Origin of the sequence: Streptomyces sp. NPDC127129, from assembly GCF_042671585.1 — a bacterium.
Taxonomy (GTDB): domain Bacteria; phylum Actinomycetota; class Actinomycetes; order Streptomycetales; family Streptomycetaceae; genus Streptomyces.
Window position 1 is genome coordinate 168,721 of record NZ_JBHXTV010000007.1, and the last position, 56,951, is coordinate 225,671.

Below are 56,951 nucleotides of genomic sequence, written 5' to 3' on the forward strand. Positions count from 1 at the left end.
CGAGGGCCGTCACCTGGATGTCGAACCGGCCGTGCGGCAGGTTCAGGAGCAGGGCGAGCCCGGCGGTCCACAGCCAGGCGCCGGCGAGCCGGCGGCCGGGGCGGGCCAGCGCCAGCGTGACCACGGCGTCGGCGGCGAGCGTGAGGACGAGGAACGCCGCGAAGTAGTCGAGGAAGGGCAGCAGCGACGGGAAGAGGAACAGCAGCCCGGCACCCGGCGGGTACTGCCAGGTGACGTCACCGACCGGGTAGGAGCCGTCGGTCAGCCGCTCCGACCACAGCGGGTAGAGGTACTCCACCTCGGCCGAGACGTTGCTGACGCCGATGTCGTCCTGGACCAGCAGGTACACCATGCCGATCCGGGTCAGGACCCAGACCGTCCAGATCGCCGCGAGCGACTTCCGGGTGGACCAGGAGGCGGCCCACGCCTCCCTGAGCCCGGCCGCCCGGGCAGGGCGGGGGACGGCCGGGCCGGAGGCGGCGGGATCCGCGGTGGCGGGATCGGCGGTGGCGGGATCGGCGGTGGCAGGACCGGCGGTGGCAGGACCGGCGGTGGCGGCGTCAGAGACGGCCCGGTCGGCGGTGGCCCCGTGCGGGTGCTCCTCGGGAGAGGCGCCGCCCAGCAGGCCGGCCTTCTGCTGCGTCATGGCTCGGGAATGTAGGCCGGTGGGCCCCCGCTCCGCGTGAACGCACCGCCCGCGTCCGCCCAGGTCCCCCCGTCGGGCGGGCGCCCACAGGGCCAGTCAGTCGAACCACCTGTCGCGGGCCAGTTCCGCGGTACGCGACGGGTCCTCCAGGAGCGCCGCGACCTCGAAGCGGCGCGGCCACTGGCCCGCCGCCCAGGCGAGTCCGGCCGCGACGCCCTCCAGGGTCGCGGCGTGGATCGTGCCGTCCGGGGTCCGGCGCCAGTCCAGCTCGACGCCCGCGGCGCGGAGCTCCTCGTGCTCGACGTACGACTCCGGAGTCGCCGGCCCGAGGAGCGCGTGGACCGAGGGCGGGACGTCGTGCTCCTCGCCCACCGTGCTCACCTCGGCCTCGACGGTCTCGCTCAGCCGCCGGACCTGGAACAGCTCCGCCAGGTCCGCCGCCCGCGCCGGGGCCACCGGCAGCAGCGGAAGCCCGCCCGCGAGCGGGAGGAGGTCGGGGGCGTCCGCGACCAGGGCCTCGGAGGCGTCGACGACCACGAGTTCGCCGTCCACGACCGCGCGCAGATCGTCCGGGAGGGTGACCTGCTCGGGGTCGAGGTCGGCCAGTGCCGTGTACAGGGCGTGGAGTTGGGCGCCGGAGACCGCACGGTCCGGGTCGGCGAGCCGGCCGAGCAGTTCGGCCGCGCCGCCCGGCTCGTCGAGGAGCGCGGAGACGGAGGTCCGCACGCCCAGCGCCCGGAGGACCTGCTCGTCCTCGAAGCCGGTCGCGTCGGCGGAGTCGTACAGGCCGATGAGGAGGGGGTCCGTGCCCGCGGCCCGCAGGCCCGCCGGGCGGCGGCCGTCGAGGACGGGGTGGTCGCGCAGCCACCAGGCCGTGTACGACCGTACGGTCTCGGTCGTGCCGTCCGGCATCAGGACCCGTACGGGCTGGGTGAGCGCGTCCCGCAGCGGCGGCTGCGCGAGCAGGGCGAGCGCCTGCGGCCAGGCGTCGTCGTCGACCAGGTCCAGGTCCCGTACGGCGACGATCTCGGTCGCGACCGGCGGCACCGGGGCCTCCGGCAGCCGGTCGAGGACGTCCTCGCACCAGACGTCGACCGCGTCGAGCAGTCCGGCGTCGTCGGTCTCGGCGAAGTCCCCCTCGCGGGGTTCCAGTTCGTCGGGGTCGAGGACGAGGTCGGTGGCCCGGACGAGGGCGAAGCCGGCGAGCACCCCGCAGGCGGCGAGCGGCTGTTCGCCCCAGCGGTCGGCCAGTTCGGCGTCGCAGAGGGCGAGTTCGTCCTCGCGCATCACGGCGGCGAAGGCGCTGCCGGGCAGGACCAGTTCACCTGCGGGGGCGAGCTCCCCGTCCTCGTCCGGGAGGGCGAGGGCGCCGAGCCACGGCTCCTCGCCCGGCTCCAGCTCCGCGTCCCGGACCAGCGAGAGGACCGTCTCGGCCAGCTCGTCGGCGTCCAGGGTGTCCGCGTCCTCGTCCCAGATCTCGCCCGCGTCGAGCGAGGCGGCGACCGCCGCCCTGACCTGGGGTGTCGTCAGGACCGCGCGGGGCGTGGCCGGGAGGGCTCCCAGCTTCTCCAGGATCGGGTGGGCGGCGTCCGGATGGGCGACCTTCAGGCCGAGGCGGGTCAGGTCGGCGGGGGTGCCGTCCTGGGGAAGAAGCACGTGCCGGGGGCCGATGGTGGTACGGATCCTGGCGTCCTCGGGCGCGTCGGCCGGGACGGCCAGCGGCACCGGGAGGCCGGTCAGCCGGTCCGGGTCCACACCCGCGAGGGAGTCGTACAGCCGCCACCACCACGACGGCGGGCGGTCCACGCCGGCGAGCCGGTCGATCGCCTCGGTCAGCGGGACGCGCCCGACGCCGAGCGTGCGCAGCTCCGCCCGTCGTTCGAGCCCGGCGGGCAGCAGCGTCGGGAAGACCTCCGCCAGGACGGCGACGGTGTCGCGGCCCGCGCCCTCCACGACCTCGGCCTCCACCGGGCGGAGCGCGGGCACCTCCTCCGACGGCGCCTCGGGCGCCAGGAACGCGACGCGCGGCAGCCGCTGGAGGATCGCCGCGCGGACCGCCCCGTCCAGGGCGCCCTTTCCCAGCGGTCCGGGCACCAGGTCGATCGTCGCGGACGTCACCGGCTCCCAGTCGGCGAGGAGTTCGGCGTACGCGTCGGCCGCGCGCTCGACCAGGAAGTCGGTGAGCGGCCCGGGGGCCGGGTGGCGCCGGGCGGTGTCCAGCGGGAGGGAGGCGATCAGCAGGGCGGGCAGGCCGAGCGGTTCGTCGGTGGGGGTGGGGGCGTGGACGACGGAGGCCGTACGGGGGTGCAGCGGGGCGCCCTGGGCGTCCACGGGTACGGCCCAGGTCACCGACCAGAACGGGCGCAGCCGCTCCTCGACCGGCCGGTCCTTGAGGAGGGCGGTGTCGAGGGGGCCGCCGTGGCTGACGGTCCGCCAGCGGTGGGTCTCGCGGGTGGCGGAGTCCTCGATGTGGACGTACGACTCGTGCTCGGCGCGGGTGAGGACCCGTACGCCCTCCGCGGTCTCGACGACGACCTCGGCGAGGCCGGGGAGCGTGAGCAGCAGGGCGTCGTCGACGGAGGCGAGGAGCCGCTCGGCGAGGTCGACGGCGGCGGAGTCCCGCAGCGGGAGGACGACGACGGTGTCGTAGCCGTCGGGGGCCGTTCCCTCGGCGGGCAGCGGAAGGCGCAGGAGCGGTACGTGGCCGTCGCGGCGGCGCAGCTCGTCCCCGAGGCCGGGGCTGTGCCGGGCGGCCTCGGCGGCCAGCTCGCGGGCCTCGGCGAGCGACCAGCGGACACCGCCGTGGCGGCCGAGGACGGCGGGCTCGTCGGAGACGGCGAGAACGGCGGCGAAGCCGACGCCGAAGCGGCCGACGGCTCCGCGGTCGTGCTCCCGCTTGGCGGAGGCGCGGAGGGTGGAGAGCGACTCGACGCCGGTCGCGTCGAGCGGGGCGCCGGTGTTGGCCGCGGCGAGGAGGGCGGGGGCGTCGGGCCCGGCGGGGTGCAGGGTGAGCCGGAGCCGTCCGGTGACGCCGGCACGGTGGGCGGCGTCGGCGGCGTTCTGGGCGAGTTCGACGACGAGGCGGTCGCGGTAGCCGCCGAGGGCGAGGTCCTCCTCGGCGTTGGCGTCCTCCCGGAACCGGGCGGGCCCGGCGCCCCAGGCATCGAGCACGCCTCTCCGCAGCCGGGCGGTGCCGAAGGGGTCGGCTCCGTCGGTCGACGTCCTGACGCTGACGCTCACGTCTGACTCCACTCTGCGGGGCGGGATGATGCCGGGGCCCGAAGGTACCGCGCCGTGGGGTCCACCCGGGTTGTGGGCAGGCGTTCCACGGGGGCGTGGGGGTCCCCCGGACGGAGTCCGGGGGAGGGTGGGCACAGCCCACGACGGCGCCGCACCCGCCGGGCACCGCAAGCCATCGGGAGCCCGGGCCCGGCAAGGACGCCGCCCCCGAGGGGCTACGAGTGGCCCAGGTCTTCCGAGGTGCCGTCCGGCTCCGTCGTCGAGCCCGAGTCCTTCGCCGGACGGAGCGGGAACGCGTCCGCGCCCATCGAGTCGAGTACCGGCGGCGCCGGACGCGGCGGCTTCGGCATGACCGCCGCCTCCGAGTGCCCACCGCAGCCGTACGCCAGCGAGACGACCCGCCCGTCGGCCGGCGAGAACTCGTTCGCGCAGACGCCGAAGGCCTGCTTCAGCGAGCCCGCCAGCGGCACCAGGAACGCGCAGGACTCGCACGACGCCGGCGCCGCCTGCGCCATCGGGGTCTTCGCCCCGAACGACTCGTCCCAGCGGTCCGCCGCCACGTGCAGCCCGTACCGCGACAGCACCCGTGCCCGGCGCATGCCGAGTTCCTCCGCCACGGAGGCGATCGCGCCCCGGGACGGCGTACGGGAGACGATCTCGGCGTCCTCCGCGTCGAGGTGGTCCGCCATCTCCTCCGAGACCGCGGAGTTCGGCGGCGGCGTGTCCTCGCCCGTGTACCCCGGCTCCAGCCTGAGGTCGTCCTGCTCCGTCGGCAGCAGGTCCCCCGGGCCCATGTCGCCCGGCCGCAGCCGCTCGCTCCACGGCACCCACTCGGGGGCGAGCAGGGCGTCCGAGCCGGGCAGCAGGACGGTCTCGTCCAGGGTGACGTTCTTCGCCCGGGAGGCGCGGGTGACCGTCACGGCCCAGCGCCAGCCGCGGTAGCCCGGCTCCTTGCACTCGAAGAAGTGCGTGACGATCCGGTCACCCTCGGCGACGGCCTCCACGTGGGCTCCGACGATGCCGGGTGCGGCAGCCTCTTCGGCGGCCGTCCGGGCCAGGTCTACCGCCTCGGCGCACAGACGGTCGGGGGTACGCGGGGTACGGCTTCGCGTCGTCGCAGCACTCACAGGTCTCGCTTCTCTCCTACGCCGTCTCACGGGTGCGCCGGCCGAGGAGCGGGAGCGAAAAGCCCCGGGCGGCGGGCGGAGCGGACCAGAGGGCCGCATCGACGTCCGCGCCCGACATGTCTCGCGTCTCTCGGGCACACCTATCGTCATCCATTCTGCGGGATGCCGAAGAGGCGCGCGGCCGAGATCTTCCGCCGGTGGCGCGCTACGCACGCTACCCCCTCCGCCGCCCGCCGCCCACCTGCCCGCCCCAAGTGGCCCGGATCGTGGACCGCCTCCCGCCGTGGCACGGTTCACAAGTCGAAGCCGTGGGGCACTATGACGGAGTGGCAGCCGCACGGTCGTCCGCACGATCCGACGATCATGCCGGGCCGCTCAGCCGAGCGGGCCGGAAGGTCGGGCGCGCCCTGCACTGGCCGGTCACGGGCACGGCCAAGGGCATCCGCAGGGCGACGCACGCCCATGGCGCGGGCGAGTCGGGCCTCGGCAAGCTGATCGAGCTCCACGCCGTGAACGGCGCCGGAGACGTCATGATCACGGTCGCGCTCGCGTCCACGGTCTTCTTCTCCGTGCCCACGGACGAGGCGCGCGGCCGGGTCGCGCTCTACCTGGCGATCACCATGCTCCCGTTCACCCTGCTGGCCCCCGTGATCGGCCCGCTCCTCGACCGCCTCCCGCACGGGCGGCGCGCGGCGATGGCCGGGGCGATGCTGACCCGCGCGGTCCTCGCGATCACCATGTCGGGCGCGGTGGCGACCGGAGGCATCCAGCTCTACCCGGCGGCGCTCGGCGTGCTCGTGGCGTCGAAGGCGTACGGCGTGGTGCGCAGCGCCGTCGTGCCACGGCTGCTCCCGCACGGCTTCTCGCTGGTCAAGGCGAACTCCCGGGTCACCCTCGCGGGTCTCCTGGCGACCGGGATCGCGGCGCCGATCGGTGCCGGGCTCCAGCAGATCGGACCGCAGTACCCGCTGTACGGGGCGTGCGCGCTGTTCCTGCTGGGCGCGTACTGGGCGTTCCGGATGCCGCACAAGGTCGACTCGGCGAAGGGCGAACGGCGGGCGCACCTGCTCACGCACGGCGAGAAGAAACCGAGCCTGCGGACGGTGGGTCCCTCGGTGCTGCACGGGCTGCAGGCGAACGCGGCACAGCGGATGCTGTCCGGGTTCCTGATCTTCTTCCTGGCCTTCCTGCTGCGCGAGCATCCGCTGTCGGGGCAGAGCGCGGCGGTCTCGCTCGCGATGGTGGCGGTGGCGGCGGGCGTGGGGAACGCGTGCGGGACGGGCGTCGGCTCGCTCCTGAAGGATCGGGGCCACGCACCGGAGGTGATCATCGCCACGATGATCACGACGGTGTGCGGGGTGGCGATCCTCGCTGCGGCCTTCTTCGGCGGGGCGATGGTGGCCGTGCTGGGCGCGGTGGCGGGCCTGACGCAGGCGCTGTCGAAGCTGTCGCTCGACGCCCTGATCCAGCGGGACGTGCCGGAGGTGGTGCGCACGTCCGCGTTCGCCCGTTCGGAGACGCTGCTCCAGATGGCGTGGGTGGTGGGCGGCGCAATCGGCATCTCGCTGCCGCTGAGCGGCCCGGTCGGCATGTCGGTGGCGGCCGGCTTCCTGGGCCTGGGCGCTCTGCTCTCGGTCCGCGGCCTCCTCACGGCCGCCCGCAAACCCCTGCCCTCCCAGCACCCGGAGTGACGGACCCGGCCGCCGGCGCCGCCACACCGGGGGGAAAACGCGGCGCGCCGCACCCCCGCGTGGCGGAGTTCGACACGCCCGATAGCCTTCGGGCCATGACCGTTGCGTTCTTCACCGGCTCGCGCCGCCGGGCCGCCGTCGCCCTCGGGGCCGTCTCCGCCGGCCTCCTCGTACTCTCCGCCTGCGACAAGCCGACTCCGCTCGCGACCCTGACGGTCGGGACCGACTCGGTGCACTCCGAGGCCGCCTGCTACAACGACGGCGACGCCATCAAGGAGTCGCAGATCCAGCAGTGCCTCAACAAGAAGGCCGAGAAGACCATCACGGTCGCCGCGGACGACAAGATCCGCTTCGGCGTCGACCCGTCGATCGCCGAGAACGGCTGGACCATCTTCCTCGGCGGCCAGAACGCCGAGCCTGAGCCGTACCACAAGACGTACCGGACCATCCCGGCCAGCGCCTTCTTCTCCTCCCAGACCGGCGAGGCGACCAACGAGACCCAGGTCACCATCGTCGAGAACGACGGCAAGAAGCTGACCGGCGTCTGGCACTTCCTGCTGAAGAAGGAATCCTGATCCTCCGGTGACGGTCCGGATCCTGATCGTGACGGCCGTGGCGGCGGAGGCGGACTCCGTCGCGCGCGGCCTTCGCCACGACGGACCGCACCCCACCGCCGACGTGCTCGTCGGCGGTGTCGGGCCCGCGGCCGTCGCCGCGGCCACCGCCACCGCGCTCGCGCGGGCCGCCACCCCCTACGACCTCGTCGTCTCCGCCGGGATCGCCGGCGGGTTCCAGCCCCTCGCGCCCCTCGGCTCCGTCGTCGTGTCCGACACGATCGTCTCCGCCGACCTCGGCGCGCAGACGCCCGACGGCTACCTCACCGTCGAGGAGCTCGGGTTCGGGCGGTCCACGCACCCCGTGGCTCCCGAGCTGACCCGGCGGATCTCCGACGCCCTCGCCCGCGGCGAGCGGCGCCACACCGTCGCCCCCGTGCTCACCGTCTCCACCGTCACCGGCACCGCCGAGCGCGCGGCCGAGCTGGCTGCCCGTCACCCCGGCGCCGCCGCCGAGGCGATGGAGGGGTTCGGCGTCGCCGAGGCCGCCGCCGCCCACGGCGTGCCCGTGGTGGAGATCCGCGCCGTCTCCAACGCCGTCGGCCCGCGCGACCGCGCCGCCTGGCGCATCGGCGAGGCCCTGGAATCGCTGCGGCACACGTTCCAGCTGCTCAAGCCCACCGTCTTCGTGGAGCCCGCCTCATGACGCCCAAGCTCAAGATCGCGTACTCGCCGTGCCCGAACGACACCTTCGTCTTCGACGCCTGGGCCCACGGCCGCGTCCCCGGCGCCCCGCGCCTGGACGTGACGTTCGCGGACATCGACCTCACCAACGGCTGGGCCGAGGCCGGTGACCCCGCGTACGACGTCCTGAAGGTCTCGTACGCCGTGCTGCCCTGGATCCTCGACGAGTACGCCCTGCTGCCCTGTGGCGGCGCGCTGGGGCGCGGCTGCGGCCCCCTGGTGCTGACACGGGAGCCGGGGGCTCGTGGGGGTACCTCCCAGGCCGAAGGCTCTGGGGGACTCACGGGGAAGACGGTCGCGGTGCCGAGCGAGCGTTCGACGGCGTACCTGCTCTTCCGGCTTTGGGCGGCGGACGTCGTCCCGGGAGGGGTGGGGAACGTCGTCGTGATGCCGTTCCACGAGATCATGCCCGCCGTGCGCGACGGGAAGGTCGACGCGGGGCTCGTCATCCACGAGGCCCGGTTCACCTACCAGAACTACGGTCTGCACGCGCTGGCCGACATGGGCGCCCACTGGGAGGACACCACGGGCCTGCCGATCCCGCTCGGCGCGATCGTCGCCCGCCGCTCGCTCGGCCAGGACGTGCTGCGGAGCCTCGCGGAGGCGGCCCGTGCGTCGGTACGGATGGCCTGGGACGACCCGGCGGTCTCGCGCCCGTACGTACTCGAGCACGCGCAGGAGATGGACCCCAAGGTGGCCGATCAGCACATCGGTCTCTACGTCAACGAGTTCACGGCCGACCTCGGGGAGGCCGGCTACGCGGCCGTGCGCGGGCTGCTCACCCGCGCCGCGGCCGAGGGGCTGGTACCGCCCCTCGGCCCGGACGCGCTGTCGTTCCCCTAGGCGCGACGCCCGGGGGCGGTCACACGTCGAGCTGGTCCGCGACCGCCCGCAGCAGGCCCGCGATCTTGCCGCCCTGCGCCTTGTCGGGGTAACGGCCGCGCTCCAGCATCGGCGTGATGTTCTCCAGGAGCGTCGTCAGGTCCTGCACGATGGACGCCAGTTCGTCGGGCTTACGGCGCTGCGCCGCGGCGACGGACGGGGTCGGGTCGAGGACCGTCACGGAGAGCGCCTGGTCACCGCGCTGTCCCGCGACCACCCCGAACTCCACACGCTGCCCCGGCTTGAGGGCGTCGACTCCGGCAGGGAGCACCGACGAGTGGACGAAGACGTCGCCGCCGTCGTCGCGGGAGAGAAAGCCGAAGCCCTTCTCGCTGTTGAACCACTTGACCTTGCCGGTAGGCACGTCTGTCCTCGTCCTCGTACTCGATGGGAATGCGCCGGGAATCCGGCTCTGGAGACCAATACAGCGGGTCGCCGAGGCACCAAGGCTAATGGGCTTCGGGCCGGTGACAAGACGTCGCCGGTCTGTTCCTTCGGCCTGGGAACTACCCTGGCCGAATGCGTAGTGAAACCCCTTCGGCCCCGTCGGACGAGAGCGCTCCGGGTGACGGTCTCGTCCGTGCCGGTGCGATTGTCTTCATCATCGGCGCGGTGGCGACGCTGGTCACGGTCGCGCCGCTGTTCCTGGGCACCGAGCCGTTCCCGCCGATCGCGTACGCCGTGTGCATGCTGATGGGCGTCGGATTCCTCGTCGCGGGCGCCGGTGTGCTGCGCTCGATCGGGGCGCAGCGACGCCAGGCGAGGGCGACGGCGGTTCAGGGCCGGTAGGCCTGGTACCCCTCCAACCAGCCCCGGAACGCGGTCAGGTCGGGCAGGACGACATCGGCGCCGGCCGCGCGCAGCTCGGCCTCGTCGCACGGGCCGGTCGCCACGGCCACCGACAGGGAACCCGCGGCCGCGGCGCCGCGCACATCGCCAGTGTGGTCGCCGACGTACACCCCGGCGCCGTACTCGCGCAGCGCCTCCGCCTTGCCCTCGGCCCAGAGTCCGCCGATGACGGCGTCGGGGTCGATGCCGAGGTGGGAGAGGTGCAGCTTGGCGTGCGGCTCGTTCTTCGCGGTGACGACAATGGCCCGGCCGCCCGCCTCGCGAACGGCTTGAATCGCATCCCCGGCGCCGGGCAGCGCGAGCGACGGCTCGATCGCGTACGCCGGGTAGAGCGCGCGGTACTGGGCGACCCGCTCCACGATCTCCGCCTCCGGGAACCAGTGGGCCAGCTCGTGCTCCAGCGGCGGCCCGAGCCGCGAGACCGCCAGGTCGGCGTCGATCGGGACGCCGACCTGGGCGGAGAAGGCCTCGTAGGTGGCCTTGATGCCCGGGCGGGAGTCGATCAGCGTCATGTCCAGGTCGAAGCCGACGGTCAGCGGGAGTCGCGGGAGAGTCATGGGTGACATTGTGCCCGGGTGTTCGATCAAGGCCGCTGCTTAGACTGACCCCCGCCGACCCGGTGAGCCAAGGCTTACCGAAGTCGACGTACCACCCGCACCTCCCGATGGGCCCCGATACCGCCGCTCTCCGCTCCAGACGCGTTCTGGCCACCGCCGTCGCCGTCGTCGCCCTCCTCCTCGCGATCCTGCTCAGCCTCGCCGTGGGCGCCCGGGCCGTCGCCCCGTCGACGGTCCTCGACGCGCTGCTGCACGGCGGCACGAGCGACGACGCCGAGGTCGTACGGCAGATGCGCGTCCCCAGGACCCTGGTGGGGCTGATGGTCGGCGCCGCCCTCGCGCTCGCCGGCACGGCCCTGCAGGGCATCACCCGGAACCCGATCGCCGACCCCGGCATCCTCGGCGTCAGCCAGGGCGCCTCGGTCGGCGTGGTCCTCGCGATCGCCTTCGCCGGGGTGCACACGCTGACGGGGTACGTGTGGTTCGCCTTCGCGGGCGCCGCCCTGGCCTCGGTCGCGGTGTACGCGATCGCCTCCAGCGGGCGTGGCGGGGCGACGCCGGTGAAGCTGGCGCTCGGCGGCGCCGCGATCAACGCGCTGCTGCTCTCCGTGACGACCGGGGTGCTGACCACCAGGGCCTCGGCGCTCGACGAGTTCCGGTTCTGGCAGATCGGCTCGCTGGACGGGCGGGACGCCGAGGTCGTCGGGCAGATCTGGCCCTTCCTGCTGCTCGGCGCGGTGCTCGTGCTCTCCGTCGCCCGGGGCCTCGACGCGCTCGCGCTCGGTGAGGACGTGGCGAAGGGGCTCGGCCAGAAGGTCGCGACGGTGCGGATCGTCGGCGGTGTCGGGGCGACCGTGCTGACCGGCGCGGGCGTCGCGGCGGCCGGACCGATCGCGTTCGTCGGCCTCGCGGTCCCGCACATCGCCCGCGCGATCGTCGGCGGCGACCACCGCTGGGTGCTGCCGATGGCGGCGCTCGTGGGGCCCGTGATGCTGCTGGTGTCCGATGTGATCGGACGGGTGCTCTTCCCGCCGGGCGAGGTGCCCGCGGGTGTGATGACGGCGCTCATCGGGGTGCCGTTCCTGGTGACGCTGGTGCGCCGGAAGGCGGTGCCGGCATGACGACGACGTCCGTACGTCCGGCCGCGCGCGTACGTCCTGCCGGGTACGGGGTCGTGCGCGCGGGCGGCGGATCGTTCCTGCTGCACCGGCGCTCGGCGCTGGTGGCCACGGGGCTCCTGCTGCTGCTCGCCGCGGTCTGCGTCGCGTACCTCTGTGTCGGCGAGAGGTTCGTCGCACCGGGCGAGGTCCTGAAGGTCCTCTTCGGGCAGGAGTCCCGGTCCGCGTTCGTGGTCGAGGAGCTGCGGATGCCGCGGCTCGCGGTCGGGCTGATGGTCGGAGCCGCGTTCGGGATCGCCGGCGCGCTCATCCAGACCGTCGCCCGCAACCCGCTCGCCAGCCCCGACATCATCGGCATCAGCCAGGGCGCTGGCGCGCTGACGGTCGGCGCGATGACCTTCGGCCTCACCTCGTACACCGTCCTGCCGTACCTCTCGATCGTGGGCGGCATCGGGGCCGCCGCGCTCGTGTACGTCTTCGCCTGGCGCGGCGGGCTGCACGCGACGCGGTTCGTGCTCATCGGGATCGGCTTCGCGATCGCGCTGCGCTCGCTGATCACCCTGTTCATGACCAAGGGCGACTACCTGGTCGCCCAGCAGGCCCAGATCTGGATGACCGGCTCCCTCAACGGGCGGGGCTGGGACGAGGCGGCGCCGATCCGCTGGACGCTGATCGTGCTGCTCCCGGCGATCCTGTGGGCCGCCCGCGCCCAGCGAACGGTCTCCCTGGACGACGACACGGCGACGGCGCTCGGGGTCCCGCTCGGGCGGGTACGGCTGGGGCTCGTGTGCGTCGGCGTCGTGCTCGCCTCGGTGGCCACGGGGGTCGCCGGTCCGGTCGACTTCGTGGCGCTGCTCGCGCCGCAGATCGCCCGGCGGATGACGCGTACCGCGCAGATCCCGCTGCTGTCCTCGGCGCTGACGGGCGCGTCCGTCGTGGTGCTCGCGGATCTGCTGGGCAGGCGGCTGTTCTCGCCGACCGAACTGCCGGTGGGTGTCCTGACGGCGGCGGTCGGCGCCCCGTATCTGATCTGGCTCATCGTCCGGAGCCGAAGCGTGGGAGGAAAGTCGTGAGCCGGCTGACCGCGCGCGAGCTGACGCTCGCGTACGAGGACCGTACGGTCGTGGAGGAGCTGGACCTCGCCGTCCCGGACGGCAGGGTGACGGTGATCGTCGGCCCGAACGCGTGCGGGAAGTCGACGACGCTGCGGGCGCTCGGGCGGCTGCTCAAGCCGGCGGGCGGGGCGGTGCTCCTCGACGGGGAGTCGCTGGCGAAGCTGCCGACGAAGCGGATCGCGCAGTCGATCGGGCTGCTGCCCCAGACCCCCGTCGCCCCGGAGGCGATCACGGTCGCCGACCTGGTGTCCCGGGGGCGGCAGCCGCACCAGGCGTGGTGGAGGCAGTGGTCGGAGGCGGACGAGCGGGCGGTCGTGGAGGCCATGGCCTCCACGGACGTCGCCGCTCTGGCCGACCGGTCGGTGGACGAGCTGTCCGGGGGTCAGCGCCAGCGGGTCTGGATCGCGATGGCCCTCGCGCAGGAGACGGACCTGCTGCTGCTCGACGAGCCGACGACCTATCTGGACATCGCCCACCAGGTGGAGGTCCTGGACCTGGTGCGCCGCCTGAACGTGGCACGGGGACGGACGGTCGTCCTGGTGCTCCACGACCTGAACCAGGCGGCGCGGTACGCGGACCACCTGGTGGCGATGAAGGCGGGGCGCGTGGTGGCGGAGGGCGCGCCGGCGGACGTGGTGACGGCGGACCTGGTCCGCGACGTCTTCGGCCTGGACTCGGTCGTGGTCCCGGACCCGGTGACGGGCTCCCCACTGGTGGTACCGGGTGCACCGTGGGCGGCGGCCCACGAGATCGCGACACCGCACGGCCCGTGAACACGGGCATCTCGGGGCATGCCGGGGGGCCTCGCGCCGACGGGCGCGGCGGGCTCGCCCCGGACACCCCAGGAAACGCTCGCGCTAGCGGGCTCGGCGGGCTCGCCAGAGGAGGAAGGAGGCGGAGGCCAGCGCCGCCGCCTTCAGGGTCCAGGGCCAGGTCTCCGAGAGCGCCGCGCCCATCGCCTCTCCGCCCTTCGCGACCGGCTCCCCCCAGCGGCCCTCCACGCGGCCCCACAGCCAGACCACGCCCGCCGTGGCCGCCAGGGCCGGGAGGACGACGACCGCCCACCGGGCCTCCGTACGGGACAGGCGGCGCGAGGCGTACGCCAGGAGCCAGCCCAGGGCCAGCGCCAGGAGGTTGCCGAAGACCGCGCCTCCGAGCAGCAGGAGCGCGGCCAGCACGAGGACCGGGGCGCCGAGGCGGAAGCGGCCGCCCTCACCGTCCTCCGCCACGGGCCGGCGTCCGCGCAGGACGCGGCGCCAGAGCGGCGCCCGCGCCGCGGCCCCCTCCTCGGACCCGGCGCGCTCCTCCTCGTCGTCCGTCTCGTCCCGCGGGGGCTTCAGGATCTCCGGGATCTCCACCCCGCCCCTGAACCCCGGCACCAGGTCGTCCCCGGGCAGCGACTCCTCGGGCTCGCCGTCCAGCCGCCACCAGTCCGGCTCCGTGTCCGGCTCCGTGTCCGCCGCGCCGACCTCGTCCGTCCCCGCCAGGTGGGGAGGCGTCGGCCAGGTCCCGGTCCCGCTCCGCGGCTCCGGCACGGTCCCCGCCTGCGGGTCCTCCGGCCCGCCACCCGCCGCGCGGTCCACCACCTCGTCCGGTGAGCCCAGCTCGTCGAGGAGGGTGCGGACGGCCGCCGGACTCTCCCGGCCGTACGTGGCGCGCCGACGGTCGATCTCGCCCCGGAGCGACGACACGAGCCTCATCCGCTCCCCCGACGGCAGCTGCCGCCGCTGCGCCAGATCGCCCACCCGGCTCAGATAGTCGAAGACCAACTGGTCGCTCTCGATGCCCACAGTCCCCTCCACGGCCGGTACGCCCCGACGTTAGCGCCCGCGCAGGGGCTAACGTGGGGCGGATGGGGATCGGTGAGCTCGATCGGGAGGCGCACGTGCCCGCAGGAACCGGCGGCGCCGCCGCGCCGCGCACGCTCGCGGAGGCGCTGCGCGCGCGGGGCGACGAAGGGCTCGCCGCGCTGCTGCGCGCGCGCCCCGATCTGCTCTCTCCCGTACCGAACGACCTGACCCAGCTCGCCACCCGGGCCGGCACCCGCGGTTCCGTGGTCCGCGCGCTCGAACGGCTCGACCGGTTCACGCTCCAGACCGCCGAGGCGCTGGCCGTGGCCCCGGATCCGGCCCCGTACCCCGTCCTCCTCGCCCTCCTCACCGGGGACGACGGTGACCCGGACATCGAGGCGGCACTGCCCCGCGCCGTGGAGGTGCTGCGCGATCAGGCGCTGGTCTGGGGCGAGGACGAGCGGCTGCGGCTCGTACGGACCGCGCGCGAGCTGCTCGCGCCGTCCCCGCAGCACCCGTCCCCGACCGGTCTCGGGCCGACCGTCTCCGAGGCGACGGCGGGGATGTCGCCCGGCCGGATCCAGGAGATCCTCACGGCCGCCGGGCTGCCCGCGACGCACGACCCGGTCTCGGCGGTGGCGGCGCTGACGGAACTGTTCACCGACCGGGACCGGATGGGCGCACTCCTCGACACGGCGCCGTCGGACGCGCTGGCGGTGCTCGACCGGCTCGTGTGGGGGCCTCCGTACGGGGAGGTCACGGCGAACCCGGCGCCGCCGGTCCGCTGGCTGCGCGACCGGGGCCTGCTGCTTCCCGCCTCCCCCCGTACGGTCGTCCTGCCGCGGGAGGCCGCGCTGCACCTGCGCGGCGGCCGGGCGCACCGCTCGCCCGAGCCGCACGCGCCCGCGCTCGCCGTCCTGCGCGAGTACCGTCCCCAGGTTGTGGACAACGCGGCGGCCAGCCAGGCGTACACCGCGCTCGCGACCGTCGAGGAGCTGCTCAAGAGCTGGGACCAAGGCGGCCCCGCCGTCCTGCGCGCGGGCGGCATGTCCGTCCGGGACCTCAGACGGACCGCCTCGGCGCTCGACGTGACGGAGCAGGTCGCGGCCTTCCGGCTGGAGCTCGCGTACGGGGCGGGGCTGCTCGCCTCGGACGGGGAGGCGGACGAGCGGTACGCGCCGACGCCCGCGTACGACGACTGGCTCGATCTGCCACCCGCCGAGCGCTGGGCGCGGCTCGCCACGGCCTGGCTGACGGGGACGCGGACCTCGGGTCTCGTCGGCGGCCAGGACGCGAAGGGCCGCGCGCTCTCCGCCCTGGGCCCGGACCTCGACCGGGGTGCGGCGCCGGAGGTGCGGCGCCGCGTCCTCACGCTGCAGGCGACGCTGGCGCCGGGGGTCGCCGCGGACCCGGAGACGCTGCTGACCAGGCTGCGGTGGGAGCGCCCGCTGCGGGGCACGACGGCGGGCACTTCGGGCGCGCCGGACCCGGGCTCCGGCACCGGATCCGGTGCGGGCACGGCCGCCGGCGGCGCGTACGGCACCGGCACCGGTCACAGCACCGGTCACGGCACCGGTCACGGCACCGGCACCGGCACCGGTCATAGCACCGGTCACGGCTCCGCCGTCGGCCCGGGCGTCGGCATGGTCCACGGTCCCACCGACCTCCGTTCCCGGCTCGCCCTGTGGACCCTCGCCGAGGCCGAGCTGCTCGGGATCACCGGGCGCGGCGCCCTCGGCTCACCCGCCAGGGCGCTCCTCAACCTGCCGCTCGCCGAGGCGGCCGCCGAACCCGTCGCCGAGCACGGCGTCGAGCTGTCGGTCGCCGCCTCCCGCGCCGCGACCCTGCTCGGCCCGCTGCTCCCCGAGGCCGTCGACCACGTGCTCCTCCAGGCCGACCTCACCGCCGTCGCGCCGGGACCGCTCCGGCGCCCGCTCGCCGACATGCTCTCCGTCCTCGCGGACGTCGAGTCGAAGGGCGGTGCGACCGTCTACCGGTTCACGCCGGGCTCGGTCCGCCGCGCGCTCGACGCCGGACGCAGCGCGTCCGACCTCCAGGACTTCCTGACGGCCCATTCCCGTACGCCGGTCCCGCAGCCGCTCTCGTACCTCATCGACGACGTGGCCCGGAAGCACGGCCACCTCCGGATCGGCGCCGCCTCCGCCTACGTGCGCTGCGACGACGACGCGCTGCTCGGCGAGATCCTGGCCGACAAGCGCTCCGCGTCGCTGCGGCTGCGCCGCCTCGCGCCGACCGTGCTCGCCGCCCAGACCGACCCGGCGGCGCTGCTCGACGGGCTGCGGTCGATGGGGTACGCCCCGGCCGCCGAGTCCGCGGCGGGCGACGTCCTGATCACCCGGGCCGACACCTACCGCACCGGTGCCCGCACCGCTCCCGCTCCCGTCCCCGACGGCCCGCCCGCCCCGGACACGACGCTGCTCGGCGCGGCGGTCCGCGCGATCCGGGCCGGGGACGCGGCGGCGACGGCCGTCCGCAAGGAGCGCCCCGAGACCGCGGAGGTCCCGGCCAGGGCGAGCGGGGAGCTGCCCCGCACCTCCCCCGCCGAGACCCTGGCCACGGTGCAGGCCGCCGCGATGACCGGCTCCGCCGTCTGGATCGGCTACGTCAACGCGGAGGGCGCGGCCAGCCAGCGCGTCATCGCCCCGGTGCGGGTGGAGGGCGGTTTCGTGACGGGCTACGACCACACGGCGGACGAGGTCCGCACGTACCCCCTCCACCGCATCACGGGCGTCGCGGAACTGGCCGACGACCAGGTCTAGGACCTGTCTCCCGGCTCAGGCGCCGGCCTTGCCCCGCGGACTGACGAGCGCGGCCGGGTCGAGCTCCACCGGGAACGGCTTCTCGATCAGGGTCGTCCGCCCCGCCTCGGCCACGATCCGCTCCACGTACCGGCCGTCCTGGAGCTCGCAGACGACCAGCGTCGGCACCGGCTCCAGTTCGAGCCGCCACAGGTGCTCGATGCCCGCCTCCGCGTAGTACGGCGGCTTCAGCAACCGGTCGGTACGGCGACCGGACGACGAGGGCGAGACGATCTCCACGACGAGCAGGACGGCTTCGGCGTCGTAGGTGACCGGATCCTCGGCGGCAGCATCGGCTTCGACGACCACGATGTCCGGGATGAAGAGCCCGTCCGGCAGGATGAGGTTGACCGCCTCCAGGACTTCGGCGGGCACGCCCTCGGCCTGGACGGCACGGTCCAGCAGACTCCAGAGACGCGAGGACGCCCGCTGGTGCTTCGTTCCCGCCCCTCGCGTGGAACCGGTCGCCCTTCAGTGTGGCAGCCCCCACCGACAAGCGCCGGACCTCAGGCACACTGGATGTTTGGCCGTGCGGAAGGGATGTACGTACGTGAACGGACCACTCATCGTCCAGAGCGACAAGACGCTGCTCCTGGAGGTCGACCACGAGCTCGCCGACGCCTGTCGGCGGGCCATCGCGCCGTTCGCCGAGCTGGAGCGCGCACCCGAGCACATCCACACCTACCGGGTGACGCCCCTCGGCCTGTGGAACGCGCGTGCCGCCGGGCACGACGCCGAGCAGGTCGTCGACGCGCTCGTCGAGTTCTCCCGCTATCCCGTGCCGCACGCGCTCCTCGTGGACGTCGCCGAGACGATGGCCCGCTACGGGCGGCTGACGCTCTCCAAGCACCCCACCCATGGGCTCGTCCTCACCACCACCGACCGGCCGGTCCTGGAGGAGATCCTCCGTTCGAAGAAGGTGCAGCCGCTGGTGGGCGCCCGGATCGACCCGGACACGGTCGCCGTGCACCCCTCCGAGCGCGGGCAGGTCAAGCAGACGCTCCTGAAGCTGGGCTGGCCCGCCGAGGACCTCGCCGGTTACGTCGACGGCGAGGCCCACCCGATCGAGCTCGCCGAGGACGGCTGGGCCCTGCGCCCGTACCAGAAGCAGGCCGTCGAGGGCTTCTGGCACGGCGGCTCCGGTGTCGTCGTGCTGCCTTGCGGCGCCGGGAAGACGCTGGTCGGCGCGGGAGCCATGGCCCAGGCCAAGGCCACGACGCTGATCCTGGTGACGAACACCGTCTCGGCGCGTCAGTGGAAGCACGAGCTGGTGAAGCGGACCTCGCTCACCGAGGACGAGATCGGCGAGTACTCCGGTACGAAGAAGGAGATCCGGCCGGTCACCATCGCCACCTACCAGGTGCTGACGACCAAGCGGAAGGGGATCTACCCCCACCTGGAGCTCTTCGACTCCCGCGACTGGGGCCTGATCGTCTACGACGAGGTGCACCTGCTGCCCGCGCCCGTCTTCAAGTTCACCGCCGACCTCCAGGCCCGCCGCCGGCTCGGCCTCACGGCGACCCTCGTCCGGGAGGACGGCCGCGAGTCGGACGTCTTCTCGCTCATCGGACCGAAGCGTTTCGACGCGCCGTGGAAGGAGATCGAGGCGCAGGGGTACATCGCGCCCGCCGACTGCGTCGAGGTCCGGGTCAATCTCACGGAGTCGGAGCGGCTCGCGTACGCGACCGCCGAGACGGAGGAGAAGTACCGCTTCTGCGCCACGACGGCGACGAAGCGGAAGGTGACCGAGGCGCTGGTGCGGAAGTTCGCGGGGCAGCAGATCCTCGTGATCGGCCAGTACATCGACCAGTTGGACGAGCTCGGCGAGCATCTGGACGCGCCGGTCATCAAGGGCGAGACGTCGAACGCGCAGCGCGAGAAGCTCTTCGACGCCTTCCGGAACGGGGAGATCAGCGTCCTCGTCGTCTCGAAGGTGGCCAACTTCTCCATCGACCTGCCCGAGGCGACGGTCGCCATCCAGGTGTCCGGCACGTTCGGCTCCCGGCAGGAGGAGGCCCAGCGGCTCGGGCGGGTGCTGCGGCCGAAGGCCGACGGGCACCAGGCCCACTTCTACTCGGTCGTCGCGCGGGACACGATCGACCAGGACTTCGCGGCGCACCGCCAGCGGTTCCTGGCGGAACAGGGCTACGCCTACCGGATCGTGGACGCGGACGAGCTGATGGCGGGCGAGGGCGGACAGACCGGCTAGCCGGCCGCCCCCTGGACGGGCCGTCAGTCCATCAGCGCGATCACCGGGGCGATCACCGCGAGCGCGTACTGGACGACGACCACCCGCTTGCGCGCGCCGTGGGCGAGGACCGCGCGGGGTGCCACGGCGGCGACCAGGCCGGTCAGGGTGCCGAGACCCAGCGTCAAGAAGCCGGCGCGGGATGCGGCGCCCATCGTGCCGTCGTCGCCGATGGTGTCCTCCAGCACGACGACCACGGTGGCGATCAGCGAGAGGAAGAGCACCAGGAGGCCGCCGAGGGCGACGAGACGGAGCGCGGTGGAGGATTCGGGCGTCGCGGGGGCGGGATCGGTCGTCTCAGTGCGATCGGTCGTCCCGGCGCGATCGGTCGTCGCGGGGGCCGTGGTCTCGGGGGCCGTGGTCGTGTCCATGCCCCGATCACATCAGCGGCGGACGGTCCGGGGCATGAGCGGTCGTACTCAGTCCGGGCCGCCCACGTACCTGGGGCGCGGGTTCCGCACACCCGCCTCCTCGGCGTACTCACCGAGGAGGACCACGCTCACGGCGGCGGCGCCGTAGGCGCCTATCGCACGGAGCGCGAGGCCGAGACGGTGCGGGCGGGGGATCGAACGGTCCGGGGTGAAGGTCGCTGAGGTCATGACTCCATGATGGAATCCGGACATTCCGAACACATCAGGCTGGGGGTGGAACTCTCGTCCACCTCAGGGGGGACCCCACCCCCTACGGGCCGTCGTCCCCGCGAAAACCATTCGCCTCCTCCTGACACCCGAAGCTACAATCTCCGACTTCCCCGCCTCCCCCCGTGGAGCGCCGCCGCCCGGTCGGAAACCGGCGGCCGCCCTGACCCGTACGCACACCGGCCCGGAGGCTCCCGCATGTCCACGTCCGTCGAACCGCTCGCGCGCGAACGCGCCCATCTCGCCGACTCGCGCGCCGCGCTGCGGGCGATGCGCGAGGACGTCGAGGCGCTCGACATCAAGGACGTCACCGCGAACTGGGTCAACTCGCTCGTCCTCGGCCGCCAGATCGAGGAGCGCATCAAGGCCCTCGCCGACCTCTCGCACACCCCGCTCTTCTTCGGCCGGCTCGACTATCTGCACACCACGCAGGAGGGCCAGCGCTTCTACATCGGCCGTCGGCACGTCCACGACGCCGACGGGGACCCGATGGTGATCGACTGGCGCGCGCCGGTCTCCCAGCCGTTCTACCGGGCCTCGAAGAAGGACCCGCAGGACGTGGGGCTGCGGCGCCGGTTCGGGTACACGGGCGGCGAGCTCACCGCGTACGAGGACGAGCATCTCTCCGACCCCGCCGAGCAGGAGCGGACGAGCCGGCTGCTCCAGGCCGAGATCGAGCGCCCCCGCGTGGGCCCGATGCGGGACATCGTCGCCACCATCCAGCCCGAGCAGGACGAGATCGTCCGGTCCGGTCTCGGCGGCACCGTCTGCGTCCAGGGCGGCCCCGGCACCGGAAAGACGGCCGTGGGCCTGCACCGGGTCGCGTACCTCCTCTACGCGCACCGGGAGCGGCTCGCCCGCACCGGCACGCTGGTCATCGGACCGAACCGCTCATTCCTCCACTACATCGAGCAGGTCCTGCCCGCCCTGGGCGAGCTGGAGGTCCAGCAGGCCACCGTCGACGACCTCGTCGCGCACGTCGAGGTGCGCGGCGCGGACGAGGCGGCGACCGCGACCGTCAAGGGCGACGCGAGGATGGCGGAGGTGCTGCGCCGGGCGGTCCGCTCGCACGTCACGCTGCCGGCCGAGCCGCTGATGGTGGTGCGCGGCTCGCGCCGCTGGCGTGTCCCCGCATACGAGCTGGAGGAGATGGTCCGCGAGCTGCTGGACCGCGACATCCGTTACGGCGCCGCCCGGGACGCGCTTCCGCAGCGCATCGCGCACGCGGTCCTCGTGCGCATGGAGCAGGCGGGCGAGGCCCCCGACGACCGGGTGCAGGACGCGGTGGCGCGGAACACGGCGGTGAAGGCGGCCGTGAAGGCGCTCTGGCCGCCGGTCGACCCGGCCAAGCTGGTGCTGCGGCTGCTGGGCGACGCCGGCTTCCTCGCCGAGCACGCGGCCGGGATCCTGACCGAGGACGAGCAGAAGCTGCTGCTGTGGGCGAAGCCCGCCCGTTCGGTGAAGTCGGCGAAGTGGTCAGCGGCGGACGCGGTCCTGATCGACGAGGCGAAGGACCTGGTGGAGCGTACGCACTCGCTGGGCCATGTCGTCCTCGACGAGGCGCAGGACCTCTCCCCGATGCAGTACCGGGCCGTCGGCCGCCGCTGCACGACCGGTTCGGCGACGATCCTGGGCGACCTGGCGCAGGGCACCACGCCGTGGGCGACCGAGAGCTGGGCGCAGGCGCTGACGCACCTGGGCAAGCCGGAGGCCGTGGTCGAGGAGCTGACCGCAGGCTTCCGCGTGCCGCGCGAGGTCATCGCGTACGCCTCCCTGCTGCTGCCGCACATGTCGCCGGGGCTCGCGGCCGTCGAGTCGGTCCGGGAGAACCCGGGCTCCCTGTCGATCCGTCACCGCGAGCCCGCGGAGCTGGACGCGGGCGTCGTGGCGGCCTGCGTGGAGTCCCTGGAGCACGAGGGCTCCATCGGCCTGATCGCCGCCGACGCCCGGATCGAGCCGCTCGCGGAGGCTCTGACGGCGGCCGGGTACTCCTTCCTCTCCCCCGGCGAGGAGACGACGGCCGAGTCCCGGCTGACGCTCGTCCCGGCCTCGCTGGCGAAGGGCCTGGAGTACGACTACGTGGTCCTGGACGATCCGGCCGCCGTCGTGGACGGCGAACCGGACGAGCGGACCGGGCTCCGGCGGCTGTACGTGGCGCTGACGCGTGCGGTGTCGGGACTGACGGTCGTTCACTCCTCACCGCTGCCCGCTCAGTTGGCCTAGCCCGCCAGGAAGGCGCGGACGCCCGTGGAGACCCCGTCGTCGCCGAGCAGCGCGTTGTGGTCGAGGCAGCCCGCGGCGTTGTTGGCGGCCCCGGTGAGCGGCACGCTGTTGTCGGGGTTGATCACCTCGTCGCAGTTCGACCACCAGGTGGCGTACCGCACGGAGCCGGGGGTCTCGTCGCCCTCGGCCAGCTTCTTCTGGACGTAGGAGCCCGGGGTCATGTCGCGGCAGGCCTGGTCCCACAGGGCGCAGGCCCACGCGGTGCTCGTGCCGTGGTTGGGGCCGGCGAGCGAGACCCAGTGGGCGACGGAGGACGGGCCGGCGGCGTCGAACTTCACGTACCAGCGGGTGAGGAGGCTGCCGAAGGAGTGGGCGACGAGGTCCACCCGGCTCGCGCCGGTCCGCCGCTTCACCTCCTCGACGTACGCGGCGAGTTCACCGGAGAGGACCTCGTTGACGGACCGGTGGGTGTCGTAGCCGAAGGAGAACAGCTCGGCGTCGGTGTACCCGTCGGCCCTGAGGTCCTCGCGCAGGCCGCCCCAGACACCGGGGTCCGCGTTGTATCCGTGGACGAGGACGACAGGGGTGCGGGCCTGCGCCACGCCTTGGGCGGACCCGGCCGTGACCGGGACGAGCAGGGACGCGACGATCGCGAGCAGCGGGACGAACCTGGCACGGAGTCTCAACACGCTTCCCCCTACGCGGTGTTACGCACGAGTAGTCAGGTGCATGGTGGGGCCTGGGGGTCGGGATGAACAGCCCCGTGCGCGAACCTCAACCGCCGGACGCGAACTCGGGGAGCGCCTCGGTCCACGACCGGTGGGCGACGGCGGCGAGGACCTGGTTCCTGCCCCGGTAGTAGTGCTCCGTGACCAGGCCCCACCCCAGCGCCCAGCCCCGGCCACGGGCCCAGGTGGCGTCGTCGACCCGGGCGGCCTCGCGGAACAGCGGGCGGGTCTCGGCGGTGAGGAGCGTCCAGGCGGAGATCATGTCGCAGGCCGGGTCACCGGTGCCGACGGCGCCGAAGTCGATGACGGCGCTGAGCCGCCCCCCGCGGGTCAGGAGGTTGCCGGGCAGCAGGTCGCCGTGGATCCAGACGGGGTCGCGGTCCCACTGCGGCAGGGCGAGCACGGACTCCCAGGCCTCCGCGGCGGCGGCGCCGTCGACCGTACCGTCGGCCCCGAGCTCCCGGATCGCGCGGTCGATGTAGTCGCCGGTCCACTCGGTGACAGGGCCGCCCCGGATGCACCTCGGGCCGCCGCTCGCCCCGACGCTCCGCAGCGCCACACCGAAACGGCCCAACTCCACGGCCGCGTGGGCGAGGTCGTCGATCGGCGCGTCGAAGGCGTTGGCGCCGTCGATCCAGTCGTACACCGACCAGGGCAGGCCGAAGCCCTCCCCGGGCCGCCCATGGCCGACGGGAACGGGCACGGGCAGCGGAAGGTGCGGGGCGAGGTGCGGCAGCCAGCGCTGCTCCTTGACCACGCTCCCGGCGGTCTCGGCGGTCTTCGGCAGCCGGACCGCCATCGCGTCGCCGAGGCGGTACATGTCGTTGTCCGTGCCGGCCGACGCCACGGGCGTGACCGGCAGCGCGGCCCACTGCGGGAACTGGGCGGCGACGAGGGCGCGTACGAGGTCGGTCATGGCGAGGAGGTTAGTCAGCGGGCCTCGGTGCGGGCCATCGGATTACGGTGGGGACGGCGCGACCACGAGAAGGGTGGACCAGCATGTCCCGTACAACCGTCGTCACCGGTGGGAGCCGTGGGATCGGCGCGGCGACCTGTGTACGTCTGGCGGCCGAGGGGCACGATCTGGTGCTCGGGTACGTCCGTGACGCGGACGCCGCCGAGAAGACGGCGGCGGCGGTCCGGGCGGCGGGCGCGCGGTGTGTCGTGGTCCGGGCGGACACGTCGGTCGAGGCCGACGTGGAGCGGCTGTTCGACACCGCCGAGGCCGAACTGGGCCCGGTGGACTGCCTGGTGAACAACGCGGGCGTGACGGGACCGCTGGGGCGCCTCGCGGACGCCTCCACGGAGAACCTGCGCCGGGTGGTGGAGGTCAACCTCCTTGGCTACCTGCTCTGCTGTCGCCGCGCCGCCCGCGACATGGCGGCGCGGGGCGGCGGGGCGATCGTGAACATCTCCTCCGCCGCCGCGACCCTCGGCAGCCCCGGCGAGTACGTGCACTACGCGGCGACGAAGGCGGCGACCGACGCGCTGACCGTGGGCCTCGCCAAGGAGCTGGGGCCGGACGGCGTCCGGGTCAACGCGGTGGCCCCGGGCACCGTGGAGACGGACATGCACGCGGCCATGGGCGACCCGGACCGCCCGGCGAAGGTGGCCCTCACCACCCCCCTGCGCCGCCCGGGCCGCCCCGAGGAGATCGCGGCGGCGGTGGCCTGGCTCCTGTCCCCGGACGCCTCGTACACGACGGGCACGATCCTGAGGGTCTCGGGCGGCCGCTGACCGGCCGGCCCGGGCCGCCGCCACCGGGCGTGCCCCGGGCCAGCCCCCGCGCCGCGGCCACCGGGCGTGCCCCGGGCCGGCCACCGACCGGGCGCACCCCAGGGCCGCGGCACGGCAGTTACGCGGCACGGCGGTTACGCGTCCCACGCGGCGCGGTTACGCGGCACGGCAGCTACGCGGCCCACGCGGCGCGGTTACGCGGCACGGCGGTTACGCGTCCCACGCGGCGCGATTCCACGACCCCAGCGGCGCGATTCCACGACCCCAGGGCCGCGATTCCGCAGCCCACGCGGCGCAGATACGCGGCTCCCGCGGGCGCGGTTCCGCGGCCCACGCGGCGCGGTTACGCGTCCAGCGCCTCGCGCCAGACCCTGACCGCCTCGGCGGAGACCGGGGCCTTCCAGCCGTTCGGGCGGGCCGCGCCGCCGATGTGGAAGGCGTCGAGGCCCGCCGCGCGGAGTTCCGGGAGGTGGTCGAGGCGCAGGCCGCCGCCCACGAGGATCTGCGGCTCGTAGCCCGGCTCACCCGATCGCGCGGCTTCCGCCCCGAGAACCGGCAGGCCGTCGTCGACGCCCGTCGCCGCGCCCGCCGTCAGGTACGTGTCCAGGCCCGGCAGGTCGGCGAGCTGCTTGCGCAGCGCGTCGCGGTCGGCCGCGCGGTCGATCGCCCGGTGGAACGTCCACCGGCAGCCGTCCAGGACGGCGATCAGCCGCTCCACCGCCACCAGGTCCGCGTCGCCGTCGGCCGTCAGGAAGCCGAGCACGAACTCCTCCGCGCCCGCCTCCCGGAGGTCACGGGCGCGGGCCACCAGGGTGTCGATGTCGGCCGCCGCGAAGCCGTCCGTCAGTCTGAGCATCACGCGCAGCGGAATGTCCACGGCGGACCGGATCGCGGCGAAGCCGGTCCGTGACGGGGTGAGCCCGTCGGCCGCCATGTCGGTGACCAGCTCGAGGCGGTCCGCCCCGCCGGCCTGGGCGGCGACGGCGTCCTGCTCGTCGAGGGCGATCACCTCTAGGACTGCACGGTTGCTCATCGAGCCCATTCCTCCATGAATGACGGCTACAGGTCTAGTCCAATGACCACCCTAGCCGTGCGTGTGGTCTCCCGCATCGTGCGGTGCCTCATCCGCACCGTCCGTCGTCGTCCGCCCCGCGTGGACGGTGAACGCCGCCGTCCGCACCTTGCCGTCGTGCTGGAAGTCGAGGAAGAGCCGGTACGAGCCGGCGCTGGGCGCCGTCGCCGTGAACGAGACGTCCGGGCCGGGGCCGCCCTCATGGGGGTGGACGTGCAGATAGGTCAGGTCACCGTCGCGCAGCGCGACGAGATGGCCGTACGCCCCGAGGTAGGGCTCCAGATCGGTGACCGGCCTGCCGCCCTTGCTGACCGTGAGCCTCAGCTCGCCCGCCCTGCCCGGGACGAGCGCGCCGCCCAGCGTGACCTCGTAGCCGTCGACGGTCGCGGTCCGCGCGGCGGCCGGGAGCGGCCGGGGCGCGTAGGCGCCGGGTACGGACAGATCCACGCCCAGCGTCACGCCCTCGGCGTTCTTCGCCGCGGGCTTGAAGTCGGCGAAGGCCTTGTAGCCGCCCGCGGCCGGGAGGTCGACCGGGGTCGACCAGGTGCCGTCGGCCGCGCGCACGGGGTGGAGATGGCGGTAGACCGTGAGGTCCCGCGAGGCCACGACGAAGTGCAGCTCCTTGCCGTGCTCGGTGGTGTACGCGGTGACCTTCCTGCCCGTCGCGTCCTTGACCGAGAACTTCAGCACGCTCCGGCCCACGGCCAGCCTCGGCGTCTCCATGGCGAGCGTGTAGCCACCCTCGGAGACCTGGAGCCCCCCGGCGGCGGGCGCCTTCGCCGCGCCCTCCTCGTGGGCGGCATGCCCGGCCGCCTCTCCCTCGGGCTCGGCCGTCCCGTTCGCGTGCTCCCCGTGGGCGGCCTTCGCCGGTTCGCCCACGGGGCCGATTCCCTGGCCGACCCCGTACGCGGTGCCGAAGGTCGCGGCGAGGGCGGCGGCGAAGGCGGTGATCTTCACTCCGGTGTTCATGGCAGCTCTCCCGTACGTGAGTAACCGTTCAATGCACCTCACGATACCCCTAGGGGGTATCAAGTCAAGCGAGGCGGACGCTTGCGCGAGATACCTGAGGGGGGTATACATGGAACCGACGAACAGATACCCCCTGAGGGTATCAACCTCAACGAGGAGGAAGACATGGGTTCCTGCTGCACTCCTGACGGCGGCTGCTCGACCGACTCCGGCGGGGCGGCGACCACCACCGCCGTCGCCGACACCACCACCACCGTCTACGCCGTGTCGGGCATGACCTGCGGACACTGCAAGACCGCGATCACCACGTCGGTCTCCGCGCTCGACGGCGTCCTCTCCGTGGACGTCGACGTCGCCGGCGGCCTGGTGACCGTGACCACCGGCGGCGCCCCGGACGACGCCGCGATCTCCGCCGCCGTCGACGACGCCGGCTACGAGCTCACCGGCCGCGCCTGACCGTCCGCGTCCGGAGGCGAACCGAGCCCCAAGAAAGAGAGGTGTGCAGGAATGACGACGACCACTCCGGGCGCCGCCCAGGTCGAGCTCGCCATCGGCGGCATGACCTGCGCCTCGTGCGCGGCCCGTATCGAGAAGAAGCTCAACCGCATGGACGGGGTCGAGGCCACCGTCAACTACGCCACCGAGAAGGCGAAGGTCACCTTCGACGCGGAGATCTCCGTCCAGGACCTCATCGCCACCGTGGAGGCCACCGGATACACCGCCGAGGAGCCCGCTCCCCCGCGCACCGAATCCGGCCGCGAGGAGGGGCCGACCGACGAGGAGAAGGCCGACGAGGAGCTGCGGCCCCTCAGGCAGCGTCTGATCACCGCCGTCGTCCTCGCCGTCCCCGTCATCGCGATGGCGATGATCCCGGCGCTCCAGATCGAGTACTGGCAGTGGCTCAGCCTCACCCTCGCCGCCCCGGTCGTCGTCTACGCCGCCTGGCCGTTCCACAAGGCCGCCTGGACCAACGCCCGGCACGGCGCCGCCACCATGGACACCCTGATCTCGGTCGGCACGATCGCCGCGTTCCTCTGGTCCCTGTGGGCGCTGTTCTTCGGGACCGCCGGCACTCCGGGGATGACCCACCCCTTCGAGTTCACGATCGCCCGCACCGACGGCGCCGGGAACATCTACCTGGAGGCCGCCGCCGGCGTCACCGCCTTCATCCTGGCCGGGCGGTACTTCGAGGCCCGTTCCAAGCGCAAGGCGGGCGCCGCGCTCAAGGCGCTGATGCAGCTGGGCGCCAAGGAGGTCACCGTCCTGAGGGACGGCCGTGAGGTCACCGTGCCGACCGCCGAACTCCAGGTCGGGGCGCGGTTCCTGGTCCGCCCCGGCGAGAAGATCGCCACCGACGGCACCGTCGTGGAGGGCTCCTCCGCCGTCGACGCCTCGATGCTCACCGGCGAGTCCGTACCGGTCGAGGTCTCCGTCGGCGACTCCGTCACCGGCGCCACCCTGAACGCGGGCGGCCGGCTCGTCGTCGAGGCCACCCGTGTCGGCGCCGACACCCAGCTCGCCCGCATGGCCCAGCTGGTCGAGGACGCGCAGAACGGCAAGGCCGCCGCCCAGCGGCTCGCCGACCGGATCTCGGCCGTCTTCGTACCGATCGTGATCGCGCTCGCGCTCGGCACGCTCGGCTTCTGGCTCGGTACGGGATCCGGCCTCACCGCCGCGTTCACCGCCGCCGTCGCCGTACTGATCATCGCCTGCCCCTGCGCCCTCGGGCTCGCGACCCCGACCGCCCTCATGGTCGGCACCGGACGCGGCGCCCAGCTCGGCATCCTGATCAAGGGCCCGGAGGTCCTGGAGACCACCCGCAAGGTCGACACGATCGTCCTGGACAAGACCGGCACCGTCACCACCGGCCGGATGACCCTCCTCACGGTCCACACCGCCGACGGCGTCGACGAGACCGACGTCCTGCGCCTCGCGGGCGCCCTGGAGCACGCCTCCGAGCACCCCGTCGCCCAGGCCGTCGCCACCGGCGCCGCCGCCAGGGTCGGCACGCTCCCCGCCCCCGAGGACTTCGCCAACGTCCCCGGACTCGGCGTCCAGGGCGTCGTCGACGGCCACGCCGTCCTCGTCGGCCGCGAGAAGCTGCTCGAAGACTGGGCCATGGAGCTCCCCGCGGACCTCAGGTCCGCGAAGGACGAAGCGGAGAAGGCCGGCAGGACCGCCATCGCGGTGGCCTGGGACGGTGCGGCCCGCGCGGTCCTGGAGGTCGCCGACGCCGTCAAGGAGACCAGCCCCGAGGCGGTCCGGCGGCTGCGCGCGCTCGGTCTGACGCCGATCCTGCTGACCGGTGACAACAGGGCCGTCGCCGAAGCCGTGGCCGCCGAGGTCGGCATCGACGAGGTCATCGCCGAGGTCATGCCCGAGGACAAGGTCGACGTCGTCAAGCGGCTCCAGGCGGAAGGCCGTTCGGTCGCCATGGTCGGCGACGGCGTGAACGACGCCGCCGCGCTCGCCCAGGCCGACCTGGGCCTGGCGATGGGCACCGGCACGGACGCCGCCATCGAGGCCGGCGACCTCACCCTCGTACGGGGAGACCTGCGGGCCGCCGCCGACGCGATCCGGCTCTCGCGCCGCACCCTCGGGACGATCCGCTCGAACCTCTTCTGGGCCTTCGCCTACAACGTGGCCGCCCTGCCGCTCGCCGCGGCCGGACTGCTCAACCCGATGATCGCCGGCGCCGCGATGGCCTTCTCCTCGGTCTTCGTGGTCGGCAACAGCCTGCGCCTGCGCAGCTTCCGGGCCGCCGACAAGTGACCTGACACAAGGAGCCCGTCGTGGCCGGTCACGTACAGCGCATGGAGGATTCCCGGCTGGGAATGCGGCCCTGCAGTCGTGCGCCGTGCGCCTCCTGGACGAGCACCTCAGCTGCTGTGTCACCGAGGCGATCGCCACGAGCCCGAGCGTCCGTCGGAGGAGCGTCAGCCCCACCGAACCGGGCGGACCGGGGCCGCAGACCTACGCGCAGGGGATGAGCCTCGGCACGCTCACCGGCCAGGCGGCCTGTGCCCCACATGCGCGAGCGCCGTGGCCGAGGGCGGCTGAGCCTCCCCCGACCACGGCGCCGTCGCGCAGCGGTGCGCCGTGGTCAGCGCATCGCGACCATCGCCGTGGCGAGCGCCGCGAAGCCCGCGGCCCACAGGGCCGTACGGCCCACGACTCCCCCGCCGGTGATGCGGCCGTCCGCCGCCGGGCGCCACAGCGCCGCCGGCTCCGACCACAGGTAGGCGGGGAATCCCGCTCCGAACACCAGGCAGGCGGTCAGCCAGTAGCCGGCGCTCGGCGCCCGGAGCCGTGCCCGCGCGACGATGTCGGCCAGCACGGCCACGCCGGCCGCGAGGACGGCCCAGGCGAGCCAGGTGGTGGAGATGAACCGCCAGTACAGCACCGGGACCAGGGAGGCGAGCCCGCCCAGCCTCTCCAGCGGATCCTTCCGGTCGAACGCGACCGGCGTGGTGCCGAGCTCGTCCCGCACGAGCTCCTCGAACTCGGCCTCACCGCCCTCACCACCCGGAAGGGTCGCGAAGCGGTGGGTGAGCTCCCTGTCGCCGGCGAACCCGGTGGTCCACCGCACCCCGACCGCGTCGGGCGCGGTGTAGAAGACATGGACCACCGAGGTCCGGCCGGCGCGCACGTCGTCGAGCAGCTCCCGCATCGAGGCCTGGCGCGGGACCAGGTTCGACAGCAGGTCGACGGCCGCGGCGAGCAGAAGCAGCAGCGCGAGCACGCGGAACGCCCGGTGCACCGAGCCTCGGGCCCGTACGGGCAGACGGTCCAGCACAGGCACTGCCACTTCCGTCTCCTCTCTCATCGTCGGTCAGCGGCCGGTCACGGACCGACCGTGATCGTCCAGTAGTAGGTCTGGTGCAGGGTGCCCATCTGCTTGCCCTGCCCGATGTCCGGGATGACGTGCGTCAGGGATTCCGTACCGGTCTCGTTGTAGGCGGCGAAGGCGACCGTGAAGGAGCGTTCGCGCTTGTTGACGTTGACGACCTGGTGGATCTGATCGTAGGAGCCCATGAACGCCTCGGGAACCCCCGACCCCTTCGCCCCGTCGGTCAGCATGCCGGTGATGTCGTTGAAGAAGTTGGTCTTGGGGTCCTTGTAGGAGGATCTGCCTCCGAGCTTGGCCGGGTCGATGTCGTAGTCGGCGGCCTCGATCTGGCTCTTGAGCTGGTTGACGATGTTGAGGCTGTGCTTGTTGGCGGCGAGCTGCTGGGTCATGAAGCTGCCGACGCCGAAGGCCCGGTTGCCTCCCTTTCCGTTCAGCCACTCGTTGAGCAGGTCGTTCCAGGTGTCGGTGGAGCCGATGCCGGCGACGTCGGCACAGCCTGCCGCGACCCCGGAGGAGACCATGGCGCCGTCGACGCACGGGGTGGTCTCGTGGGTGAGGACCTGGACGTACTTCTTCAGATCGACGCCCAGCGCGTGGTAGAGGCCGCCCTTCCACTTGTTGGCGATGGTGTTCAGCGCGCGCTGGCACGCGGCGTCGCAGCCACCGCCGCCACCGCCGCCACCGCCGCCACCGCCACCGCCGCCACCACCGCCGCCGCCACCGCCACCGCCGCCACCGCCGCCGCCCTGGTACTCAGGGCACTGCGGGTTGGTCAGGCTGGGGCAGGGAGCACCGCCGCCGCCACCGCCACCGCTGGAGACCGGGATGCCGCCCTTACAGGTGATGCCGTACTTGCTCGGGTTGTCGCACTCGGGGACCCTCTCGCCGGTCGGGTCCGCCTGGGTGACCGGGTTGTTGTTGGCGTAGGCGTACCCGTTGAGCGACTGGGCCTGGTCCAGGGTCAGCTTGGGGTCGGCGCTGATGAACTGCCCGATGGACGGGTCGTACTGGCGGGCGCCGACATGCGTGAGACCGGTGTTGACGTCGGTGGTCTTCCCGAGGAAGCCCTTGTCGTCCGGCCACGCCGCCCCGGTGACGGTGCCGCGGTTCTCGCCGAAGACACCGGTGTAGCGCTTGGTGAACGTCTGCGTGCTGTCCGAGCCGACGGCCAGGCTCTGCGTGCCGTGGTGGTCACCGGCCAGGTAGGACACCTTCTGGGCGCCCGACTGGTTGGTGCGGACGGCGACGTTCATGGTGCCGGAGGCGTACGAACGCTGGGCCCAGGTGGTGCCGTTGGCCCGCAGGTGCACCTCGGTGGCGCCGGCGTACAGGATCCGCTCGCCGCCGGTCGTGGCACGGACGAGCAGGGTGCCGTCGGCGTCGTAGAGGTAGTCCGTGGCCTTCGTGCCCTCGGTCAGCTTGGTGAGCTGGCCGGACTCCGACCACTTCAGGTCCTGGACGCCGGTGGCGCCGGGACGCTTGGTGGTGTTGCCGGTGTTGTCGTAGACGTAGGAGCGGTCGGGCGCGGCACAGTTGTCGCTGGTGCTGGTGCCGTTCAGGGAGTGCTTGCGGGCGGTCCAGCAGTACGTCGTCTTCGTGTCACCGGCGCTCTTGTGCGAGGTGACGGAGGTGCGCTGGCCCGCGGTGTTGTACGTGTACGAGTCCCAGTACGGCGCCGGGCCGGACAGGGACGCCGCGCTGCGCGGGTCGGAGCACTTCTGCGAGGACGGGGTCCAGGCCTCGGTGAGCCGCCTGTGGCCGTCGTAGCTGAAGCACTGGGTCTCGGCCTTGCCGGCGCCGCCGAGCAGCGTCGGGTCGGTGATCGAGGTGACGTTGCCGGACAGGTCGAAGGTGTAGTTGAGGTCCTGGAGCATGTACGGGCGGGTCTGGTCGGTGACGTGCGAACGCGTCAGCCGGCCGGTGCCCTCCTCGTAGGTGTTCGTGACGTAGGTCTTCTTCACGGCCTCGGTGTTGGCCGTACCCAGGGTCAGCTGCTGGGCCCGGCCGAGGGCCGAGTAGTCGACGCCGAGGAGGTAGCCGGTGGAGCCGCCGAGCGAGGTGACGAGACCGAGGTCGTCGTACCCGTAGGCGATGGTCTCCGAGGCCAGTCCGCCGAGCGCGGGCTCGGTGGTGTTCTGCAGCGAGCCGTCGATGTTGTAGTAGCTGCTGTACGAGAGGGTCGTGGGCACCCCGGCGGTGACCAGCGGATCGGTCGCGGGCAGCGTGAGGGTCGAGGCGGTGGGCCGGGACATGGTGTCGTAGGCGGTCACCGACCGCGTGTACGCCTGGCCGGTCTTGCCGCCGACGTAGCGGGTGGCACTGGCCCGCTGGCCCTTGAGGACGGTGTCGTAGGTGTATCCGGTGAGCTGGTTGGCGTCGGTGACCGAGCCGGTCCAGGTGCCGGTGACGCGGCCGAGCTCGTCGTAGCCGGTGACGACCGTGCCACGCGGGTCGGTGACCTTGGTCGGCCGGTCGAGCGCGTCGTAGTACGTGGTCGAGGAGCCCTTGTCGGGGTCGCCGACCACGCGCTCACGCCCGAACAGGTCGTGCGTGTAGGTCCACTGGGCGCCGTCGGGGCCGGTCACCGCGGACTGCTTGCCGTCCAGGGTGTAGCCGAAGCGGGTGGACGCGTAGGTGACGCCGAGGGCGCCGCCGTACTGGGTGTCGGTCGGCAGGGGCCCCGCGTACTCGCGGGTCTCCACGGCGCGGCCGCGCGCGTCGGTGATCGTCCGGACCGCAGTGCCGCCCTCGGCGGCGGTGACGGCGGTCGAGTCACCGGTGTACGTGGTGGACGTCGACCACTTCTTCACGCCGTACACATAAAGAGTGCTGGTAGTGGCCCGGCCGGCGCCGTCGAGGACGGTCTCGGTCTGCTTGGGCGCCTCGCCGTACTCGGCCCTCGTGTACGTGCCGTTCGGGGTCGAGGTGGTGTCGAAGATCTCCTCGTACGACTCGTAGGCCATGCCTCGCGAGTCGTACCGGGTGTCGGTCAGGAGCCGGCCGCCTTCCGGGGTCGGCGCCTGGACCTGCAGCGGGCGCAGCAGCGCGTCGTAGATCGCGTACGAGGTGTTGTAGGTGGTGCCGTCCTTCTTCAGCTTCCCCGTGGAGATCCACGACTGCTTGGTGTCGGACATGGAGTACGTGTACTTCTGGCTGGGCGCGTAGCCGCCGCCCCGGTTGCGGTCGGGCAGCCAGACGTCGGTGAGCCGGCCGAGGGCGTCGTACGCGGTCTCGGTCTTCTTCAGGTTCGCGTCGTAGCTGCGCTCCGGCTGGCCGCGCCGCGCGTCTAGGAAGGTCGTCGTCTTGAACCCCTTGGGGTCCGTGACGATCGTCTTCGTCAGCGGGCCCTGGTCGACCGGGGTGTAGGCGGTCGTGGTCGCCTTGTCGTTGGTGTCCGCGAGGCTGACCGGGCGGCCGAGGGTGTCGTAGCCGGTGGTGGAGAGCTTCTGCCAGACGGGCTGGTTGTCCGTCCCGTAGCTCTTGGCCCGTCCGGTCCAGGTCGCCAGGCCCTTGGTGGGCTTCATCGTGGCCGACCAGGCGGCACCGTCGTAGGCGGTGGCGGTGTCGGAGAGCACGTCACCGCGGCGCGTGTCGTCGGCGGGCAGGTCGAGATCGGCCTCCGCGACCGTGCAGGCCCGGCCGACGGTCCGGGTACGGGAGGCCAGCGAGACGAGCCCGACGGCGGTGTCCCGGGCGTACCAGGTGTACTCGCAGGTCTCGTCGCCGCTCTTGGCGTCGTCGCCCCGGTCCTCGACCTGGTACGGCATGCCGAACGCGTCGTGGTCGGTGACGGTGGTGTGGGCGCGCCAGGTGTTCGACGCGGTGAGCAGGGTGTAGCTGGTGGACTCGCCGACGCGCACGAAGCGGGCGACGTGGTCGGCGGCGTCGGGGACGTCCTGGCGGGCGGTCTCCTTCAGCCACGGCTTGTGGACCTCCGCGCCGACGGCGGTGGCTCCGTCGTACGTGACCTTCTGCCGCAGCTTGCCCTGGAAGGCGTCGGTGTCGGCGACGCCTGCCACGCCGAGCGCGGGCGCGGAGAGCGGCGCCAGGGTGACGGACTTGGTGGTGCCGTCCTTCTTCTTGTCGCCGTCCATGCCCTGGAAGAACAGGGAGACGGTCTTGGAGCGGGTGGTGTTCAGGGCGCCGCCGTACGCGGTGACCTGACGGTAGCCGCGCCAGTCGGACCAGGTCCGCTCGTCCTTCGGGGTGAAGGGATCGTCGCTGTGGTGCCAGGCGGCACCGGCGTAATCGTAGGAGTTCTCGACGGTGTCGTTCTGGCCGGCCGGGTCGGAGACGGTGACGGCCAGTACCCGGTACTTGTGGAACCAGTCGATCGAGGCCTCCTCGGCCCCGTTGATGTTCCAGAACTGCGGATAGCAGTTGCGGGTGTTGGTGTCCGGGGCGGCTCCGAGGACCTCGCCGCGCACGCACTCGGGCGCGGACAGGGACACGGTGGTGATGGCGCCGGTCTCGGAGGTGACGGTGGAGATCCGGGGCCGGGACAGCGGCAGGATGTCGTCCGTGCCGTCCACCCGGTTGGGCCGCATGTGGTACGTGAAGGAGACCGGCTTCAGCTCGATCGCGGTGCCCGCCTTGGCGGTGCGCACGATCGACTGGAGCGAGAGCACATGGTCGGAGCTGTCACCTATGTCGCCGCCGTCCAGGTACTTCTGGTTCAGCGCCCAGGTGTCGACCGGGTCGTAGGCGCTCGTGGTGGCGTTCCAGGAGAAGGTGTTGACGCTCGTGGTGCGCTTGCGGGAGAAGAACGACGGGCCGCCGGACTTGCAGTCGGTGTCGTCCTTGGAGCAGATCGCGTCGAAGGGGACGTCCGGCCAGTTGTCGGAGGTGGCGTCGGTCAGCGAGCCGCAGTCGGCGACCGTGCACCGCTCGGCGTGGCCGAAGGTCACCTTGGCGTCGGCGGTGTCGGTGAACAGGGCGCCCTTGCGCAGGCCGTACTTGACCTCGGTGAGGTAGCCGCCCCGGACGTACGAGGTGCCGGCCTTGGTGGCCTTGTTCTTCTCGTAGTAGTTCGACTCGGCGGTGTACCAGTACGTGGAGGCGTTCCCGGAGGGGTCCTCGACGAGGTCCACGTTCCAGCGCCAGGCCTGGGTCAGCGCCCGGTCCGCGAACGCGGTGCCCTTGTCGTAGCCCGGCTCGCCCGTGTCGTCGCCGAAGACGGGGACGGTCCAGGTGCTGTTGGTGCGCTCGGTGGAGGCACCGTCGAGCTTGTTCCTGCCGAAGGTGTAGGTGGTGCCCTCGCCGGTGACGACGGTCCAGTACTCGCCGTTGTCGTCGCCGTTGTCGGCGCCGGTGTGGCGGGTCACGGTGGAGGCGTCGTCGCTCTCCAGGTGCCATGCGCCGCTGGTCTTGTCCTTGACCAGGCGGTCGGACCTGCCGTTGAGGACGAGCCGGGCGTTGTCGTACTTCCAGCAGCGGTCGTAGACGTCCTCGTGCCCGTCGTCGTCACAACTGCCGTAGCCGCGCTCGATGTAGGACTCGCCGAGCGAGAAGCCCTCGCCGACGGCGCTGCCCTGGTTGTTCGAGGTCGCGGTGCGGCCGTCGACCGAACCGGAGTCGTAGGAGAGCGAGAGGGACGGCGTCGGGCCGGCCGCGGCGGGCGGCAGGGTGAAGCCGTAGTTCCAGGTGAAGGAGCCCGAGCCGGAGCCGGCCTCCCAGGAGGACGACGCGGCGAGCGGGGTCGCCGCGAAGTCGCCCGAGCCGTTCGCGGCCTCGCCGCCGCCGACACCGTCCGCGGTGAGCGCGAACACGGTCGCGCCGGAGGCGGCGGCGGGGGCGGTGAGCAGCTGGGTGGACGGGCCGCCCGCGGCCTCGGCGAGCGCGAGATCGGCCGACACGGTCTGCGCGGACCGGTCGTTGTGCGACGTCACCGGGGTCTGCGTCCGGCATTCGGCCTTCGCCGGGGTGGTCAGCGCACAGGCGGGCAGGGTCACCAGGCGCAGCCGCCCGGACCAGCCGCCGCCGACGGCGGAGGCGAAGGAGCCGTAGTCGACGGTGACCTTCGCCGTGCCGGCGGTGTCGGCCTCGGCAGTCAGCAGGACACCTGTGACTCCCGCCCTGCGGGTCGCCTGCTGGTCGAGGACGGTCACCCGGGCGTCGGCGCCGGGCGCCCAGCCGGCCTTGCCCGGCTTCGGGGTCAGCGTCACCGGCAGCCCGCCGGGCTCCGCGCTGCCCGCTCTGCCCGCCGTGAGCGGCAGCTCCGCCGAACCCCGCGCGGGCCAGGCGGCCCGCTGCTCCTGGGCGGCCTTCGCGGCCTGGCCGTCGTTGGCCTTCCGCTCCCTGGCGACCAGGTCGCGGGCCTTCTTCGCCCCGCCGCCCGTGATCTCCCTGACCTTGCTGACCCGCTGCTCGGGTACGTCGGGACGGCCGAGGCCGCCGGGGCCCGCCGCCTGGGCGACCGGTGTCCAGCCGACCGGTACGGCCAGCGCCAGTGCCAGCGCGGCCGCGAGGGTCCGGGCGCGACGACCGCCGCCACCGTCCCCTCTGTCGAATCTGCCCATGCCTGTCAACATCTGTGGATCCACCCCGAAAGAACTAAGAGAAAGCATCGGAAAACGAGTTGTGGAACGGCCACGCGCCGGTGTGCCGGGGGCGTGGGTACGACAGGGGCGGGAGGCTTCCTGACCGGAAGCCCCCCGCCCTCACTCGTCGGTCAGTCGCCGACGGTGGTCTCGATCTGGTCCGCACCGGCCATCGCACCGGCCCAGAGCCGCACTTCGGCGATGCGCGCGGGCAGGTGGTGGCTCCACGCGCCGGCGGTGAAGCCCTTGCCGAGGGCGAAGTCACCGGAGCCGACCTGCGCGGTGAACGCCGCGGGCTCGCCGTTGCGGTTGTGGCCCAGGTAGAGGCTGATGGTGCCGTCCTGGGCGTCGAAGACGCCGGTCAGCCGGACCAGGCTGTCCATGGCCGCGACCTCGTCGGAGACGACCGAGGAGAAGGTGCCGTCGGCGTTGAGCCGCCCGAAGTGCCACTTCCCGACGGGGGTGGTCCGCTCCTCCATGGTCTCCGGGTCGAGGGCGGTCTCCTTGCCGGTCAGCTGGAACCAGAAGCCCCAGGCCGACCCGGTCGACGACCGCTGGCCGAAGACCTGGCCGGTGTGACCGACGGGCTTGGTCAGCAGCTGCGCGCTGTCCAGCCGTACGGTCGTCGTCGCCGTGAACGACCCCATGTCGTCCAGGACGGGTCCGGCGGCGGTGGCTGCGTCGTCGACGCCGTCGAGGACGATCTCGCCGCCCTCGACGGCGGCGCCGCCGGACAGGGTCAGCGCGGGGCCGTAGCCGGCGGCCGAGTTGGGCACGGTGGAGCCGGTGGCGTCGGCCGCGTTCCAGTCGGCGACGAGCTCGGCGCCGGCGTACGTCTGCGAGACCGGCAGCTTCGCCTCGTCGGCGATCTCCTGCGCCGACAGGACCCGCTGCCAGACCGCGACCTCGTCGATGCTGCCCTTGAACGGCAGACCGTACTGGCCGTTGTACTTGTAGCGGCCGAACTGCATCGGGCCGGTCGCCGACCACGAGCCGACCACGTTGGTGTTGACCGCTTCCAGCTTGCCGTTCACGAACAGCTGGAGCGTCTTGGCCGCCGGGTCGTACGTGCCGGCGAGGTGGGTCCACACACCGGTCCGTGCGGGGGTGACCGCCTTGCGGCCCCAGTACGCGTCGGCCGTCGCCTCGTCCTTCTCCTTCACCCCGAAGTACCAGGTGTCGTAGGGCTTCTCGTAGGTGACCACGAACGGGCTGTAGTTGGCGCCGTCCTGGGAGAGGACGACACCGGTGGTGTCCTTGCTGTCCAGCCGGACCCACGTGGAGAACGAGTAGCCGGAGCGGGTCTCCAGGACCGGGGCGGAGGTGGCGGCGTGGCCGCCGCCGTTCAGGAGCAGACCGCGGTCGGTGACCGGGCCGCCCGGCAGCGGGACACCGGCCGCGTCGGTGGTCAGCTCACCGCGCCGGCCCCGGTCGTCCCGGACGGCCGTCCCGGCGAGGGCGGCGTCCTGGCGGGTGGCGTCGGCGCCGGTGTCGACGGCGGCACCGGAGGCCTCGCCGAAGCTCCACCGGCCGACGGGACCGTCACCGGAGGCGACGAGGAAGTCGAGCATCTGCTGGGCACCCCAGCGGCCGGCCTTGTCCTGCACCCGGGCGTAGACCCGGTGGGTGCCGGACCGGTCGGGGGTGACGTCGGCGCGCCAGGAGATCAGCTCCGAGGTCGGCCCCTCCTTGATGCAGACCAGCGGGTCACGGACGTGGCAGACCTTCTGCGCCGTGAGCCATGTGGTGCTCGGAGCCACCCGGAACTGGATCGCGGTGGCGTTCACGTCACCGGGGTCCGGGTCGACCATGAAGCCGCCGCTCTCCCCGGGACCGCCGCCCGCCGCGCAGTCGTTGGGCAGGCACTCGGAATAGGTGAAGGACGGGGTGATCGTGGGCGCCTTCGGCGCGGTGGTGTCGACGGTGAAGTAACAGGCAGCCGTGTAGCCGGTGTTGAGACGGTTCGTGCCGTCCTCGTAGTACGAGAGCGTCAGCGCGAGGAGCCGGTGCTTCACGCCCTCGGCCAGGGCGGGCAGGCTCTTCGTCTGGTTGACGTTGTCACCCGTGTACCCGGTGCTCGGGCTGTCGACGTCCGTGTGGGCGGTCACCCACGAGGTGCCGTTCCACTTCTGCGTACGCCAGCGGATCCGCAGGCTGGCACCGGACTCGCCGCCCGCCGCGGTCTGCGGCCTGCCGTTCACGGCCGGTGTCGGGTCGCTGATGACCGCGGGGTCGTTCTCGTTGGGCGCGCAGACCGTGCCGTTGCCGCTGACCACGCCCACGCCGGTGGGCAGTGCGGGCAGGGCCACGAACTTCACGGAGAGGACCGCGTCGTTCCTGAACCGCTTCCACGCGGAGGTGTCCGACTCGTTGTTCGCGCGGATCTCCAGCGTGAGGCGGGAGAACTTGCCCGCCGCGAAGGACTTCACCGTCGGGGTGAGGTTCTCGTTCGTCTCGGCCGGGTTGTCGTTGAACTCGATCGGCGCGTCCGGCGAGTCCGGGTCGCAGAGCGAACCGCGGCCCGCCGACACGTCCCGGTCGACCATCCAGTCCAGTTCCTTGGGCCGCGTGGTCCAGGTGGTGGAGGAGGAGATGTTGTCGGTGCGGACCAGGTCCACGGTGCGCGGGTCGCACTGGAACGCCCACGGCTCGGTCACCCGGAACGTGGCGTCCAGGACGTTCTTGCCCTTGAGACTGGCCGGGGAGAACTCGAAGTACAGCCGCTGCACATAGCCGGGACCGCAGTAGTACCCGTTCCAGGAGCCGCACTTGCCCGCGCCCATGCCGCGGTCGTCGTCGCCGTTGCCCCAGCCGTACGACTCGTAGCCGTCGCTGCGCAGCAGCGTCCGCTCCGACTCGCCCCAGGTCACCGTCGGGTCGATGAAGAGCGGGAAGGCGGCGTCGGGGGTGTCCGACAGCATCGCCGCGTCCGGTACCACGGAGAGCGAGCCCCTGCCGAGCTTCACGCCCATCCGCCGGACCTTGTCGCCCTGGCCGGGCGCGCGCCCTGTGCCGGAGGGGGCGGACTCCGAGGCGTCGGCGGAGGTGCCGGGTGCGGGGGAGACCGACGGGGCGGCCACCAGATTCCCGGCCGAGCCCTTCACGAGCGCCGGCGCCGGGTGCACGGTCGCGCCCGACCGCCCGGTCGCGCCCCTGCCCGCCGAGTCCCACATCTGGGCCGGCGGCGCCTTGAACACCGTACGGCCGTCTCCGTCCACCGCCGCCAGCGCGCCGGACGCGTTCGTGCGGACGGACAGGCCGCGCGTCTTCAGGCCGAACGTCAGGGTCCTGAGCTTCGGATCCGCCGCCGCCTCGGGCGTCTTGACGACGAGCACGTGCTGGAAGCTCTCCACCGTCGCCGTGACCTTCAGGTCCACGTCGGGCAGCACGTTCGGGTAGACGGCGCTCGCGCCGTCGAGGCGGGGAGCGGGCAGCCTGCCAGGCCATTCGAGGGCCAACGAACGCCCGGACTCCGCGATCGAGACGAGTGCGTCCTTGTTGCCGCCGCGCGAGAACGACATCTCGGCCGCGGCGGCCTTCGGTCCGATCGATCCGTCGGAGCGCCGCACCAGCGTCGCGTCCGGCGTACGCCAGCCACCGCCCGGGGCGGCCACGCGCACGGGGACGGCCGACTCCTCCAGGGTGAACGTGGAGCCGTCCGGATTGGCGAACACCGTGGTCCGCTCCGAGCGTTCGCTCGTCACCTCCACCCGGTGCCCGGAGGCTCTGGCCGCCTTCAGGGCCCGGTCGGCCTCCGGCGTCGCGGTGGCCCCGGCGGCTTCGGTCTTCTCCGCCGCCAGGGCGGAGCCGGCCGGAATCACCCCGAAGAGGACTGAGACCGTTGTCGCCAGTGCCACGGCGGCCCCACCGGTCCGTGAACTTCCCCGTCTGTACCACGATTTACCGAGATGTCTACCAGACCCCACGTCTCTACCCCCACCGTTCGCGCCTCAAAGATCGCAATGAATCGCCGGATTGAACCGTGGGCTCTCACGCAGCGTCAAGGATTGACCTAAGATCGGGGACCAATCCTCGCCACACGTGATCTGGATCACCGGTGCAGGCGTCGTTCCAGGTCGTGCACATCGACTGAGCGTCGCGCGCCACCGCCCCGCTCAGGTCCCGGCCGGTGCGTGCCGCACGTGCAGGTGACCGTCGAGGGGATAGTCCGGCGGCGTGGCGGCGAGGATCCGGTCGAAGCCGTAACCGCTCTTCTCCGCGACCCGGCACGAGGCCACGTTGTCCACTTGGTGCAGGAGTTCCAGCCGGGTCAGCCCGTACGGCCCGAACGTATCGAACGCCCAGCGGGTGAGCGCCTCCAGCGCACGCGGAGCCACCCCGCGCCCGCGGGCGGGCGCCGCGGTCCAGTAGCCGACCTCGGCCGACGCCGCTCCCCGCACCACTCCCTTGAGCACCAGGTTCGCCACCAACTCACCTCGGTCCCCCTCGCCTTGGGGCTCGACGACCGCGAAGGTGAACCGGTCGCCGGCCGCCCACCCCCGCGCCTGGTCCTCCACCCACCGCGCCCCGGCGTCGACGTCATCCACGGGGAGCCGTGTCCACCGCCGCAGGACGGGATCCCGGTAGACCTCGACCAGCTCGGCGACGTCCTCGGCCCGCCAGAGGCGGAGCAGCAGAGCGGGAGCGGTCGGCGTCGCGGGGGCGTGGAACTCTACGGGCGCGGTCACCGGGGGATGGTATGCGGCGCCGGCCGCCCCCGCTGCGCGCCTTCGGCCGGCGCCGTACGATCGAGCCATGTCCGCGCTCTCCCTCTGGTCACGGGACTCCGTGCTGTCGATCGGCTCGGTGGGGTCCTGCCTGTCGATCGGTTCGGTCGGCTCGTTCCTCTCCGTCGGATCCATCGCGTCCGCCGCCTCCGTCGCCTCGGTCGGTTCCTGGCTGAGTACGGGCTCCCTGCTCTCGGCGCAGTCGAGCTGGTCGGTCATGTCCTGGCGGTCGCGTTGCGGCGTCATGGCCGCGGGTACGGTCACGGCGGCCGTGCTGGTCGCCGCCGGGATCAGGGGCGCAGGCCGTTCGGCGTGACCGCGACCGACCAGGCCCCCTCCGCAGTGACGCGACCTGTCCGAGTGCGGATCAGCTCACGAGATGGATCGCCAGTCCCGCGATGAGCGTGCTCGACACGAGCGCCGTCCCGAGCCGGCCCCGCGGCCCCGTCAGCCCCCGGCCGAGGAGCGCGCCCCCGGAGGCCAGGAAGAGCTGCCAGCTGGCGGAGGCGACCAGGGCCGCCAGGACGAAGACCGTACGGTCCAAGGGGGTCGCCGGACCCGAAGGACCCGTCGCCAGGATCAGGGCCACGAAATAGATCACGGTCATGGGGTTCAGGATCGTGATGCCCAGGAACGTGAGGAAGGCGCGCGACGGGGTGAGCGGGCCGTCGCGGTCGTCCCGGTTGGCGAGGTCCCGCGCACGGTAGGCCCGTACGGCCGTCCACGCGGAGTGGGCTGCGAGGCCCACGAGGACCACCGCCGAGACCCGGCGCAGCGGGGTCATGACCGGTGTGAGGAGCGGCACGAGCGCCGAGCCGCCGACGACCGCCACCAGGGCGTACACCCCGTCCGCCGCCGCGACGCCGAGCGCCGCGCCCGCTCCCGTACGCCAGCTCGTGCGCGCCGTGACCGCCACCAGGTAGGCGCCGACGGCGCCGACCGGGATCGCGATGCCGTAGCCGGCGAGCAGGCCGGCCACCACCGCGGCGGTCACGCGACGGACAGGATCGGGCCTCCGGTGGAGCCGGGCTGCTGCTGTCGGCGGTAGCTGGCACCGTCCTTCGTACGGGAGAGCAGGCCGCCGGTCACGAGGTAGCGGCGCAGGGCCGGGAAGTCCTCGTGCACGGTCAGGAGCGCCTCGTTGACCTCGCGCTCGGTGTAGGAGCGGGCCGGCTCGAAGAGCGTCTCGGCCAGGTGGGCAAGGAGCTGCGCGCGGCGCGGGGCCCTGCGCGGGATCACCTTCAGTCGTCCTTCGGCGGAGAACAGGTCCGCCACGGGGTGGGAAGTCATGCGCCGAAGCGTGCCGGGCGGCGCCCCGCCCCGGCAACGCAATTTAGCGGGCGCGCCCCGGCGCGTGGTGCCGGGCGCCGAACCGTGGACCGTCGGCCGGATCTCCTGGCTGCCGGACTCCGCGGCGGTGTCCGCCCGTGCCGCCCCGAGGGCCCGAGTCACGAGCGCGCCGGGCCCTCGGGGCGGCAGAATGCAGCCATGACGGAACCCGTGGACCCCGCCCTGCTCCAGCGCTGGAACGCCACCCTGCGCGCCGCGCGCGCCGGCCGCGAGGGCCCGGACCCGGCGCCGTACGGCCGGAACCTGCTGACCCGCTGGGCGGAGCCGCAGCGCAGGTACCACACGGTCGACCACCTGCGCGCCGTCCTCGACCGTATCGACGAACTCGCCGACCTGGGCGGCGAGGGCGGGGAGCTGGAGCTGGTCCGGCTGGCCGCCTGGTTCCACGACGCGGTCTACCGGCCGGACCGCTCGGAGAACGAGGAACGCTCGGCGGTCCTGGCCGAGAAGGCCCTCGCAGAGGCGGGCCTCACCTCCCACGAGGTGGCCGAGGTGGCCCGCCTGGTGCGCCTGACGACCACCCACGACCCGGCGCCCGGCGACCTCAACGGCGAGGCGCTCTGCGACGCGGACCTGGCGATCCTGGCGACGGACGAGGACACGTACGGGGGGTATACGCGGGCCGTCCGCGAGGAGTACGCCTTCGTCCCGGACGACGACTTCCGGCAGGGCCGCGCGGCGGTCCTCGGCCGGCTCCTCTCCCTCCCCCGCCTCTTCCGCACCCCCTACGGCGCGGCGGCCTGGGAGGAACGGGCCCGCAGGAACCTGGCACGGGAACTGAAGGAACTGGGGGCCTGAGGGGCTCAGGGCCGGGCCGTCCGCATCGCGAGACACCCGTCACGGCGGGAATGACAGGCACAAACCGCAGGTTGACGCATGTCATGCCGTCAACCTCCGCCGAGCGCGCCGAAGCCGCCACCGCCCCCGCGGCGCCGTCCACGCCCACCCGCATGCCGCTGGCCGTCTACATCCTCGGCCTCTCCGTCTTCGCGCTCGGCACGAGCGAGTTCATGCTCTCCGGCCTCCTCCCACCCATCGCCGACGACATGAACGTCTCCATACCCCGCGCCGGCCTGCTGATCTCGGCCTTCGCGATCGGCATGGTGGTCGGCGCCCCGCTGCTCGCCGTCGCGACCCTGCGGCTCCCCCGCAAGACGACCCTGATCGCCCTGATCACCGTCTTCGGCCTCGGCCAGGTCGCCGGTGCGCTGGCCCCGAACTACGCGGTCCTCTTCGCCTCGCGCGTCGTGAGCGCGCTCGCCTGCGCGGGCTTCTGGGCGGTCGGCGCGGCCGTCGCCATCGCGATGGTCCCCGTCGGCTCGCGGGCCCGCGCCATGGCGGTCATGATCGGCGGCCTGTCGATCGCCAACGTCCTCGGCGTCCCCGCCGGCGCCTTCCTCGGCGAGCACCTCGGCTGGCGCGCCGCGTTCTGGGCGGTCGGCGTGGCCTCGGCCGTCGCGCTCGTCGGCGTGGTCACCCGCATCCCGCACATCCCGCTGCCCACGACGCGGCCCCGCCTCAAGAGGGAGCTGTCGATCTACCGCGACCGGCAGGTCCTGCTCTCGATCGTGATCACCGCGCTCGCCGCGGGCGGCGTCTTCTGCGCCTTCTCCTACCTCGCCCCGGTCATCACGGACGTCGCCGGGATCGACACCCGCTGGGTCTCCGCGATCCTGGGCCTCTTCGGCATCGGCGCGCTGATCGGTACGACGATCGGCGGCCGGGTCGCCGACGCCCACCTCTTCGGGGTCCTGCTCAGCGGCATCACGGCCTCGACGGTCTTCCTGGTCGCCCTGGCCCTCTTCGCCTCCAGCCCGGTCGCCGTGATCACCCTCTCCTTCCTCCTGGGCGTCTCGGCCTTCTACACCGCGCCCGCCCTCAACGCCCGCATGTTCAACGTCGCCGGCGCCGCCCCGACCCTGGCGGGCGCCACGACGACGGCGGCCTTCAACCTCGGCAACACGTCCGGCCCGTGGCTCGGCGGCACCACGATCGACGCCGGCCTCGGCTTCGCCTCGACGGCCTGGGCGGGAGCGGCGATGACGGCGGTGGCCCTGGCGACGGCCGCCATGGCGCTACGCCTGAGCCGCACCACGTCGAACAGCCACGTCGTGGCCTCGTCGAAGACCCCCACGCCCCAGCCCACCCCCGAGACCGACCTCGCCGCCTGCCGTACCGCCGACTGACCCGCCCGACCGCGACGAGTCCGAGCACCCGGACCGCCCGTGACCCGCGCCGGTCACGGCGCCGGCCGGCCCTTGGGCCGGCGTAGGCCCGCCGCCGTGATCAGGCGGACGAGTTCCTTCGAGCCCACCTCCACCGCGCCCGCCGCCACCGCCGAGGCGTAGCGCTCCGACGGGATGTCGTAGTGGTCGCGCTCGAAGGCGCGGGGCGGGGCGCCGATGCCGGCGGCGAAGGCGTGGAGTTCCTCGTGCGAGACGTCGCTCACCAGGTGCGACCACATGCGGCCGTGACCCGGCCAGGTCGGCGGGTCGATGTAGAGGGTCACCTCAGGCCGCCCACCGGGGCGACCACGACCCCGGCCTTGCCGCAGACCCAGTGCGGGTCCGGGCCGAGCTCGGGTTCGACGTCCAGGGCGTGCGGGTCGCCCGAGGAGCAGACCGGGCAAAGCGGCCAGCGGCCGTGCTGCTCCAGGAGCGAGTCCTGGACGTCCTGGGCGATGAGCCCGGCGACGTACGTAATCCCCTCGGGCCACTGCTCGACCCACCAGCGCCGGTGGGTGACGGCGTCCTCCACCATCGACACGACCTCGGCCGCGGCCACGTCGCGTGCCGCCAGATCGGCGAGGACCAGGGCGCGGGCCGTGTGCAGTGCCTGCTCCAGCGGGTCGATGTCGTCCATACACACATTGTCACCTGCCCAGCCTCAGGGGCGAAGGTCCTGTCCGCATCCGGGGTTCGTCCGGGACTTTCCGGGACCGATGGGGTCTTGACGCTCCCCGCGCTCGAAAATATCTTTCAGGTGTGACCAATGACGTGAAGGAAAGTTTCAGCGGCCAGGTGTCCCCGCCCGGGGCCCCCGCGGCACGGGAGGTTCCCGCGCCCGCCGCCCTCGCGGCCAAGGTGCGCACCCTCGCGCCCTCCATGACCCGCTCCATGCAGCGGGTCGCCGAAGCCGTCGCCGGCGACCCGGCCGGCTGCGCCGCCCTCACCGTCACCGGCCTCGCCGAGCTCACCGGCACCAGCGAGGCGACCGTCGTCCGCACCGCCCGGCTCCTCGGCTACCCCGGCTACCGGGACCTCCGCCTCGCCCTCGCCGGCCTCGCAGCCCAGCAGCAGTCCGGCCGCGCGCCCTCCGTCACCGCCGACATCGCCGTGGACGACCCGGTGGCCGACGTCGTCGCCAAGCTCGCCTACGACGAGCAGCAGACCCTCGCCGACACCGCCGCCGGACTGGACACCGTCCAGCTCGGCGCCGCCGTCGCCGCGCTCGCCACCGCCCGCCGCATCGACATCTACGGCATCGGCGCCTCCGGCCTCGTCGCCCAGGACCTCGGCCAGAAGCTCCTCCGCATCGGCCTGATCGCGCACGCCCACAGCGACCCGCACCTCGCCGTCACCAACGCCGTACAGCTCCGCTCCGGCGACGTCGCCATCGCCATCACCCACTCCGGCTCGACCGGCGACGTCATAGAACCCCTCCGCGTCGCCTTCGACCACGGCGCCACCACCGTCGCGATCACCGGCCGCCCCGACGGTCCCGTGTCGCAGTACGCCGACCACATCCTCACCACCTCCACGGCCCGCGAGAGCGAGCTGCGCCCGGCGGCCATGTCGTCCCGCACCAGCCAACTCCTGGTCGTGGACTGTCTGTTCACCTGCGTCACCCAACGTACGTACGAGACGGCGGCCCCTGCCCTCGCGGCCTCGTACGAAGCCCTGGCCCACCGCCACTCGCCCCGCACCCGGTAACACCGGGAAACCCTCGAAAGAGCCCGCACGTGTCTTCAGCTACGTACTCCGAACTGCGCGCCCAGCTGGCCACCCTGACCACCGAGGCATTCCGTCCCGAGCTCGCGGAGATCGACCAGCTCCCGACGCTCGAGATCGCCCGCACGATGAACGCCGAGGACCAGACCGTCCCCGCCGCCGTCGCCGCGCAGCTGCCGCTGATCGCGGCCGCGATCGACGCCACCGCCGCCCGCATGGCCCGCGGGGGCCGGCTCATCTACGCCGGCGCGGGCACCGCCGGCCGGCTCGGGGTCCTCGACGCCAGCGAGTGCCCGCCCACCTTCAACACCGACCCCTCGCAGGTGCTCGGACTGATCGCGGGCGGCCCCTCGGCCATGGTGAAGGCGGTCGAGGGCGCCGAGGACTCGGCGGAACTCGCCGCGGCCGACCTCGACGCGCTGGACCTCACCCCGAACGACACGGTGGTCGGCGTCTCCGCCTCGGGCCGCACTCCGTACGCCATCGGCGCCGTCGCCCACGCCCGCACCCGCGGCGCGTTGACCATCGGCCTCTCCTGCAACGCGGACAGCGCGCTCGCGGCCGCCGCCGAACACGGCATCGAGGTCGTCACCGGTCCCGAACTCCTCACCGGCTCCACGCGGTTGAAGGCGGGTACGGCGCAGAAGCTGGTCCTCAACATGATCTCGACGATCACGATGATCCGGCTCGGCAAGACGTACGGAAACCTGATGGTCGACGTCCGCGCCTCCAACGACAAGCTCCAGGCCCGCTCGCGGCGGATCGTCGCCCTGGCCACCGGCGCCCCGGACGAGCAGATCGAGACGGCCCTCACCGCCGCCGACGGCGAGGTGAAGACGGCGATCCTGATGATCCTCGCCGACATCGATGCCAAGGCCGCCGACCAGCGCCTGACGGACTCGGCGGGCCACCTGCGTGCCGCCCTGCACGCCGAGACCACCCCCTGAACCTCCCCCGTCCCCCCACAGCAAGGCACCACCGCACCATGAGCACAGACGACAAGAACCGCGCCATCGCCGCCGCGATCCTCCCCCTCGTCGGCGGCGTGGAGAACATCGACTCCGTGGCCCACTGCATGACCCGGCTCCGGCTGGGTCTGCGGGACCGCTCGCTCGTCCAGGACGAGGCCCTGAAGGCCCTGCCGTCCGTGATGGGTGTGGTGGAGGACGACACGTACCAGATCGTGCTCGGCCCGGGCACGGTCGCCCGCGTGACGCCGGAGTTCGAGGCCCTGGTGGCAGCGGCCCCCCGGCCCCAGCCGTCCGCCGACGGTCTCGCCGCCCAGGGCGCGGCGATCAGGGCGGCGCGGAAGGCGAAGAACCAGACGCCGTTCAAGCTCTTCCTCCGCAAGATCGCGAACATCTTCGTCCCGCTGATCCCCGCGCTCATCGGCTGCGGCATCATCGCCGGCCTCAACGGCCTGCTGGTCAACCTGGGCTGGCTGCCGGGCGTGACGCCCGCCCTCGCGGCGATGGCGAGCGGCTTCATGGCGCTGATCGCGGTCTTCGTCGGCTTCAACACGGCGAAGGAGTTCGGCGGTACGCCGATCCTGGGCGGGGCGGTCGCGGCGATCATCGTCTTCCCCGGTGTCGCGAAGATCGAGGCGTTCGGCCAGACGCTCTCGCCCGGCCAGGGCGGTGTGCTCGGCGCGCTGGGCGCGGCGGTGCTCGCGGTGTACGTCGAGAAGTGGTGCCGCCGCCGGGTGCCCGAGGCCCTCGACGTCCTGGTCACACCGACCCTCACGGTCCTGGTCTCGGGTCTGGTCACCATCTTCGGCCTGATGTTCGTGGCCGGAGAGGTCTCCACCGCGATCGGCGACTTCGCCAACTGGCTCCTCGCCCACGCGGGTGCCGGCGCGGGTCTCGTCCTGGGCAGTCTGTTCCTGCCGCTCGTGATGCTGGGGCTGCACCAGGCCCTGATCCCCATCCACACGACCCTCATCGAGCAGCAGGGCTTCACCGTCCTGCTGCCGATCCTGGCCATGGCGGGCGCGGGCCAGGTCGGCGCGGCGGTCGCGGTCTACTTCAAGCTCCCCCGCAACGGCTCCATCCGCCGCACCATCAAGTCCGCCCTCCCGGCCGGCTTCCTGGGCGTGGGCGAGCCCCTGATCTACGGCGTCTCGCTCCCGCTGGGCCGCCCGTTCATCACGGCCTGCGTCGGCGGCGCGTTCGGCGGCGGCTTCGTCGGCCTCTTCAACATGCTGGGCGACAAGGTCGGCTCCACGGCCATCGGCCCGTCGGGCTGGGCCCTGTTCCCGCTCCTCGACGGCAACCGGGGTCTCGGCGAGACGATCGCGATCTACGCGGGCGGGCTGCTGGTCGGCTACGCGGTGGGCTTCGTGGCGACGTACTTCTGGGGCTTCAGCAGCGAACTCCTGGAGGAGTTCGACGTCGACACGGACGAGGCGACCGGTACGGCGGCGGACCCGGCGGCCACGCCCACGCCCGCGACCGGCCCCGGGCCGGCCCCCGCGCAGGAGCCCGTGAAGGTCTGATCCCGTACGGGAAGAGGCGGGCCCGCGCCGACGACGGCGCGGGCCCACCGCGCTCAGTTCGCACAGTACGTGTCGCGCGCCGGGCGCTTCCCCGTCCGCAGGAACTCCGTTACCGCCGCGTTCCCGCACGCGTTGCCGTTGCCCACGTACATGCCGTGCCCTCCCTGGCCGACGGAGACCAGCCGGGCACGGTCGCCGAGGGCCGCGCGCATCTTCAGGCCGGCGGCGTACGGGGTGGACGGGTCGCGGAGGCTCTGGATCATCAGGATGTTGGACGGACCCCGGTCGGTGATCCGGGTCGGCTTCTCGGCCGGGGCCTTCCAGAACGAGCAGGGCGTGATGTTGACCGGGAACCCGGCCGTGAGCGGGTGGCGCACGCGGTCCGCCGCGACGGCCCGCTCGTGGGCGGCGACGGAGCGCGGCCAGCTCACGTCGTTGCAGATGACGCCGACCATCATCGCCACGTCCTCGTCCGGCAGCGCGGCGGCGAGCTCCGGCGGAAGCGCGGGCTTGGTCCTCGGGTCCTGGGCGTCCACCACCAGCCGCGCGAACCCGGCGAAGGCCGCGTCGCTGTAGAGCGCGTTCTGCAGGGCCTGCCGGAAGACGGTTCCGGTGAGCGGGGCGCCGGGGGTGGTGGACTCGGCCGGTGCCCGGTCCAGCCGCTCCGCCAGCGCGATCACCAGCGGACGCACGTCCTCGGGACGCTCCGCGAGCCGCAGCCCCTGGGGCGCCCGGTCCGGGTGCGCCGCCCACGCGGCGAAGTCGGGGAAGCGGTCCTCCGCACCCTGCCCCAGGTACGCGAGCCAGCCTCTGGCCACCCGCCTCGGGTCGGGGTCGTTGCTGCTGTCCAGCACCCAGCGGTCCGTACGGTGCGGGAACCTCTGCGCGTACACCGCGCCGACGTACGTACCGTACGAGACTCCCCAGGCCGACAGCTTCTCCTCGCCGAGCGCCTGCCGGAACCGGTCCAGGTCCCGCGCCTGGTTCGCCGTCGTCATGCTCGCCAGCTCTTCGCCGCCGTTGCGCGCGCACGCCTCCGCGGTACGCCGGGACCTGGCGACGTTCTCGGCGATGCTCCCGTCGGCGCCCGGCCAGGACCGGAGGGTGACCATGCGCCGGTCGTCCTCCTCCAGACGGCAGTTCGCCCTGACGCTGCCGCCCACCCCGCGCGGGTCCATCGCCACCAGGTCGTACGTGCCGCCCAGTTCCCGCCGCAGCGCCTCCGCCTTCGTCGTCAGCCGCTGCACCCCGGAGCTCCCCGGGCCCCCGGGGATCACGGCCAGCGCCCCGCGCCGCTCACCGGGGTCGTCGCTGCGGAGCCGGGAGACGGCGATCCCGACCTGGCGGCCCCGGGGGTCGCTGTAGTCCAGGGGTACGGAGAGGGTGGCGCACTCCTGCCCGGGCAGCGGCCTGGGCTTGAGGTGCGGATGGGTGACGGCGCACTCGGTCCACACGAGTCCGGCGGACGGGATCACGGCGGCCGAATCGGCGGAGGCGGCGGAGGCGGAGGCGGAACCGGTCGCGGTGAGGCCGGCCGCGACGGCGGTGGCGGAGAGGGCGATCAGCAGGGCCTTGGATGCGTAAGTCGTCATGCGGCAAGCCTCGTTGACGTGCCGTCATGATCCCATCCGGCAGCCGGGACGGTCCGGGGTGGGGCTGCCCCCCGGGCCCCGGCCCCACCCCCGGCCCGCTCTGCATCGGCCCGCACCGCACCGCACCGCAGCGCACCGCACAGCACCGCACCCTCACCGGCCCGCACCGCACCGGCCCCGGCAGCCCCACCCCCGTGGAGGCCGTCCGTCAGGGCACGTTCGTGACCGTCTCGCAGCCGCCGGCCGCCACGTCCGTGCCGGTCTCGCCGTCGCAGACGTCGGGGGACCCGGCGCCTCCGAGGAGGACGTCGGCGCTCGGGCCGGCCTTCAGCCGGTCGGCACCCCCGCCGCCGAGGAGCTGGTCCTCGCCACCGGCCGTACCGACGGTGTTCTCGATGAAGAAGTCGGCGTTGTCGCCGAGCAGCCGGTCGTCGCCGCCCCGCCCTTCGATGAGGTCGTCGCCCGCACTGGTGGGCGCCGTGGTGTTCACGGAGCTGTCGCCGAGGAGGACCTCGCCCGCGCTGCCGCCGACGATCCGGTCGTCACCGGCTCCGGAGGCCGTCCCCTCCGCCGCGTTGTGGTCGCCGATGGCGAAGAACCCGCCGTCCGCACCCAGCTCAAGGAGGTCGTTCCCGCCGCTGCCAGAGGCGTTCCGCTGCGCGTTGTTGTCGCCGATGAGGATGTCGGTGCCGGCCCCGCCGCGCAGCACGTCGTCACCGGCTCCGGAGGCGTCGGTGAGGGTCGCGACCGAGTCCCCGGCCATGTCGTCGACCCCCGGACCGCCGTCCAGTACGTCGTCGCCGCCGCCGGTCGCGCTCCTGCCCCGGCTGTCCCCCGCCACGACGTCGTCGCCCGGCCCCGCGAACAGCTGGTCGTCGCCGCCGCCGGTGGCCGCCCCGGCGAGCGCGAAGCTGTCGCCACCGAGCCGGTCGTCCCCCTCGCCGCCGAAGACACGGTCGTCGCCGCCGCCCACCGCGTCACCGGTGAGGGCGAGGACGTCGCCACGGGCGTTGTCGTCACCCGCCCCGGCGTTGACGTGGTCGTCGCCCAGGCCGCCCGCGACGGTGTCGTCCCCGGCCAGGGCGCAGATCAGGTCGTCGCCGCCCGCACCGTCGATCACATCGGCGCCCGCCGACCCGACGATCACGTCGTCGCCGGCGGTCCCCTGGATCGTCCCCGCCCCCGTGAGGGTCGCGGGTACGCCGAAGCACGTGGGCTGTGCGGCGGCGGCGGTCCCGGCCGGCAGGCCGAGAGCGAGGAGCGCGGCAGCGGCCAGCAGGCCGGAAACGCGGTAGGGAATCACGCGGACCTCCAGAAGCCCGAATCATCACGGAACGTCACACCTGTGGACGCTCGGTCACCGATCCGGACGCTACGTCGCCTGCTGCGGGGCGGCGACCGCTGGCCGCATTCGGGTGCACGCCTCAGCGGTGAGCGCCGCCGAGGTCCGCCGCGGACGCCACCACGACCCCGTAGAGGTCGGCGATCGTCGCGAGCGCGCCCCGGTGGAGCTGTTCGGCGGGTACGTCGGCGACCTCCGTCCACAGCGGGCGGGTCGCGCACGCGTCGGCGACGATCGTGGGCCGGTTGCCCCGCAGGAACGCGCCCTCCGCCGTGAACGTCACGCACATGTGCGTCATGAACCCGGCGACGACGACATCCTTGTGCCCCGCGGCGTCCACGTGGCCCGCCAGATCGGTGTCGACGAAGGCGTTCGGGACCTTCTTGACGACGACCGGTTCCCCCTGGACCGGGGCCACGCTCGGGTGGATCGCGCCGATGTCCTCGCGGATGTCGTACGGCGTGCCCTCACCGCCGTCGTTGACGACGTGCACGACCTTCGCCCCCTCCTCCCGGGCCCGGGCGAGGAGCGCGGCGGCGGAGTCGAGCGCGGCCTGCCAGCCGTCCAGCTCCATCACACCGCGCGTGTAGGTGTTCTGGTAGTCGACGAGGATCAGCGTCGCGTCGGAGAGCGACGCGGGCGTCTGGTCGAAGCCGTTGAGTTCGCGCAGAGTCGTCGTCGTACGAGTCGTACCCATGGAAGAAATACCCCCTGGCTCGGGCTGTTTCGCTACGTCTGAAACGCTATGGCCGACCGCGCGGCGTCGGCAATGTCGCCCGACTTGCAGATACGGACATCGAGATGAGCCAGGTGGAACGACTGATCGTCATCGTCCTCTTCGAGGGCGTCGACCTGCTCGACGTCACCGGTCCGCCGGAGGTCTTCGCCCTCCTGCGCCGCGAGACGGACGACGCGTCCGGCTACCGCGTCGTCCTCGCCGCCGAGACCACGGACCCCGTCACCACCTCCGCGGGCGTACGGATCGTCCCGGACGTCACCTTCGACGAACTGCTCGGCGCCGCGGGCGCCCGGAGCATCGACACCCTCCTCGTCCCCGGCTCCGTCGAGGTCGACGACCAGCGACGGGTCCACGCCCTCGCCGAACCCGCCGTCGTCGACCGGGTGAAGGCCCTGGCCGGGCGGACGCGCCGGGTCACGTCCGTCTGCGTGGGAGCGCACATCCTCGCCGCCGCCGGGCTCCTCGACGGCAAGCGCGCCACCACCCACTGGTCGACCGCGCGGCAGCTCGCCTCCGACCATCCGCTCGTCGAGGTCGACGCCGACCCGATCTTCATCCGCGCGGGTGACGTGTGGACCGGCGCGGGGATCAGCGCCTGCCTCGACCTGTCCCTGGCCCTCGTCGCCGAGGACTTCGGCGAGACGGTCGCGCTGCGCGTCGCCCGCCAGCTCGTGATGTACCTGAAGCGCCCCGGTGGCCAGAGCCAGTTCGGCGTCCCCCTCGAACCCCTCTCCACCACCCGTCGCATCGAGGACCTCCGCCACCACATCACCCGCCACCTCGACGAACCGCTCACCGTCGACGACCTCGCCGCCTTCGCGCACGTCAGCAGCCGCCAGCTGACCCGGATCTTCAAGGAGGAACTCGGCGTGACCCCGGGCGTCTACCTCGAGTCCGCGCGCGTCGAACGAGCCCGCGCCGCACTCGAGACCACCGACGCGACCCTCGAACGGATCGCGTCCACCTGCGGCTTCGGTACGACCGACACCCTGATCCGAGCCTTCCGCCGCCGCCTCGACACCACCCCCACGGAGTACCGCCTCCGCTTCCGCACGGCCCCCGGGGAGCGGACGGCCCCGACGCCGGCCGGGGGACCCGGCCAGGGGCGGTCCGGGCCGGGAAAGGCCGCGACGGGCCCCGTTCCCGCCACGTAGCCTGGCCGCATGTACAACGCCCACAGCAAGACGTCCTTCGTGTGTCTGCCCTGCCGGGCCTCGTACAAGCAGCCGTACGGCGACCCGGACAGCCGTGCAGGTCGGCGCTGCCCGCGCTGCGCACGGCAGCTGATCCACGTCGGCTCCGCCTTCGCCCCGCCCCGCAGGCGGGACACGGCCGCCTGGCGCACCCTCTCGGTGCTGCTGAACGCGGGGGTGCGATTCCACAAGAGCTGCTGCGGAGGGCCGGGGTACCGACCCCGGACGCTCGGTGAGGTCCGGGAGCGGATGACGCACGCGCGCCGGACGGGCGAGCCGTTCGCCCGGGTGCTGGTCCGCCGCGACGTGCACTGAGACGACCGGCACGGCCTCGGGCCGGACAGGCGCGTGCGCCGCGCCCCGCCCCTACGGCACCCGCACCCTCGCGTACATCACCATGTCCCGCCGTTCGCCGCCCACTTCCTGCCAGGAGCGCAGCAGGCCCTCGCGGGCGTATCCGGACCGTTCCGCCGTCTTCGCCGAGGCCTCGTTCCACGGTTCGACGAGCAACTGGATTCGGGGGATGCCCAGTTCACCCATGGCCCACGCGCTCACCGCGGTCAGCGCCGCTCCGGCCGCGCCCTCGCCCCGGCAGGAGGGGGCGACCCAGTAGCCGACGGTCGCGCGGCCTTCCGGGAGGTCGCGGAGCCAGAGGCCGATCATCCCGGCCGGCCGGTCGTCGCGGCGGCGGACGATGACGAAGGAGTATCCGGCGCCCGACTCCGAGCGGTGCCACTGGCGGCGTACAAAACCCTCGCCCTCCGCCTCCGAGTACACCGGCGGGACCGACGTGGTCAGCGGGATGTACGGGTCCGTCGACGCCTCCTCCACGAGCGGGAGGTCCGCGCGTTCCCAGGGGCGCAGGTCGTACGCCCCCGCGGGCAGCCGCGGCACGTCGAGGCTCACATCGTCTCCAGATAGGCCGCGAGACGGTCGTACTCCTCCTTGACCCCCGCCTCCATCCCCGTCGCCAGCGCCTGGTCGCGGATCTCCGACGACGGCCAGATCGATGTGCTGGTCAGCGCCGTGCCGCCGTCCGGCGTGTCGTCGAAGGTGAGGGTGACATGGACCGGGGGCCCCGGCATGAGCTCGAAGACCTCGGTGTAGACGAGGCGCTCGTTCGGGACGATCTCCTCGTACGTGCCGGAGAAGACGATCTCGCGGCCGTCGGGGGCCTTCTGGCCCCAGCGCCATGCGCCGCCGACCGTGAGGTCGACGTCGGAGATCACCGTGGGCAGGGCGGCCACGCCGTACCACTGGCGTACGTGCTCGGGTCTTGTCCACGCCTCCCAGACGCGGGCGGGCGGGGCGTCGAAGGTCCGGGTGATGACCAGCTCGCGGTCGGCCGGTGTCGTCAGCAGCGTGATCATGGATCGCTCCCGCCTTCCGAGAGGCTCCGCTTCCGGGAGGGGCTGACCACCCCACCCCACCAGCATCACCCCGAACGCCCGAGGGCGGCACCCCCAGCTGGGAGTGCCGCCCTCGGTCGCGTACAGCGAGGAACTACCGAGCCGAGGCTCAGAAGTCCATGTCACCGCCCGGCATGCCGCCCGGAGCGGCCGCGCCGGCCTTCTCCGGCTTGTCGGCGATGACGGCCTCGGTGGTCAGGAACAGCGCGGCGATGGAGGCCGCGTTCTGCAGGGCGGAACGCGTCACCTTCGCCGGGTCGATGATGCCCTCGGCGATGAGGTCCACGTACTCGTTGGTCGCGGCGTTCAGGCCGTGGCCGACGGGCAGGTTGCGGACCTTCTCCGCCACGACGCCACCCTCGAGGCCGGCGTTGACGGCGATCTGCTTCAGCGGGGCCTCCAGGGCCAGCTTCACGATCGCGGCACCCGTGGCCTCGTCGCCCGAGAGGTCGGCCTCGAGCTTCTCGAAGACGTTGGAGGCCTGGAGCAGGGCCACGCCACCACCGGCGACGATGCCCTCCTCGACGGCCGCCTTCGCGTTGCGAACGGCGTCCTCGATGCGGTGCTTGCGCTCCTTGAGCTCGACCTCGGTCGCGGCGCCGGCCTTGATGACCGCAACACCGCCGGCGAGCTTCGCCAGGCGCTCCTGCAGCTTCTCGCGGTCGTAGTCGCTGTCCGAGTTCTCGATCTCGGCGCGGATCTGGTTGACGCGACCGGCGACCTGCTCGCTGTCACCGGCACCGTCGACGATCGTGGTCTCGTCCTTGGTGATGACGACCTTGCGGGCGCGGCCCAGCAGGTCCAGGCCGGCGTTCTCGAGCTTGAGACCGACCTCCTCGGAGATGACCGTGCCGCCCGTGAGGATGGCGATGTCGTTCAGCATGGCCTTGCGGCGGTCGCCGAAGCCCGGAGCCTTGACCGCGACGGACTTGAAGGTGCCGCGGATCTTGTTGACGACCAGGGTCGACAGGGCCTCGCCCTCGACGTCCTCGGCGATGATCAGCAGGGGCTTGCCCGAC

At 73.1% G+C, this 56,951-nt stretch carries 48 protein-coding genes and 1 pseudogene (2 of these 49 only partly in view); 22 read left to right on the forward strand and 27 right to left on the reverse strand.

Going from position 1 to position 56,951, the window contains the following annotated elements; translation table 11 throughout:
* The 3 genes from ACFVGW_RS15715 to ACFVGW_RS15725 form a co-directional block, all read right to left on the reverse strand.
* A protein-coding gene (locus ACFVGW_RS15715) for a glycosyltransferase 87 family protein (protein ID WP_385852350.1) crosses the window boundary here: on the reverse strand, positions 1-646 show its start. It extends 758 nt beyond the left edge of the window; only the first 646 of its 1,404 coding nucleotides appear in the window; it begins with the start codon at positions 644-646; its stop codon lies beyond the left edge, outside the window.
* 96 nt (positions 647-742) lie between these two features.
* Entirely contained in the window at positions 743-3,898 is a 3,156-nt protein-coding gene (locus ACFVGW_RS15720) for a sacsin N-terminal ATP-binding-like domain-containing protein (RefSeq protein ID WP_385852351.1), read from the reverse strand.
* Positions 3,899-4,101: 203 nt separating this feature from the next.
* The gene (locus ACFVGW_RS15725; RefSeq protein WP_385852352.1) at positions 4,102-5,013 is read right to left on the reverse strand and encodes a DUF3027 domain-containing protein; all 912 of its coding nucleotides are present in this window, start codon (positions 5,011-5,013) and stop codon (positions 4,102-4,104) included.
* A gap of 326 nt (positions 5,014-5,339) precedes the next feature.
* Here ACFVGW_RS15725 and ACFVGW_RS15730 point away from each other — a divergent pair, with 326 nt between their 5' ends.
* The 4 genes from ACFVGW_RS15730 to ACFVGW_RS15745 all read left to right on the forward strand — a co-directional run bounded on the left by ACFVGW_RS15730 (position 5,340) and on the right by ACFVGW_RS15745 (position 8,845).
* Positions 5,340-6,704, forward strand: a complete 1,365-nt coding sequence (locus tag ACFVGW_RS15730; RefSeq protein ID WP_385852353.1) for an MFS transporter — start codon at positions 5,340-5,342, stop codon at positions 6,702-6,704.
* 95 nt (positions 6,705-6,799) lie between these two features.
* Entirely contained in the window at positions 6,800-7,279 is a 480-nt protein-coding gene (locus ACFVGW_RS15735; protein ID WP_352191640.1) for a DUF2771 domain-containing protein, read from the forward strand.
* A gap of 7 nt (positions 7,280-7,286) precedes the next feature.
* Complete coding sequence (locus ACFVGW_RS15740; protein ID WP_385852354.1) at positions 7,287-7,964, forward strand: futalosine hydrolase; 678 nt, start codon at positions 7,287-7,289, stop codon at positions 7,962-7,964.
* Entirely contained in the window at positions 7,961-8,845 is an 885-nt protein-coding gene (locus ACFVGW_RS15745) for a 1,4-dihydroxy-6-naphthoate synthase (protein WP_385852355.1), read from the forward strand. The genes ACFVGW_RS15740 and ACFVGW_RS15745 overlap by 4 nt, the downstream gene beginning before the upstream one ends.
* A 19-nt stretch (positions 8,846-8,864) precedes the next feature.
* Here the strand turns inward: ACFVGW_RS15745 and ACFVGW_RS15750 are convergent, their stop codons facing one another.
* Complete coding sequence (locus ACFVGW_RS15750) at positions 8,865-9,248, reverse strand: cold-shock protein (RefSeq protein WP_129767066.1); 384 nt, start codon at positions 9,246-9,248, stop codon at positions 8,865-8,867.
* Between the two features lie 155 nt (positions 9,249-9,403).
* On the opposite strand from ACFVGW_RS15750, the gene ACFVGW_RS15755 reads away from it, so the two are divergent.
* Positions 9,404-9,673, forward strand: a complete 270-nt coding sequence (locus tag ACFVGW_RS15755; RefSeq protein ID WP_385852356.1) for a hypothetical protein — start codon at positions 9,404-9,406, stop codon at positions 9,671-9,673.
* On the opposite strand, the gene ACFVGW_RS15760 is transcribed toward ACFVGW_RS15755, so the two are convergent.
* A complete protein-coding gene (locus ACFVGW_RS15760; protein ID WP_385852357.1) occupies positions 9,661-10,299 on the reverse strand; it encodes an HAD family hydrolase in 639 nt (212 codons plus the stop codon). The two genes, ACFVGW_RS15755 and ACFVGW_RS15760, sit on opposite strands and share 13 nt — an antisense overlap.
* Before the next feature lie 98 nt (positions 10,300-10,397).
* On the opposite strand from ACFVGW_RS15760, the gene ACFVGW_RS15765 reads away from it, so the two are divergent.
* The 3 genes from ACFVGW_RS15765 to ACFVGW_RS15775 are packed head-to-tail and all read left to right on the forward strand — an operon-like array spanning position 10,398 to position 13,296.
* Positions 10,398-11,411, forward strand: a complete 1,014-nt coding sequence (locus ACFVGW_RS15765; RefSeq protein WP_385852358.1) for a FecCD family ABC transporter permease — start codon at positions 10,398-10,400, stop codon at positions 11,409-11,411.
* A complete protein-coding gene (locus ACFVGW_RS15770) occupies positions 11,408-12,481 on the forward strand; it encodes a FecCD family ABC transporter permease (RefSeq protein WP_385852359.1) in 1,074 nt (357 codons plus the stop codon). Before ACFVGW_RS15765 ends, ACFVGW_RS15770 begins: the two co-directional genes overlap by 4 nt.
* Positions 12,478-13,296 (forward strand): ABC transporter ATP-binding protein, encoded by an 819-nt coding sequence (locus ACFVGW_RS15775; protein WP_385852360.1) that lies wholly within the window; start codon positions 12,478-12,480, stop codon positions 13,294-13,296. The genes ACFVGW_RS15770 and ACFVGW_RS15775 overlap by 4 nt, the downstream gene beginning before the upstream one ends.
* An 84-nt stretch (positions 13,297-13,380) precedes the next feature.
* Here ACFVGW_RS15775 and ACFVGW_RS15780 read toward each other — a convergent pair whose 3' ends face one another.
* Positions 13,381-14,313 (reverse strand): hypothetical protein, encoded by a 933-nt coding sequence (locus tag ACFVGW_RS15780; RefSeq protein WP_385852361.1) that lies wholly within the window; start codon positions 14,311-14,313, stop codon positions 13,381-13,383.
* 62 nt (positions 14,314-14,375) lie between these two features.
* Here ACFVGW_RS15780 and ACFVGW_RS15785 point away from each other — a divergent pair, with 62 nt between their 5' ends.
* Positions 14,376-17,093 carry a helicase-associated domain-containing protein gene (locus ACFVGW_RS15785; protein WP_385852362.1) on the forward strand — a complete coding sequence of 906 codons (2,718 nt, stop codon included), beginning with the start codon at positions 14,376-14,378 and terminating at the stop codon, positions 17,091-17,093.
* A 15-nt stretch (positions 17,094-17,108) separates the two neighbouring features.
* Here the strand turns inward: ACFVGW_RS15785 and ACFVGW_RS15790 are convergent.
* Positions 17,109-17,570, reverse strand: a pseudogene (locus ACFVGW_RS15790) (Uma2 family endonuclease); the annotation flags it as partial.
* 112 nt (positions 17,571-17,682) lie between these two features.
* Here ACFVGW_RS15790 and ACFVGW_RS15795 point away from each other — a divergent pair.
* Positions 17,683-19,341, forward strand: coding sequence for a DNA repair helicase XPB (locus tag ACFVGW_RS15795; protein WP_385852363.1), 1,659 nt, complete (start codon positions 17,683-17,685; stop codon positions 19,339-19,341).
* Positions 19,342-19,364: 23 nt separating this feature from the next.
* Here the strand turns inward: ACFVGW_RS15795 and ACFVGW_RS15800 are convergent, their stop codons facing one another.
* Complete coding sequence (locus ACFVGW_RS15800; protein WP_385852364.1) at positions 19,365-19,751, reverse strand: hypothetical protein; 387 nt, start codon at positions 19,749-19,751, stop codon at positions 19,365-19,367.
* A 48-nt stretch (positions 19,752-19,799) separates the two neighbouring features.
* Positions 19,800-19,979 (reverse strand): hypothetical protein, encoded by a 180-nt coding sequence (locus ACFVGW_RS15805; protein ID WP_385852365.1) that lies wholly within the window; start codon positions 19,977-19,979, stop codon positions 19,800-19,802.
* Between the two features lie 237 nt (positions 19,980-20,216).
* Between ACFVGW_RS15805 and ACFVGW_RS15810 the strand changes: the two genes are divergently transcribed.
* Complete coding sequence (locus tag ACFVGW_RS15810; protein ID WP_385852366.1) at positions 20,217-22,241, forward strand: HelD family protein; 2,025 nt, start codon at positions 20,217-20,219, stop codon at positions 22,239-22,241.
* Here ACFVGW_RS15810 and ACFVGW_RS15815 read toward each other — a convergent pair.
* On the reverse strand, positions 22,238-22,930 hold the full coding sequence (locus ACFVGW_RS15815; RefSeq protein WP_385852367.1) for an esterase/lipase family protein: 693 nt from the start codon (positions 22,928-22,930) through the stop codon (positions 22,238-22,240). The genes ACFVGW_RS15810 and ACFVGW_RS15815 overlap by 4 nt on opposite strands.
* A gap of 85 nt (positions 22,931-23,015) precedes the next feature.
* The gene (locus ACFVGW_RS15820; RefSeq protein ID WP_385852368.1) at positions 23,016-23,885 is read right to left on the reverse strand and encodes an aminoglycoside phosphotransferase family protein; all 870 of its coding nucleotides are present in this window, start codon (positions 23,883-23,885) and stop codon (positions 23,016-23,018) included.
* Positions 23,886-23,968: 83 nt separating this feature from the next.
* On the opposite strand from ACFVGW_RS15820, the gene ACFVGW_RS15825 reads away from it, so the two are divergent.
* Complete coding sequence (locus ACFVGW_RS15825; RefSeq protein WP_352191626.1) at positions 23,969-24,706, forward strand: glucose 1-dehydrogenase; 738 nt, start codon at positions 23,969-23,971, stop codon at positions 24,704-24,706.
* A 343-nt stretch (positions 24,707-25,049) separates the two neighbouring features.
* On the opposite strand, the gene ACFVGW_RS15830 is transcribed toward ACFVGW_RS15825, so the two are convergent.
* Both ACFVGW_RS15830 and ACFVGW_RS15835 read right to left on the reverse strand, forming a co-directional pair.
* On the reverse strand, positions 25,050-25,739 hold the full coding sequence (locus ACFVGW_RS15830; protein WP_385852369.1) for a copper homeostasis protein CutC: 690 nt from the start codon (positions 25,737-25,739) through the stop codon (positions 25,050-25,052).
* A 51-nt stretch (positions 25,740-25,790) separates the two neighbouring features.
* Positions 25,791-26,747, reverse strand: coding sequence for a hypothetical protein (locus tag ACFVGW_RS15835; protein ID WP_385852370.1), 957 nt, complete (start codon positions 26,745-26,747; stop codon positions 25,791-25,793).
* Between the two features lie 165 nt (positions 26,748-26,912).
* Here ACFVGW_RS15835 and ACFVGW_RS15840 point away from each other — a divergent pair, with 165 nt between their 5' ends.
* Positions 26,913-27,203, forward strand: coding sequence for a heavy-metal-associated domain-containing protein (locus ACFVGW_RS15840; protein WP_385852371.1), 291 nt, complete (start codon positions 26,913-26,915; stop codon positions 27,201-27,203).
* A 51-nt stretch (positions 27,204-27,254) separates the two neighbouring features.
* Positions 27,255-29,519, forward strand: coding sequence for a heavy metal translocating P-type ATPase (locus tag ACFVGW_RS15845; protein WP_385852372.1), 2,265 nt, complete (start codon positions 27,255-27,257; stop codon positions 29,517-29,519).
* A gap of 331 nt (positions 29,520-29,850) precedes the next feature.
* Here the strand turns inward: ACFVGW_RS15845 and ACFVGW_RS15850 are convergent, their stop codons facing one another.
* The 4 genes from ACFVGW_RS15850 to ACFVGW_RS15865 all read right to left on the reverse strand — a co-directional run bounded on the left by ACFVGW_RS15850 (position 29,851) and on the right by ACFVGW_RS15865 (position 41,824).
* On the reverse strand, positions 29,851-30,555 hold the full coding sequence (locus ACFVGW_RS15850) for a hypothetical protein (protein ID WP_385852373.1): 705 nt from the start codon (positions 30,553-30,555) through the stop codon (positions 29,851-29,853).
* Positions 30,556-30,590: 35 nt separating this feature from the next.
* Positions 30,591-37,115 carry an RHS repeat-associated core domain-containing protein gene (locus ACFVGW_RS15855; protein ID WP_385852374.1) on the reverse strand — a complete coding sequence of 2,175 codons (6,525 nt, stop codon included), beginning with the start codon at positions 37,113-37,115 and terminating at the stop codon, positions 30,591-30,593.
* Positions 37,116-37,267: 152 nt separating this feature from the next.
* Positions 37,268-40,993, reverse strand: a complete 3,726-nt coding sequence (locus ACFVGW_RS15860; protein ID WP_385852375.1) for a LamG domain-containing protein — start codon at positions 40,991-40,993, stop codon at positions 37,268-37,270.
* 258 nt (positions 40,994-41,251) lie between these two features.
* Positions 41,252-41,824: a GNAT family N-acetyltransferase gene (locus ACFVGW_RS15865; RefSeq protein WP_385852376.1), complete on the reverse strand. Its 573-nt coding sequence runs from the start codon at positions 41,822-41,824 to the stop codon at positions 41,252-41,254.
* 67 nt (positions 41,825-41,891) lie between these two features.
* Between ACFVGW_RS15865 and ACFVGW_RS15870 the strand changes: the two genes are divergently transcribed.
* Positions 41,892-42,179 carry a hypothetical protein gene (locus tag ACFVGW_RS15870; RefSeq protein WP_385852377.1) on the forward strand — a complete coding sequence of 96 codons (288 nt, stop codon included), beginning with the start codon at positions 41,892-41,894 and terminating at the stop codon, positions 42,177-42,179.
* A gap of 51 nt (positions 42,180-42,230) precedes the next feature.
* On the opposite strand, the gene ACFVGW_RS15875 is transcribed toward ACFVGW_RS15870, so the two are convergent.
* Together ACFVGW_RS15875 and ACFVGW_RS15880 are read right to left on the reverse strand one after the other, a co-directional pair.
* Positions 42,231-42,857, reverse strand: a complete 627-nt coding sequence (locus ACFVGW_RS15875; protein WP_385852378.1) for a LysE/ArgO family amino acid transporter — start codon at positions 42,855-42,857, stop codon at positions 42,231-42,233.
* Positions 42,854-43,153 (reverse strand): DUF2087 domain-containing protein, encoded by a 300-nt coding sequence (locus ACFVGW_RS15880; RefSeq protein ID WP_385852379.1) that lies wholly within the window; start codon positions 43,151-43,153, stop codon positions 42,854-42,856. The genes ACFVGW_RS15875 and ACFVGW_RS15880 overlap by 4 nt, the downstream gene beginning before the upstream one ends.
* Before the next feature lie 198 nt (positions 43,154-43,351).
* Here ACFVGW_RS15880 and ACFVGW_RS15885 point away from each other — a divergent pair, with 198 nt between their 5' ends.
* Positions 43,352-44,011, forward strand: a complete 660-nt coding sequence (locus ACFVGW_RS15885) for a hypothetical protein (protein WP_385852380.1) — start codon at positions 43,352-43,354, stop codon at positions 44,009-44,011.
* 152 nt (positions 44,012-44,163) lie between these two features.
* Positions 44,164-45,399, forward strand: coding sequence for a Cmx/CmrA family chloramphenicol efflux MFS transporter (locus ACFVGW_RS15890; protein ID WP_385852487.1), 1,236 nt, complete (start codon positions 44,164-44,166; stop codon positions 45,397-45,399).
* 53 nt (positions 45,400-45,452) lie between these two features.
* Here the strand turns inward: ACFVGW_RS15890 and ACFVGW_RS15895 are convergent, their stop codons facing one another.
* Together ACFVGW_RS15895 and ACFVGW_RS15900 are read right to left on the reverse strand one after the other, a co-directional pair.
* Complete coding sequence (locus tag ACFVGW_RS15895; protein WP_352191618.1) at positions 45,453-45,722, reverse strand: DUF4031 domain-containing protein; 270 nt, start codon at positions 45,720-45,722, stop codon at positions 45,453-45,455.
* On the reverse strand, positions 45,719-46,075 hold the full coding sequence (locus ACFVGW_RS15900) for a hypothetical protein (protein ID WP_352191617.1): 357 nt from the start codon (positions 46,073-46,075) through the stop codon (positions 45,719-45,721). Before ACFVGW_RS15900 ends, ACFVGW_RS15895 begins: the two co-directional genes overlap by 4 nt.
* A 122-nt stretch (positions 46,076-46,197) precedes the next feature.
* Between ACFVGW_RS15900 and ACFVGW_RS15905 the strand changes: the two genes are divergently transcribed.
* From ACFVGW_RS15905 to ACFVGW_RS15915, 3 genes are read left to right on the forward strand one after another with little or no spacing between them, the layout of a single operon-like run.
* A complete protein-coding gene (locus ACFVGW_RS15905) occupies positions 46,198-47,145 on the forward strand; it encodes a MurR/RpiR family transcriptional regulator (protein WP_385852381.1) in 948 nt (315 codons plus the stop codon).
* A 29-nt stretch (positions 47,146-47,174) separates the two neighbouring features.
* Positions 47,175-48,110, forward strand: a complete 936-nt coding sequence (murQ, locus tag ACFVGW_RS15910) for an N-acetylmuramic acid 6-phosphate etherase (RefSeq protein ID WP_385852382.1) — start codon at positions 47,175-47,177, stop codon at positions 48,108-48,110.
* 38 nt (positions 48,111-48,148) lie between these two features.
* Entirely contained in the window at positions 48,149-49,657 is a 1,509-nt protein-coding gene (locus ACFVGW_RS15915; RefSeq protein WP_385852383.1) for a PTS transporter subunit EIIC, read from the forward strand.
* A 53-nt stretch (positions 49,658-49,710) separates the two neighbouring features.
* On the opposite strand, the gene ACFVGW_RS15920 is transcribed toward ACFVGW_RS15915, so the two are convergent.
* The 3 genes from ACFVGW_RS15920 to ACFVGW_RS15930 form a co-directional block, all read right to left on the reverse strand.
* Positions 49,711-51,249, reverse strand: a complete 1,539-nt coding sequence (locus tag ACFVGW_RS15920; protein ID WP_385852384.1) for an alpha/beta hydrolase — start codon at positions 51,247-51,249, stop codon at positions 49,711-49,713.
* A gap of 208 nt (positions 51,250-51,457) precedes the next feature.
* Positions 51,458-52,552, reverse strand: a complete 1,095-nt coding sequence (locus ACFVGW_RS15925; RefSeq protein WP_383571779.1) for a calcium-binding protein — start codon at positions 52,550-52,552, stop codon at positions 51,458-51,460.
* Positions 52,553-52,673: 121 nt separating this feature from the next.
* A complete protein-coding gene (locus tag ACFVGW_RS15930) occupies positions 52,674-53,288 on the reverse strand; it encodes an isochorismatase family protein (RefSeq protein WP_385852385.1) in 615 nt (204 codons plus the stop codon).
* 104 nt (positions 53,289-53,392) lie between these two features.
* On the opposite strand from ACFVGW_RS15930, the gene ACFVGW_RS15935 reads away from it, so the two are divergent.
* Together ACFVGW_RS15935 and ACFVGW_RS15940 are read left to right on the forward strand one after the other, a co-directional pair.
* Entirely contained in the window at positions 53,393-54,484 is a 1,092-nt protein-coding gene (locus tag ACFVGW_RS15935; protein WP_385852386.1) for a GlxA family transcriptional regulator, read from the forward strand.
* 9 nt (positions 54,485-54,493) lie between these two features.
* Entirely contained in the window at positions 54,494-54,838 is a 345-nt protein-coding gene (locus ACFVGW_RS15940) for a deoxyxylulose-5-phosphate synthase (RefSeq protein ID WP_383292827.1), read from the forward strand.
* A gap of 51 nt (positions 54,839-54,889) precedes the next feature.
* Here the strand turns inward: ACFVGW_RS15940 and ACFVGW_RS15945 are convergent, their stop codons facing one another.
* The 3 genes from ACFVGW_RS15945 to groL form a co-directional block, all read right to left on the reverse strand.
* On the reverse strand, positions 54,890-55,429 hold the full coding sequence (locus tag ACFVGW_RS15945) for a GNAT family N-acetyltransferase (RefSeq protein ID WP_385852387.1): 540 nt from the start codon (positions 55,427-55,429) through the stop codon (positions 54,890-54,892).
* The gene (locus ACFVGW_RS15950; protein WP_383225929.1) at positions 55,426-55,893 is read right to left on the reverse strand and encodes an SRPBCC family protein; all 468 of its coding nucleotides are present in this window, start codon (positions 55,891-55,893) and stop codon (positions 55,426-55,428) included. Before ACFVGW_RS15950 ends, ACFVGW_RS15945 begins: the two co-directional genes overlap by 4 nt.
* Before the next feature lie 148 nt (positions 55,894-56,041).
* On the reverse strand, positions 56,042-56,951 hold the 3' portion of the coding sequence (gene groL / locus ACFVGW_RS15955) for a chaperonin GroEL (RefSeq protein ID WP_361437039.1). 719 nt of this gene lie beyond the right edge of the window; only the last 910 of its 1,629 coding nucleotides appear in the window; its start codon lies off the right edge, out of view — the gene reads right to left on this strand; it ends in the stop codon at positions 56,042-56,044.

Excerpts from the sequence above, each read along its gene's own strand:
- ACFVGW_RS15735 (WP_352191640.1), top strand. The coding sequence starts at position 6,800 with ATGACCGTTGCGTTCTTCACCGGCTCGCGCCGCCGGGCCGCCGTCGCC.
- ACFVGW_RS15745 (WP_385852355.1), top strand. The coding sequence starts at position 7,961 with ATGACGCCCAAGCTCAAGATCGCGTACTCGCCGTGCCCGAACGACACC.
- ACFVGW_RS15755 (WP_385852356.1), top strand. The coding sequence starts at position 9,404 with ATGCGTAGTGAAACCCCTTCGGCCCCGTCGGACGAGAGCGCTCCGGGT.
- ACFVGW_RS15760 (WP_385852357.1), bottom strand. The coding sequence starts at position 10,299 with ATGTCACCCATGACTCTCCCGCGACTCCCGCTGACCGTCGGCTTCGAC.
- ACFVGW_RS15765 (WP_385852358.1), top strand. The coding sequence starts at position 10,398 with ATGGGCCCCGATACCGCCGCTCTCCGCTCCAGACGCGTTCTGGCCACC.
- ACFVGW_RS15770 (WP_385852359.1), top strand. The coding sequence starts at position 11,408 with ATGACGACGACGTCCGTACGTCCGGCCGCGCGCGTACGTCCTGCCGGG.
- ACFVGW_RS15785 (WP_385852362.1), top strand. The coding sequence starts at position 14,376 with ATGGGGATCGGTGAGCTCGATCGGGAGGCGCACGTGCCCGCAGGAACC.
- ACFVGW_RS15800 (WP_385852364.1), bottom strand. The coding sequence starts at position 19,751 with ATGGACACGACCACGGCCCCCGAGACCACGGCCCCCGCGACGACCGAT.
- ACFVGW_RS15805 (WP_385852365.1), bottom strand. The coding sequence starts at position 19,979 with ATGACCTCAGCGACCTTCACCCCGGACCGTTCGATCCCCCGCCCGCAC.
- ACFVGW_RS15810 (WP_385852366.1), top strand. The coding sequence starts at position 20,217 with ATGTCCACGTCCGTCGAACCGCTCGCGCGCGAACGCGCCCATCTCGCC.
- ACFVGW_RS15820 (WP_385852368.1), bottom strand. The coding sequence starts at position 23,885 with ATGACCGACCTCGTACGCGCCCTCGTCGCCGCCCAGTTCCCGCAGTGG.
- ACFVGW_RS15825 (WP_352191626.1), top strand. The coding sequence starts at position 23,969 with ATGTCCCGTACAACCGTCGTCACCGGTGGGAGCCGTGGGATCGGCGCG.
- ACFVGW_RS15830 (WP_385852369.1), bottom strand. The coding sequence starts at position 25,739 with ATGAGCAACCGTGCAGTCCTAGAGGTGATCGCCCTCGACGAGCAGGAC.
- ACFVGW_RS15835 (WP_385852370.1), bottom strand. The coding sequence starts at position 26,747 with ATGAACACCGGAGTGAAGATCACCGCCTTCGCCGCCGCCCTCGCCGCG.
- ACFVGW_RS15840 (WP_385852371.1), top strand. The coding sequence starts at position 26,913 with ATGGGTTCCTGCTGCACTCCTGACGGCGGCTGCTCGACCGACTCCGGC.
- ACFVGW_RS15845 (WP_385852372.1), top strand. The coding sequence starts at position 27,255 with ATGACGACGACCACTCCGGGCGCCGCCCAGGTCGAGCTCGCCATCGGC.
- ACFVGW_RS15855 (WP_385852374.1), bottom strand. The coding sequence starts at position 37,115 with ATGGGCAGATTCGACAGAGGGGACGGTGGCGGCGGTCGTCGCGCCCGG.
- ACFVGW_RS15870 (WP_385852377.1), top strand. The coding sequence starts at position 41,892 with ATGTCCGCGCTCTCCCTCTGGTCACGGGACTCCGTGCTGTCGATCGGC.
- ACFVGW_RS15880 (WP_385852379.1), bottom strand. The coding sequence starts at position 43,153 with ATGACTTCCCACCCCGTGGCGGACCTGTTCTCCGCCGAAGGACGACTG.
- ACFVGW_RS15885 (WP_385852380.1), top strand. The coding sequence starts at position 43,352 with ATGACGGAACCCGTGGACCCCGCCCTGCTCCAGCGCTGGAACGCCACC.
- ACFVGW_RS15890 (WP_385852487.1), top strand. The coding sequence starts at position 44,164 with ATGCCGCTGGCCGTCTACATCCTCGGCCTCTCCGTCTTCGCGCTCGGC.
- ACFVGW_RS15900 (WP_352191617.1), bottom strand. The coding sequence starts at position 46,075 with ATGGACGACATCGACCCGCTGGAGCAGGCACTGCACACGGCCCGCGCC.
- ACFVGW_RS15915 (WP_385852383.1), top strand. The coding sequence starts at position 48,149 with ATGAGCACAGACGACAAGAACCGCGCCATCGCCGCCGCGATCCTCCCC.
- ACFVGW_RS15920 (WP_385852384.1), bottom strand. The coding sequence starts at position 51,249 with ATGACGACTTACGCATCCAAGGCCCTGCTGATCGCCCTCTCCGCCACC.
- ACFVGW_RS15930 (WP_385852385.1), bottom strand. The coding sequence starts at position 53,288 with ATGGGTACGACTCGTACGACGACGACTCTGCGCGAACTCAACGGCTTC.
- ACFVGW_RS15935 (WP_385852386.1), top strand. The coding sequence starts at position 53,393 with ATGAGCCAGGTGGAACGACTGATCGTCATCGTCCTCTTCGAGGGCGTC.
- ACFVGW_RS15940 (WP_383292827.1), top strand. The coding sequence starts at position 54,494 with ATGTACAACGCCCACAGCAAGACGTCCTTCGTGTGTCTGCCCTGCCGG.
- ACFVGW_RS15950 (WP_383225929.1), bottom strand. The coding sequence starts at position 55,893 with ATGATCACGCTGCTGACGACACCGGCCGACCGCGAGCTGGTCATCACC.